The sequence below is a fragment of the Sinobaca sp. H24 genome (assembly GCF_023845525.1).
On sequence record NZ_JALBWT010000036.1, the window covers coordinates 1 to 55,158 of the forward strand.

At 44.5% G+C, this 55,158-nt stretch carries 47 protein-coding genes, 18 pseudogenes and 1 riboswitch; of the genes and pseudogenes, 52 read left to right on the forward strand and 13 right to left on the reverse strand.

Translation table 11 applies throughout. From position 1 onward, the window contains the following. Both MMY81_RS27255 and MMY81_RS27260 read right to left on the reverse strand, forming a co-directional pair. Positions 1–1,334: dihydroxy-acid dehydratase (locus MMY81_RS27255; RefSeq protein ID WP_252315268.1), on the reverse strand; the 1,334-nt coding region annotated here is incomplete at its 3' end. 119 nt (positions 1,335–1,453) lie between these two features. After that, positions 1,454–2,842: a DUF2254 domain-containing protein gene (locus MMY81_RS27260; RefSeq protein WP_252315269.1), complete on the reverse strand. Its 1,389-nt coding sequence runs from the start codon at positions 2,840–2,842 to the stop codon at positions 1,454–1,456. Between the two features lie 172 nt (positions 2,843–3,014). On the opposite strand from MMY81_RS27260, the gene MMY81_RS27265 reads away from it, so the two are divergent. After that, positions 3,015–4,547 (forward strand): BCCT family transporter, encoded by a 1,533-nt coding sequence (locus tag MMY81_RS27265; RefSeq protein WP_252315270.1) that lies wholly within the window; start codon positions 3,015–3,017, stop codon positions 4,545–4,547. 40 nt (positions 4,548–4,587) lie between these two features. On the opposite strand, the gene thpD is transcribed toward MMY81_RS27265, so the two are convergent. Continuing rightward, positions 4,588–5,541 carry an ectoine hydroxylase gene (gene thpD / locus MMY81_RS27270; protein ID WP_252315271.1) on the reverse strand — a complete coding sequence of 318 codons (954 nt, stop codon included), beginning with the start codon at positions 5,539–5,541 and terminating at the stop codon, positions 4,588–4,590. A 287-nt stretch (positions 5,542–5,828) separates the two neighbouring features. Between thpD and MMY81_RS27275 the strand changes: the two genes are divergently transcribed. The 29 genes and pseudogenes from MMY81_RS27275 (at position 5,829) to MMY81_RS27400 (ending at position 31,041) form a co-directional block, all read left to right on the forward strand. Then, positions 5,829–8,216, forward strand: coding sequence for a 3-hydroxyacyl-CoA dehydrogenase/enoyl-CoA hydratase family protein (locus tag MMY81_RS27275; RefSeq protein ID WP_252315272.1), 2,388 nt, complete (start codon positions 5,829–5,831; stop codon positions 8,214–8,216). 19 nt (positions 8,217–8,235) lie between these two features. After that, positions 8,236–9,420, forward strand: a complete 1,185-nt coding sequence (locus tag MMY81_RS27280; RefSeq protein WP_252315273.1) for an acetyl-CoA C-acetyltransferase — start codon at positions 8,236–8,238, stop codon at positions 9,418–9,420. 18 nt (positions 9,421–9,438) lie between these two features. Next, a complete protein-coding gene (locus tag MMY81_RS27285; protein WP_252315274.1) occupies positions 9,439–11,223 on the forward strand; it encodes an acyl-CoA dehydrogenase family protein in 1,785 nt (594 codons plus the stop codon). Between the two features lie 195 nt (positions 11,224–11,418). Then, a complete protein-coding gene (locus MMY81_RS27290) occupies positions 11,419–12,432 on the forward strand; it encodes a hypothetical protein (RefSeq protein WP_252315275.1) in 1,014 nt (337 codons plus the stop codon). A gap of 73 nt (positions 12,433–12,505) precedes the next feature. Then, complete coding sequence (locus MMY81_RS27295) at positions 12,506–12,865, forward strand: arsenate reductase family protein (RefSeq protein WP_252315276.1); 360 nt, start codon at positions 12,506–12,508, stop codon at positions 12,863–12,865. Between the two features lie 27 nt (positions 12,866–12,892). Continuing rightward, a complete protein-coding gene (gcvH, locus tag MMY81_RS27300; RefSeq protein WP_252315277.1) occupies positions 12,893–13,276 on the forward strand; it encodes a glycine cleavage system protein GcvH in 384 nt (127 codons plus the stop codon). A gap of 151 nt (positions 13,277–13,427) precedes the next feature. Then, positions 13,428–14,684, forward strand: a complete 1,257-nt coding sequence (locus tag MMY81_RS27305) for an MFS transporter (protein WP_252315278.1) — start codon at positions 13,428–13,430, stop codon at positions 14,682–14,684. Positions 14,685–14,761: 77 nt separating this feature from the next. Beyond that, a riboswitch (SAM riboswitch) is annotated at positions 14,762–14,870 on the forward strand. A gap of 173 nt (positions 14,871–15,043) precedes the next feature. Then, entirely contained in the window at positions 15,044–16,072 is a 1,029-nt protein-coding gene (locus MMY81_RS27310; protein WP_252315279.1) for a methionine ABC transporter ATP-binding protein, read from the forward strand. Beyond that, on the forward strand, positions 16,065–16,730 hold the full coding sequence (locus MMY81_RS27315; RefSeq protein ID WP_252315280.1) for a methionine ABC transporter permease: 666 nt from the start codon (positions 16,065–16,067) through the stop codon (positions 16,728–16,730). The genes MMY81_RS27310 and MMY81_RS27315 overlap by 8 nt, the downstream gene beginning before the upstream one ends. Before the next feature lie 17 nt (positions 16,731–16,747). Next, on the forward strand, positions 16,748–17,587 hold the full coding sequence (locus MMY81_RS27320; RefSeq protein ID WP_252315281.1) for a MetQ/NlpA family ABC transporter substrate-binding protein: 840 nt from the start codon (positions 16,748–16,750) through the stop codon (positions 17,585–17,587). A 243-nt stretch (positions 17,588–17,830) separates the two neighbouring features. Further along, positions 17,831–18,621, forward strand: a pseudogene (sufC, locus tag MMY81_RS27325) (Fe-S cluster assembly ATPase SufC). Between the two features lie 20 nt (positions 18,622–18,641). Further along, positions 18,642–19,943: pseudogene (gene sufD / locus MMY81_RS27330) on the forward strand (Fe-S cluster assembly protein SufD). Continuing rightward, a complete protein-coding gene (locus tag MMY81_RS27335) occupies positions 19,944–21,167 on the forward strand; it encodes a cysteine desulfurase (RefSeq protein WP_252315282.1) in 1,224 nt (407 codons plus the stop codon). Continuing rightward, complete coding sequence (gene sufU / locus MMY81_RS27340; protein ID WP_252315305.1) at positions 21,154–21,603, forward strand: Fe-S cluster assembly sulfur transfer protein SufU; 450 nt, start codon at positions 21,154–21,156, stop codon at positions 21,601–21,603. Before MMY81_RS27335 ends, sufU begins: the two co-directional genes overlap by 14 nt. A 65-nt stretch (positions 21,604–21,668) precedes the next feature. Beyond that, a pseudogene (gene sufB, locus MMY81_RS27345) lies at positions 21,669–23,054 on the forward strand (Fe-S cluster assembly protein SufB). 175 nt (positions 23,055–23,229) lie between these two features. Continuing rightward, positions 23,230–24,097: pseudogene (locus MMY81_RS27350) on the forward strand (DUF72 domain-containing protein). A 63-nt stretch (positions 24,098–24,160) separates the two neighbouring features. Then, a complete protein-coding gene (locus tag MMY81_RS27355) occupies positions 24,161–25,000 on the forward strand; it encodes a sulfite exporter TauE/SafE family protein (RefSeq protein ID WP_252315283.1) in 840 nt (279 codons plus the stop codon). A gap of 219 nt (positions 25,001–25,219) precedes the next feature. Further along, positions 25,220–25,393, forward strand: coding sequence for a hypothetical protein (locus tag MMY81_RS27360; protein ID WP_252315284.1), 174 nt, complete (start codon positions 25,220–25,222; stop codon positions 25,391–25,393). Then, complete coding sequence (locus MMY81_RS27365; RefSeq protein WP_252315285.1) at positions 25,353–25,610, forward strand: metallophosphoesterase family protein; 258 nt, start codon at positions 25,353–25,355, stop codon at positions 25,608–25,610. The genes MMY81_RS27360 and MMY81_RS27365 overlap by 41 nt, the downstream gene beginning before the upstream one ends. A gap of 256 nt (positions 25,611–25,866) precedes the next feature. Continuing rightward, positions 25,867–26,370, forward strand: a complete 504-nt coding sequence (locus MMY81_RS27370) for a 5'-nucleotidase C-terminal domain-containing protein (RefSeq protein ID WP_252315286.1) — start codon at positions 25,867–25,869, stop codon at positions 26,368–26,370. 60 nt (positions 26,371–26,430) lie between these two features. Further along, a complete protein-coding gene (gene thyA / locus MMY81_RS36365) occupies positions 26,431–26,847 on the forward strand; it encodes a thymidylate synthase (RefSeq protein ID WP_483882504.1) in 417 nt (138 codons plus the stop codon). 4 nt (positions 26,848–26,851) lie between these two features. Then, positions 26,852–27,169: pseudogene (thyA, locus tag MMY81_RS36370) on the forward strand (thymidylate synthase). 48 nt (positions 27,170–27,217) lie between these two features. Beyond that, on the forward strand, positions 27,218–27,610 hold the full coding sequence (locus tag MMY81_RS27380) for a dihydrofolate reductase (RefSeq protein WP_308215503.1): 393 nt from the start codon (positions 27,218–27,220) through the stop codon (positions 27,608–27,610). Between the two features lie 387 nt (positions 27,611–27,997). Continuing rightward, a pseudogene (locus tag MMY81_RS35915) lies at positions 27,998–28,410 on the forward strand (hypothetical protein). Continuing rightward, positions 28,311–28,735, forward strand: a pseudogene (locus MMY81_RS35920) (hypothetical protein). Before MMY81_RS35915 ends, MMY81_RS35920 begins: the two co-directional pseudogenes overlap by 100 nt. Continuing rightward, positions 28,713–29,425, forward strand: a pseudogene (locus MMY81_RS35925) (SLC5/6 family protein). The pseudogenes MMY81_RS35920 and MMY81_RS35925 overlap by 23 nt, the downstream one beginning before the upstream one ends. A gap of 50 nt (positions 29,426–29,475) precedes the next feature. Further along, positions 29,476–29,577 carry a methionine/alanine import family NSS transporter small subunit gene (locus tag MMY81_RS27390; protein ID WP_252315287.1) on the forward strand — a complete coding sequence of 34 codons (102 nt, stop codon included), beginning with the start codon at positions 29,476–29,478 and terminating at the stop codon, positions 29,575–29,577. 166 nt (positions 29,578–29,743) lie between these two features. Further along, a pseudogene (lipA, locus tag MMY81_RS27395) lies at positions 29,744–30,662 on the forward strand (lipoyl synthase). Positions 30,663–30,720: 58 nt separating this feature from the next. Continuing rightward, positions 30,721–31,041 (forward strand): annotated as a pseudogene (locus MMY81_RS27400) (YutD family protein). Positions 31,042–31,082: 41 nt separating this feature from the next. Here MMY81_RS27400 and MMY81_RS27405 read toward each other — a convergent pair. Together MMY81_RS27405 and glpX are read right to left on the reverse strand one after the other, a co-directional pair. Next, positions 31,083–31,361: a DUF3055 domain-containing protein gene (locus tag MMY81_RS27405; RefSeq protein WP_252315288.1), complete on the reverse strand. Its 279-nt coding sequence runs from the start codon at positions 31,359–31,361 to the stop codon at positions 31,083–31,085. A 14-nt stretch (positions 31,362–31,375) separates the two neighbouring features. Next, positions 31,376–32,351 (reverse strand): annotated as a pseudogene (gene glpX / locus MMY81_RS27410) (class II fructose-bisphosphatase). Positions 32,352–32,503: 152 nt separating this feature from the next. Here glpX and MMY81_RS27415 point away from each other — a divergent pair. The 5 genes and pseudogenes from MMY81_RS27415 (at position 32,504) to thrB (ending at position 37,180) form a co-directional block, all read left to right on the forward strand. Further along, entirely contained in the window at positions 32,504–32,962 is a 459-nt protein-coding gene (locus tag MMY81_RS27415) for a DUF86 domain-containing protein (protein ID WP_252315289.1), read from the forward strand. Between the two features lie 12 nt (positions 32,963–32,974). Then, positions 32,975–33,771, forward strand: a pseudogene (locus MMY81_RS27420) (TIGR01457 family HAD-type hydrolase). 128 nt (positions 33,772–33,899) lie between these two features. Next, positions 33,900–35,197, forward strand: a pseudogene (locus MMY81_RS27425) (homoserine dehydrogenase). Next, complete coding sequence (thrC, locus tag MMY81_RS27430) at positions 35,194–36,261, forward strand: threonine synthase (protein WP_252315290.1); 1,068 nt, start codon at positions 35,194–35,196, stop codon at positions 36,259–36,261. The pseudogene MMY81_RS27425 and the gene thrC overlap by 4 nt, the downstream one beginning before the upstream one ends. After that, positions 36,251–37,180, forward strand: a complete 930-nt coding sequence (gene thrB, locus MMY81_RS27435; protein ID WP_252315291.1) for a homoserine kinase — start codon at positions 36,251–36,253, stop codon at positions 37,178–37,180. The genes thrC and thrB overlap by 11 nt, the downstream gene beginning before the upstream one ends. 74 nt (positions 37,181–37,254) lie before the next feature. Here the strand turns inward: thrB and MMY81_RS27440 are convergent, their stop codons facing one another. Next, on the reverse strand, positions 37,255–37,497 hold the full coding sequence (locus MMY81_RS27440; RefSeq protein ID WP_252315292.1) for a NifU family protein: 243 nt from the start codon (positions 37,495–37,497) through the stop codon (positions 37,255–37,257). Positions 37,498–37,699: 202 nt separating this feature from the next. On the opposite strand from MMY81_RS27440, the gene MMY81_RS27445 reads away from it, so the two are divergent. Further along, a complete protein-coding gene (locus tag MMY81_RS27445) occupies positions 37,700–38,011 on the forward strand; it encodes a DUF1462 family protein (protein ID WP_252315293.1) in 312 nt (103 codons plus the stop codon). Positions 38,012–38,031: 20 nt separating this feature from the next. Here the strand turns inward: MMY81_RS27445 and MMY81_RS27450 are convergent, their stop codons facing one another. Next, positions 38,032–39,105: an NAD(P)/FAD-dependent oxidoreductase gene (locus tag MMY81_RS27450; protein ID WP_374562924.1), complete on the reverse strand. Its 1,074-nt coding sequence runs from the start codon at positions 39,103–39,105 to the stop codon at positions 38,032–38,034. 408 nt (positions 39,106–39,513) lie between these two features. Then, positions 39,514–39,675, reverse strand: a pseudogene (locus MMY81_RS35930) (TetR/AcrR family transcriptional regulator); the annotation flags it as partial. Positions 39,676–39,882: 207 nt separating this feature from the next. Here MMY81_RS35930 and MMY81_RS27455 point away from each other — a divergent pair. Genes MMY81_RS27455 through dapF form a run of 3 tightly spaced genes read left to right on the forward strand, consistent with a single transcriptional unit; the run spans position 39,883 to position 41,245 of the window. Then, a complete protein-coding gene (locus MMY81_RS27455; RefSeq protein WP_252315295.1) occupies positions 39,883–40,119 on the forward strand; it encodes a YuzB family protein in 237 nt (78 codons plus the stop codon). Between the two features lie 17 nt (positions 40,120–40,136). Next, positions 40,137–40,385, forward strand: coding sequence for a hypothetical protein (locus tag MMY81_RS27460; protein ID WP_252315296.1), 249 nt, complete (start codon positions 40,137–40,139; stop codon positions 40,383–40,385). After that, complete coding sequence (gene dapF / locus MMY81_RS27465; RefSeq protein WP_252315297.1) at positions 40,382–41,245, forward strand: diaminopimelate epimerase; 864 nt, start codon at positions 40,382–40,384, stop codon at positions 41,243–41,245. The genes MMY81_RS27460 and dapF overlap by 4 nt, the downstream gene beginning before the upstream one ends. Positions 41,246–41,272: 27 nt before the next feature. Here the strand turns inward: dapF and mqnE are convergent, their stop codons facing one another. Then, positions 41,273–42,340 (reverse strand): aminofutalosine synthase MqnE, encoded by a 1,068-nt coding sequence (gene mqnE / locus MMY81_RS27470; RefSeq protein WP_252315306.1) that lies wholly within the window; start codon positions 42,338–42,340, stop codon positions 41,273–41,275. Positions 42,341–42,637: 297 nt separating this feature from the next. On the opposite strand from mqnE, the gene MMY81_RS27475 reads away from it, so the two are divergent. The 3 genes from MMY81_RS27475 (at position 42,638) to MMY81_RS27485 (ending at position 43,895) form a co-directional block, all read left to right on the forward strand. Further along, complete coding sequence (locus MMY81_RS27475; protein WP_252315298.1) at positions 42,638–42,838, forward strand: aspartyl-phosphate phosphatase Spo0E family protein; 201 nt, start codon at positions 42,638–42,640, stop codon at positions 42,836–42,838. A gap of 67 nt (positions 42,839–42,905) precedes the next feature. Next, positions 42,906–43,259, forward strand: a complete 354-nt coding sequence (locus MMY81_RS27480) for a HesB/IscA family protein (protein ID WP_252315299.1) — start codon at positions 42,906–42,908, stop codon at positions 43,257–43,259. A 126-nt stretch (positions 43,260–43,385) separates the two neighbouring features. Beyond that, positions 43,386–43,895: a hypothetical protein gene (locus MMY81_RS27485; protein WP_252315300.1), complete on the forward strand. Its 510-nt coding sequence runs from the start codon at positions 43,386–43,388 to the stop codon at positions 43,893–43,895. Between the two features lie 54 nt (positions 43,896–43,949). On the opposite strand, the pseudogene MMY81_RS27490 reads toward MMY81_RS27485, so the two are convergent. Continuing rightward, a pseudogene (locus MMY81_RS27490) lies at positions 43,950–44,937 on the reverse strand (NAD(P)/FAD-dependent oxidoreductase). A 326-nt stretch (positions 44,938–45,263) separates the two neighbouring features. On the opposite strand from MMY81_RS27490, the gene MMY81_RS27495 reads away from it, so the two are divergent. Together MMY81_RS27495 and MMY81_RS27500 are read left to right on the forward strand one after the other, a co-directional pair. After that, positions 45,264–46,469, forward strand: a complete 1,206-nt coding sequence (locus MMY81_RS27495; RefSeq protein WP_252315301.1) for an NAD(P)/FAD-dependent oxidoreductase — start codon at positions 45,264–45,266, stop codon at positions 46,467–46,469. A gap of 96 nt (positions 46,470–46,565) precedes the next feature. Beyond that, positions 46,566–46,895, forward strand: a complete 330-nt coding sequence (locus MMY81_RS27500) for a YuiB family protein (RefSeq protein ID WP_252315302.1) — start codon at positions 46,566–46,568, stop codon at positions 46,893–46,895. Between the two features lie 55 nt (positions 46,896–46,950). On the opposite strand, the gene MMY81_RS27505 is transcribed toward MMY81_RS27500, so the two are convergent. Both MMY81_RS27505 and MMY81_RS27510 read right to left on the reverse strand, forming a co-directional pair. Beyond that, positions 46,951–47,763, reverse strand: a complete 813-nt coding sequence (locus tag MMY81_RS27505) for a cobalamin-binding protein (protein WP_483882505.1) — start codon at positions 47,761–47,763, stop codon at positions 46,951–46,953. An 18-nt stretch (positions 47,764–47,781) separates the two neighbouring features. Then, positions 47,782–48,264 (reverse strand): divergent PAP2 family protein, encoded by a 483-nt coding sequence (locus MMY81_RS27510; protein WP_252315304.1) that lies wholly within the window; start codon positions 48,262–48,264, stop codon positions 47,782–47,784. 646 nt (positions 48,265–48,910) lie between these two features. Here MMY81_RS27510 and MMY81_RS34625 point away from each other — a divergent pair. From MMY81_RS34625 to MMY81_RS27530, 6 genes and pseudogenes are all read left to right on the forward strand, one after another. Then, positions 48,911–49,150 (forward strand): TRAP transporter small permease, encoded by a 240-nt coding sequence (locus MMY81_RS34625; protein WP_308215504.1) that lies wholly within the window; start codon positions 48,911–48,913, stop codon positions 49,148–49,150. A gap of 392 nt (positions 49,151–49,542) precedes the next feature. Further along, positions 49,543–50,750: pseudogene (locus tag MMY81_RS27520) on the forward strand (TRAP transporter large permease). A gap of 48 nt (positions 50,751–50,798) precedes the next feature. Beyond that, entirely contained in the window at positions 50,799–50,990 is a 192-nt protein-coding gene (locus MMY81_RS34630; protein WP_308215505.1) for a hypothetical protein, read from the forward strand. Then, complete coding sequence (gene dctP / locus MMY81_RS34635; RefSeq protein ID WP_308215506.1) at positions 50,987–51,538, forward strand: TRAP transporter substrate-binding protein DctP; 552 nt, start codon at positions 50,987–50,989, stop codon at positions 51,536–51,538. Before MMY81_RS34630 ends, dctP (MMY81_RS34635) begins: the two co-directional genes overlap by 4 nt. Further along, entirely contained in the window at positions 51,438–51,875 is a 438-nt protein-coding gene (dctP, locus tag MMY81_RS34640) for a TRAP transporter substrate-binding protein DctP (protein WP_308215507.1), read from the forward strand. The genes dctP (MMY81_RS34635) and dctP (MMY81_RS34640) overlap by 101 nt, the downstream gene beginning before the upstream one ends. 96 nt (positions 51,876–51,971) lie before the next feature. After that, positions 51,972–52,460: an S-ribosylhomocysteine lyase gene (locus tag MMY81_RS27530; protein WP_252315307.1), complete on the forward strand. Its 489-nt coding sequence runs from the start codon at positions 51,972–51,974 to the stop codon at positions 52,458–52,460. Positions 52,461–52,520: 60 nt separating this feature from the next. Here MMY81_RS27530 and MMY81_RS27535 read toward each other — a convergent pair whose 3' ends face one another. After that, positions 52,521–53,033 carry a cysteine hydrolase family protein gene (locus tag MMY81_RS27535; RefSeq protein ID WP_308215508.1) on the reverse strand — a complete coding sequence of 171 codons (513 nt, stop codon included), beginning with the start codon at positions 53,031–53,033 and terminating at the stop codon, positions 52,521–52,523. Positions 53,034–53,267: 234 nt separating this feature from the next. Here MMY81_RS27535 and MMY81_RS27540 point away from each other — a divergent pair. Together MMY81_RS27540 and MMY81_RS27545 are read left to right on the forward strand one after the other, a co-directional pair. Beyond that, a pseudogene (locus MMY81_RS27540) lies at positions 53,268–53,764 on the forward strand (Lrp/AsnC family transcriptional regulator). A 95-nt stretch (positions 53,765–53,859) separates the two neighbouring features. Beyond that, positions 53,860–54,950: pseudogene (locus MMY81_RS27545) on the forward strand (aminotransferase). The last annotated feature ends 208 nt before the right edge of the window (positions 54,951–55,158 follow it).

The following is a 55,158-nucleotide window of genomic DNA, read 5'->3' on the forward strand; positions in this document are numbered from 1 at the left end:
CCGCCTTTTGGTCCTACGTGGCGGATAACAAGAACGTCACCTTCTTTAATGTCGTTATCCATAATAGCTTTTGTTGCATCATCTTCTGAGTCATAAACGCGTGCAGGCCCTTCGAAACGGCTGATTTTCTGTCCGGACATTTTGGCTACTGCGCCTTCCGGAGCAAGGTTTCCTTTTAATACGACGAGCGGACCGCTTGGTTTCAATGGATTGTCAAAAGAACGGATAACGTCCTGTCCTTCTGTAAGCTCAGGCGCTTCTGCCAGATTTTCAGCAAGCGTTTTGCCTGTTACAGTAAGGCAGTCGCCGTGAAGAAGTCCGTTTTCCAAAAGAATCTTCATTACGCCGGGTACGCCGCCTACTGCATAAAGATCCTGCATGACATAGCGTCCGCTTGGTTTCAGGTCCGCCAGGTGAGGCACGTGTTTACGTACTCTTTCAAAATCGTCATAGGATAAATCAACGTCGGCAGAGTGGGCGATGGCAAGCAGGTGCAAGAAGGCGTTGGTAGATCCGCCGAGCGCCATAACGACCGTAATCGCATTCTCAAATGCTTCTTTTGTCATAATATCTTTAGGGTAAATATCTTTCTCAAGCAGCTGAATCACCATTTCACCAGCCTGCTGGCATTCTGTTTCTTTATATTGATTGATAGCAGGAGTGGAAGAAGATCCAGGAATACTCATTCCTAGTGCTTCTACTGCAGCAGCCATTGTATTGGCTGTGTACATTCCACCGCAGGCACCGGCGCCAGGGCAGGAGTTACACTCCACCTGATGAAGCTCTTCATCATTAATAATACCCTGCTGGTGCTGGCCGACTGCTTCAAAGGATGAAACAATGTCAACGTCTTTGCCATTCAGCTTTCCGGGCTGAATCGTTCCGCCGTAAACATACACACTTGGAAGGTTAAGGCGTGCTAAGGCGATCAGGGAAGCTGGCGTTGTTTTATCACAGCCGCCGATTGCTACGACGCCGTCCAGACGTTCCGCGCTGGTTACGGTTTCCATGGAATCTGCAATGATTTCGCGGCTTGGCAGGGAGTAGTGCATCCCTTCGTGTCCCATAGCGATACCATCAGATACTGTAATAGTATTAAATATCATTGGAGCGCCGCCGGCCTGGGCTGCGCCTTTTTTAGCTTCTCTAGCAAGGCCATCGATATGTATATTACAAGGGGTGACCTCACTCCATGTGCTGGCAATGCCAATCATCGGCTTTTTAAAATCTTCATCTTTGAATCCTACAGCACGAAGCATGGCACGGTTTGGCGTGCGGTTTGCACCTTCGCTGATTACTTTACTGCGGATACGGAGGTCTTTCTTATCTCCCATTTTTATACATCCTCTCTCATTTGTTGTCAGAAAACTATGGCAATACTACTTATCATACTAGTAAATCATAGAACTCGCAATATAGAAAAAGAAGCAGCCGAGGGGGCTGCTTCCGGTCGCTATTTTTCAGGAGTGAGGCGCTGCTGAAGTTCCTGCTCCAAACTTCTGTATTCTTCAAGTCTATCGGTTGTTTTAGATATTTTGCGAAGGCTCGCGTAAAATCTTCTTTCATTATACTCAAACACAAATGGACTCACATAGCCTCGGGCAATCATAGTAGCGAAGTTCCAGCACATCTCATGATTTTCCCCGGCGACAGATTCGGTTAGAAGCGAGAGAGCTTCTAATACATCGTTGGTAATAACCGGATCTTCTTTCGCATAAATGCTGATATGGGCAAATGCCGCATACAGATAATAATCAAAGGATTCGTCTTCGATAATAATACGAAGATCATTATTGGCATCCGTTAAATACGGAGTAAAGCGTGTAATCTTGGAAATAGAAAGCAGCAGGTCAGTAAGCTGGTAAATGGCATTGGATGCTGTATTTGGATCGTCGTTTCCAATGGATTTAATCGCTATTTCTTTTAGTTTGTTTATACCAAATTCGATATCCTGCACTTCCGTTTTTTTCGATCCAAGAAAAATAAACTGGCGCAGGGCGTTCTCATCGACCGGCGTATTATCTTTCTTCCAATAGCTTACAACCGGAATACCTTCCAGCACGAAATCACCGATACGTTTTTCCAATTTGACGACAAGATTATGGGATTCCGCGTAGGACACCATACGCCGGTAATCAACAATCTGTACAAAACCAGCGGAATCGGCAGCAATATACATTTTGTCGTCATCCGTTAATTCGTCGGCAGACTTGTTCGGTTCTTTCGTGCGGTATGGTTCAAGGTCTTTAACTAATGTACCTAAAATCCTGTCCTGGGATTCGCTTTTCATGTTTAACGTAAGGTTGGGCACCTGCATCCATTTGACTGCGTGGTTAAGAAAGTAAATAAACGTTCCAAGCCCAAGAAACATAAAGAATATGGTTAATATAGGAAAAGCAACATAGGTGGTAACTTCGGCATCGATAAGGAAAAATGCCATTAAAATAAACACAAATACTAAGTTAAACAACCCAAGCACGTGCTGGGTCCGCTTATCCGAAATAAATGTAACAAGCATCCGCGGCGTAAACTGACCGGAAAAGTTAGTAAGTACAACTAGAATAGAGTTCAGCGTGAACGCATTCAAAGTAATACTGCCGGCGATAAGCGAGCTGACGATTAAACTGGTCAGATCATAACCTGCGGCAAAAAAGGCAGGAGCCTGTTCTCCCATCTGCATCGAAATATCGATCCAGTAGGCGATACCTGCGATACCCATTCCTATAAGTGCATATATGACACAGATAAACCATAGGTTTGATCTCATTTCATATTTTAGTTGATGTTTCGATAAGCTTAACAGCTTACGAATAGGTCTTGGCATAAAGCGCTGTAAATTCATATATCATCCCCGCATTCTATTTTTGATACAAGGGATACTTTACCACTTTCTTTATCGTTTTACACTTCAAATTGCAAAAAGGAAAAGATAAATTTATTGACGAGAAATGTGTTTCTATTACGATAGCTCATTAGTGTTTGAAATAGAGAGAGAAAGCGGGAGTAAAATGGATATGAAGAAGGCATCACCTATGAAGCAGAATGACTGGCCCGTTATTGGAGTGAGCGGCGGCCTGCTTGTTTTGTTCATCATTGCATCGATTATAAATCCTGATGCGGTCGGACGTTTTGTTACGATTACATTTGGCTGGGCGGCAGCATGGTTCGGTGGATTCTGGCAGCTTTTGCTGCTTGGAACGTTTATTATTGCCATGTACCTGGCATTTTCTACATATGGAAAAGTGAAGCTCGGTAATAAAGACGCTCCGGAATTTGCAACCGGAAAATGGCTGTCTATTATTATGTGCACCCTGCTTGCCGGCGGAGGTGTTTTCTGGGCAGCAGCCGAACCCATTTATCATTTTATGGAACTGCCGCCGGTATTTTCCGGAATAGAAGGGTCTTCCATGGAAGCAGCCGGTCCGGCACTTGCCCAGAGTTATCTGCATTGGGGCTTTCTCGCCTGGGCAGTGCTTGGTACGCTGAGTACGATAGTATTAATGCATGCCCACTATGAAAAAGGGATGCCTCTGAAACCAAGATCGTTATTATATCCTATATTTGGAGAAAAAATCGCGAAAAACAGCTGGATTGGCTCCACTATTGATATCTGCTCTATCATCGCTGTAGCAGCAGGAACAATCGGTCCTATCGGATTTTTAGGGACGCAGGCAGGGTATGGCATCGAAACACTTATCGGTATCCCTAACGAATATCCGGCTCAGCTTGCTATTATTGCTGGTCTGGTTGTTATTGCTTCCATTTCAGCTGTAACAGGCATTCATAAAGGCATCCAGTGGCTCAGCAGCTTTAACGTCTGGTTTACAGTCGTTCTTATTGCAGCCATCTTATTGGCTGGTCCAGGCGGTTTTATTATAGATATGTTTATTTCCTCATTTGGTATATACGTTCAGGAATTTCCACGAATGGCAACGTTTAGAGGCGATGATGACTGGCTCGGACTGTGGACGATCTTTTTCTGGGGATGGTTTCTCGGATATGGACCGATGATGGCTATATTTATTACAAAAATATCAAGAGGAAGAACGATACGGCAGCTGGTATTATCTGTTGCTGTTATCGCGCCGATCGTAACTAATTTTTGGTTTACGATCGTTGGCGGAACCGGAATATTTTACGAATTGAACAATTCGGGTTCCGTGTCAGGTCCATTATATGAGGGAGGGATGCCTGCTTCTATGATGGCGATTGTTCAACAGCTTCCTTTAGGAGGCGTCCTTACATTTAGTTTCCTTATTGTCACTATTTTGTTTGTTATCACAACGACCGACTCTATGGCTTATACTATTTCTATGGTAGTAAGTGGAAAAGAAGAGCCTCATCCGGGCGTTCGTGTGTTCTGGGTAACGGCAATGGGAAGTGCTGCAGCATGTCTTCTATTTATTGGAGAGGGCAGCGTGGATGCTCTGCAGTCCTTTATTGTAGTGACCGCGGTTCCGGTTTCCATTATTCTGCTGCCAACACTTTGGCTTGCTCCACGGGCAGCAAAACAAATGGCACAGAATCAGGGGATTTATAAGAAATAAAAAAAGACTGCTGCGGGGAGGTCAACCGCAGCAGTTTTATTTATGATTTTGTTTTAGAAGTGGTAGTGGATGGGATGTCTGTTAGTTTCACAGGTTGTGGTGTAATCGGCTTAATGTTCTCCCGGTTGGCCAGAAATTCCGGACGCGGCGGCTGCCCGGAGAACGGGTGGGTCAGCTTGTTTTCAATCGAGTTGAACACAAAGAAGACGTTGCTGCGTGCGTATGGGGAAATGTTACCGGACGAGCCGTGCATCGTGTTGCAGTCAAAGAACAGCACGGATCCGGCCGGGCCGGTCGCCCGGTCAATGCGGCCGCCGGCTTTGTCGACGAGCCAGCTCATGCTGTCGTTGTCCGGCACGCCGCTTTCCTGCTTCTGCAGGGACGACTTGTAGTTGTCCTTCGGCGTTTCGCCGGGGCAGGAAATGTACCATTTCTGCGAACCGGGCACGAGCATAAGCGGTCCGTTAAATTCATAGTTGTCGGTCAGCACAATCGAACAGCTCACCGCACGCATGTCGGGCATGCCGTCCTCAACGTGCCACGTTTCAAAGTCGGAGTGCCAGTAGAACTCCTTGCCTTTGAAACCGGGCTTGAAGTTAATGCGCGACTGCGTAATGTACACCTCACTGCCGAGCAGCTGCTGGGCCGCAGACACAATGCGGTCATTTTGGGCGAGCGACTCAAAGAAGCCGCTGTCTTTATGAATTTCAAACACGGTGCGGATATCGTTGCTTTCCGGCTCCTTAATCACTTCGACGGAGTCGCTTTCCTGATTGCGTTCCATCGTGTGCTTGAGCTCTTTAATCATTGTTTTAATTTCATCCGGTTCAAACAAATTCTCAAACAGCAGGTAGCCATTTTCGTCGTAAAAATCCTCGTCTGCCTTCGTAAGCGGGCCGTCGGAAAAGTCGGGATTTCGATACGCCACCGGGTCCTTGCGCTCCGTAATGGACGCCTCGGCATGGTGACGGGATGGATATCTATCTGTTGCCATGATTTGATGCACTCCTTCAGTAATAAATTTAGACCTCCGGTGTTATAGGCTTTTTCCTATTATTCGGAAAATAAAACATGGAATTATAAAAAGATGTATTTTATATGCTTTTTTTCGTTACGCTATCTGTCTGAATGCCAGATAATATATGGAAAAGTTTTAATAGAAGAAAAGTATTTTTATTTCCATAAAAAATACAGCCGGAAGGACTTGCTAAAGTAAACCCTTTCATTTATAGTTAAAGCATACATTATGAATGAGTATTCATTCAAACAAGGAGGCCGATCATGAAAACATCCATTAAGAGAGCAGCCGTACTCGGTTCCGGCGTGATGGGATCCGGTATTGCTGCACATTTGGCTAACATAGGAATACCGGTAATTCTAATGGACATTGTCCCAGGAGAACTGTCTGAAAAGGAACAAAAAGCAGGATTAACAATGGAAGACAGAGCTGTAAGAAATCGGCTGAGCGAAGTATCGAAAACGAAGCTGTTAAAGCAGAAACCCGCACCTTTAACATCCAGGTCCAATCTAGGTTTAATTGAAACGGGAAATATGGAAGACGATATGGAACGGGTCAGCGAAGTAGACTGGGTTATTGAAGTCGTAACGGAAAATCTGCCGATTAAACAGAAAGTGTTTGAGCAGGTGGATAAATACCGCTCTGATACAACAATAGTAAGTTCCAATACGTCAGGTATTTCGATTGAAGCTATGGCTGAAGGACGCTCTGAGTCTTTTCAAAAGCATTTCCTTGGCACCCATTTTTTCAATCCGCCCCGTTATCTGAAGCTGCTGGAAATTATTCCAACGCAGCATACGAGCCGGGACATTGTGGAGGGTATGAAGCAATTTGCTGAAGATACGCTTGGAAAAGGAGTTGTAGAAGCGAAAGACACACCTAATTTTATTGCAAATCGAATTGGAACATATGGTCTTCTTGTGACGGTACAGGAAATGAAAAAGCAAAATTTATCAGTTGGTCAGGTGGATGCTGTTACGGGACCCCTTATTGGCCGTCCTAAGAGCGCAACGTTCCGTACGCTGGATGTAGTAGGACTCGATACATTTTTACATGTAGCCAGGAACGTCCACGATCAAGTGGATGGGGAAGAGAAACAAGTCTTTGATCCTCCTGCTTTTATGAAAGAGATGGGTGAAAAAGGGTGGATTGGAAGCAAAGCCGGCCAGGGATTCTTTAAAAAAGAAAAAACGGCAGAAGGCAGCAGCATACTAGAGCTTAATACAGAAACGATGGAATACCAGGAACGCCAAAAATGGAAGTCGCCTATAATGGAACAGGCGAAGCAGCAAAAAGATCCTGCCTCTAAATTACAGACCCTTGTGTTCAGTGAAGATGAAGTCAGCCACTTTTTATGGAGCATTCTCAAGCCGGTGCTTCTATACTCTGCTGAGAAAAAAGAAGAAATTGCTGACGATATCGTCGCAGTGGATGAAGCCATGAAATGGGGATTCGGCTGGGAGCAGGGACCTTTTGAAATATGGGATATGCTTGGCTTTAAGAAGACCGCAGGCAGAATGACCGCAGAAGGTATAACCCTTCCCGGCTGGATTCAGAAGATGCTCGACAGCGGTATCGACTCTTTTTATAAAAATGACGGCGCTTACTTTGAGAACGGCTCTTATCAGAAAAAGCAGGTGAATAAAAAAGAAATTTCGCTTGCTTCTGTAAAAGCTTCTAACGGCGTCATTAAGAAAAATGCCGGTGCTTCCTTAATTGATATTGGAGATGATGTAGCTCTGCTGGAGTTCCAGTCTCCGAACAATTCCATCGGGCTCGACGTTATTCAAATGATTAACCAGTCGATAGAGGAAGTAAATAAAAATTACAAAGGTCTTGTCATAGGGAATCAAGGAAAAAACTTCTGTGTAGGCGCCAATTTAATGATGATTCTCATGGAAGCCCAAGATGATAATTTCTTTGAAATAGATATGGTCATCAAACAGTTCCAGCAGGCAGCTATGGCTATTAAATATGCAGAGCGTCCGGTTGTAACAGCTCCTCACGCGATGACTCTTGGAGGCGGTGCGGAAATATGCCTGCCATCAGCCAGCATTCAGGCAGCTTCGGAAACGTATATGGGACTTGTAGAAGTCGGTGTCGGTCTTATACCGGGCGGGGGCGGAAACAAAGAGCTCTACATGCGTAACATTGAAGGCCTCGATCCAAAAAATACGGCAGGGCTGCTGAAAGCTTCTTTTAAAACGTTTGAAACGATTGCTACAGCTAAAACGTCGACATCGGGTCATGAAGCAGCAGACAATGGGTTCTTAAAAGACAGAGACGCGGTCATTACGAACGCAGATCACGTACTCTATCACGCAAAACAGCAGGTGAATCATCTTTTCGATACCGGTTACCGCGCTCCGCAGCGTGAAAAAGTGGCTGTCTCAGGTGAAGCAGGCTACGCCGCAATGAAGCTTGGCGCAAAAACGATGGAGCTTGGAGGAATGGCCTCACCGCACGATTTAAAAATTGCTGAGAAATTGGCACATGTTATTGCCGGAGGAAAAGTTCCAAAAGGAACGATGGTAGACGAACAATATCTTCTAGACTTGGAAAGAGAAGCATTTCTGAGCCTGGTAGGAGAACCGAAGTCGCAGCAGCGTATGCAGCACATGCTGTCTAAAGGAAAGCCGCTTAGAAATTAAACGAATGGAGGGATCAGCCTTGAATGAAGCAGTAATTGTCGCAGGAGCAAGAACTCCTGTCGGAAAAGCAAATAAAGGTACACTCGCTGCCACCCGCCCGGATGATCTGGGAGCCTTAACGATAAAAGAAACATTGAAAAGAGCAGGCGGCCTTGATCCATCAGCAATTGATGACGTTATTATCGGCTGTGCCATGCCGGAAGCAGAGCAGGGAATGAACGTTGCAAGAAGCATTTCGGCATTAGCCGGTCTTCCCTATACAGTCCCGTCCATTACGATTAACAGATATTGTTCATCCGGCCTGCAGAGCATCGCATACGGAGCAGAGCGGATTATGCTTGGGCATTCCCAGACCGTGATCGCCGGAGGCGCAGAGTCAATGAGCATGATTCCAATGGGCGGTCACGTGATCGCTCCCAACCCAACGCTTGTCGATGAAGCGCCTGAATATTATATCGGCATGGGCTACACAGCCGAAGAAGTAGCAAACCGCTTTGGGGTGAGCCGGGCCGATCAGGATGCATTCGCAGCGGAAAGCCATCGCAGAGCGGCGGCCGCAGTCGAGCAGGGGAAATTTACCGATGAAATCGTACCGGTCGAAGTGACAAAGCGTTCGGTAGGCAAAGATCATAAATTAAAAGAATCCACAGAAATGTTTTCCATGGATGAAGGCATTCGCAAAGACACAACGGCAGATACACTCGCAGGACTCCGTCCGGCGTTTCATCCGAAAGGCTCCGTAACTGCCGGGAACGCGTCACAGATGAGTGATGGTGCAGCATCGGTTCTCCTTATGGACAGGCAGAAAGCTGAAGCAGAAGGGCACAAGCCGATTTTAAAATTTCACGGCTTTTCCGTCGCAGGCGTTCCTCCTGAAATTATGGGAATCGGACCGGTTGAGGCGATTCCTAAAGCCGTAAAGCTGGCAGGACTTGAGATGTCGGATATCGGATTATTTGAACTGAATGAAGCATTCGCTTCCCAGGCTCTGCAGGTTATTAGAGAGCTGAAGCTTGATCATACCAAAGTAAATGTTAACGGCGGCGCGATAGCATTGGGGCATCCGCTTGGATGCACAGGAACAAAGCTTACCTTATCTCTTATGCATGAAATGATCAGACGCAATGAACAATTCGGTGTAGTAACTATGTGTATTGGCGGCGGAATGGGTGCTGCAGGTGTATTTGAACTACTACCACAATAATAAAAGGAGGAATAGATGATGAGCAGTACTATAGAGCTACACACAAAAGGCGGAGGGTTTTTACTTGGAGAGGTAACGGCAGACCAGGTATTCACACCGGAGGATTTCACAGACGAGCATAAAATGATTGCCAAAACGACAGAAGATTTTGTTGTTGGGAAAGTAGTCCCGGAAACGGAAAAGCTGGAAAATCACCAGTTTGATGTTTCACGCCGCTTGTTAACACAGGCCGGGGAACTAGGGCTGCTTGGGGCAGACGTTCCGGAAAAGTACGGCGGCATCGGCCTCGATAAAATCAGCTCCACTCTTATTACAGAAAAATTCTCGCGTGCCGGTTCCTTTTCTTTAAGCCAGGGAGCGCATGTTGGTATCGGATCTCTCCCGATAGTCTTCTTCGGAAATGAAGAGCAGAAAGCCAAGTATCTGCCGGATCTGGCAACAGGCACAAAAATTGCAGCCTATGCGCTGACAGAGCCGAGCTCCGGGTCAGATGCTCTTGGCGCAAAAACCACCGCTGTCTTAAATGATGCAGGCACCCACTATAAGCTGACCGGTGAAAAGCAGTGGATTACGAACTCGGCCTTTGCCGACGTCTTTATTGTGTACGCTAAAATTGACGGCGAGCATTTCTCCGCCTTTATTGTAGACCGGGAAATTGAAGGGGTCTCTACAGGCCCGGAAGAGAAAAAGATGGGAATCAAAGGGTCCTCGACAAGAACATTAATTCTCGATAATGCCCATGTACCGAAAGAAAATCTGCTTGGTGAAGCAGGGCGCGGTCATATTATTGCGTTTAATATCTTGAATGTAGGACGTTATAAGCTCGGCGTTGGCTGCGTCGGCGGTTCAAAACGGGGAATTGAACTCTCTGCTAAATATGCAAATGAACGTAAGCAGTTTAAAGTGCCGATTGCTTCTTTTAGAGGGATCCAGGAAAAGCTGGCTACAATGGCATCGGAAACGTATGCATTGGAAAGTTCAATTTACCGTACCGGTGGTCTATTTGAAGAGCAGCTTGGCAGACTGAGCGAATCGGAGCAGGATGATGGCGGGAAAGTGGCAGGAGCCATAGCTGAATACGCCATTGAGTGCTCGCTGAATAAATTTTACGGATCAGAAACACTCGATTACGTAGTAGATGAAGCGGTACAGATTCACGGCGGATACGGTTTTATGGCGGAGTATGAAGTAGAGCGCGCCTACCGTGATTCCCGAATCAATCGTATTTTTGAAGGAACAAACGAAATTAACCGTCTGCTTGTACCGGGCACGATTATGCGTAAAGCGATGAAAGGCGAGCTGCCATTTTTGGAGGAAGCCAAAAAACTTCAGTCCGAAATTATGTCGATGATGCCGGAGGAGCCTGGATCCGAGCCGCTGGAGCAGGAGAAAATGCTTTTGAAAAACCTCAAAAAAGTATTTCTGCTCGTATCGGGAAGTGCCGCGCAGAAATACGGCAAAGGGCTTGATCAGGAGCAGGAGCTTCTCTTTAACTCGGCAGATATTGTAAGTGATATTTATTCCATGGAATCCGCGATTCTCCGTACGGAAAAAGCGATGAACAAAAATGGAGCCGAAAAAGAAAACATGAAAATCATGCTTACCCAGGTGTTCTGCCAGGAGGCAGTAAACCGTATTGAAGCGCATGCCAAGGAGTCTATCATTCATATGGAAGAAGGAGATTCACTCCGCACGATGCTTTCTATTCTCCGCAAGCTGACGCGCCACACGCCGACAGACGTGATCCGCATCAAGCGCAGTATCGCAGAGAAGGTGCTTAAAGAAGAAAAGTATGTCATCTAAAGATAGATAAAGGTAAAAACGGGCAGAGTTTCTGTCCGTTTTTTTATTTGCATACATATTGCGGGTTCCGGTTATAACGATATTCAATAAAACTATTTGTGATTATATATACCTATTACTTTGTATTTACACAAAAGTAAAAATTCGTTAAAATGTATATCTATACATGTTTTCGAATAAGAAGGGAATGGTTGGATGAAGAGGGGTACGCATCAAAAAGTATTAATGGGGGCTGGTTTATTTGTTATCTTAGCAGCAGGATGCTCACAGGAGGAGGCAGCGCCGGCAGCTGAGGAAGCAGAAAGTGCAGAGGTTTCGGAAGAAGAAGAGGCAGCGCCGGAAACAGAGGAAGCCGTAGAAGAACCTGCCGTTGAAGAGCAGGAAGCAGAAGGTGAAGAGAGTCAGGCAGACGAGGCAGAAAGTGACTCAGAAGAACAGCAGGAGACATCATCTGAAGAAACGGTAGAAGAAGAGAAAGGGGAAGCCTCTCAAGAAGAATTGGCTGAGTTTGCAAGAGATTGGCTTATATTAGATGATGAAACAGGAAACTTTATTTCGTTCAGGGTTAAATTAGCCGAGGATGAAAATACGCTTCAAGCTACATATGATGGTTTTCAGTCTGGTGAAGTTGAGGTTATTTATGAAATTACCAGTTTGAAAAATGGAGTGTTAAATATGGAGGGAGACATTGAGCATATGGGTGGCTCTAAAATCACCCTAGAATTATTAGATAATGACAGGTTATTGTGGAAACACCCTACTAAAGAATTGACTTTTGACACGGAAGAAGATGCAATTGCTAAAGATATAGAAAGAAATGAAAATCAATCGAACGGCGAACTCAACGAAACAAATTCGAGCAGTGAATCAACAGCAGACTCCACATCTGAAGCGGCTGCTGAGTCAGAAACAGCCTCTGAGCCGGACACGGAATCAATGAGTCTGGAGGAGCAGCTGGTAGAAGAGCTGATTCAATACGGTATTGGTAACGGCGGGACCCGTGACAGCTTTACCTTTTACGAACAGGCCTGGGAAACCGGAGCGGACGGCAATCAGTATTACGTTATGATTATTGGTGATGCATCAGTAGGGGAGACAGAGAGAATCCACACCTTCCACGGAGGAGAGGACGGCCATCTGTACTTCCTGAATCTTGATGCTTTTCCGGATGCGGAGACAGTAGAATATACGAGAGTGGATTCTTATTAAAAGCAGTTCATTTATTGAGTCGAGCCGAAAAGAAAGATAAGCTATACTAGTAATTAAAGAAAGGAGGTATAGCATGGCAGTAGACATATACAGCTATCCAGCCTGCAGCACCTGCAAAAAAGCTGAAAAGTGGCTGGAAGCGCAGGAGGTGCCATTCACAAAGCATCATATTGTAGAATCTCCTCCTTCGGCAGAAGAGATAAAAAAACTTCATCACATCAGCGGATATCCGATCCAGAAATTTTTTAATACTAGTGGAAAAAAATACCGCGAAATGGGTCTCAAAGATAAAGTAAAAGAAGCGGACAACGAGGAACTATATGATATTCTCGCCTCAGATGGTATGCTAATAAAAAGGCCTATCGTGACAGATGGGAGCCAGGTTACATTAGGGTTTAAAGAAGCGCTGTTTGAGGAAACATGGAAACAGTAAAGATAATGAAAACTGGAGGAATGAATAATGAGCGTACCAAAGGAATTGAAGTATTCACAGGAGCATGAGTGGGTAAAGACCGAAGGAGAAAAAGCAAGAGTCGGCATTACAGACTTTGCCCAGTCCGAGCTTGGAGACATCGTATTTGTTGAACTGCCGGAAGTTGGAGATGAAGTTCAGGCAGACGAACCTTTTGGAAGCGTAGAATCAGTAAAAACGGTTTCCGAACTTTATGCCCCTATCAGCGGTACGGTTGTTGAAGTAAATGAAAATCTGGATGATTCACCGGAATTTGTAAACGAATCTCCTTACGAGAAAGCATGGATGATTGTTGTAGAACCATCAGACAGCAGCCAGATCGATGACTTAATGTCTGCAGAAGATTACGAAAAAATGGTGAGTGAAGACTAAATCACGGTTACATAAGAAGCCTGCCTCTACTATAGAGGCAGGCTTCTTTTATTAGAAATACATAACCCTCTTTTCTTTTTCGGCAATGTTCTATATATTAAAAGGAGTGAATTTAATTCGGTTGTCGAAATAAAACGGGGGAACTCTTATCATGAAAGGTATTGCGAAAGAATGGGCTTATCAATTCAAGCATTACAATAAAAATGTACGTTTGTTCTTGATTGCTTCTGTGCTCTCCAACATGGGCATGGGAGTCTTTATGATTATGTATAACTACTATATAAGAGAGCTCGGCTACCTGGACGATGTAAACGGTCGGGTGATCGCGGCTCAGGCAACGGCTACAGCGATCGCCCTTCTCCCGGCAGGTTTGTTAAGCGACCGTATCGGCCGGAAAAAAGTTATTATGGCCGGTGCCCTTATGCTTGGAGTAAGTTTGTTTCTTCGTTCGGTCGTGGAAATAGAGGGACTGCTTTTAACTGGAGCGTTTCTAACAGGGGCATTTATGTCCTTTGTACAGGTTTCCTCGATCCCGCTGCTGGCTGAAAATTCCACCGAAAAACAGCGCGTTCATTTGTTCAGTTTTAATTTTGCATTGATTATGGTGGCCAACGTAATAGGAAATGGCATGGGCGGACTGATGAGTGACGGTGCCCGTTTGCTGCTTGATATGACTGCTCTGCAAAGTCTGCGACTTACGCTGCTGACAGGAGCTTGTTTAAGCTTTGCTGCAATCTTCCCGGTACTGAAAATAAAAGAAGAGCGCAAACTCACGGTGACCAAGACAGGTGCCAGCTCTTTTAAAGAAATTCTACATACGAATCGTGCCGGTATTAAAATGATAGCCCTATTTGCGGTTGCTCAGCTGATTATCGGATTTGGTTCCGGTCTCGTTATCCCATACCTGAATTTGTATTTCACCGACCGCTTTGACGTAAGCTATACTATTGTCGGTTTGATTCTGGCTTTAGGACAGGGGATGACAGCTGTAGCATTTATGATTGGACCAACGCTTGTGCAGAAAGTAGGGGAAGTGCGTGCAGTAGTTATCCTGCAGCTGAGCTCACTTCCATTTCTGCTTGTTACAGCCTACACGCAGAATATATGGTTTGCCGTTATCGGCTTTTTATTCCGCCAGGCGTTAATGAACGCCGGAAACCCGATTCAGATGTCGTTAATGATGAGAAGCGTAGGAGATAATATTAAAGGGCTCGCAAACTCCATAGGGCAGATGGTTTTTCAGCTGGGCTGGGCGATTATGGGACCGGTATCCACATCGATCGTTCTCATATATGGGCCGTACTATGGATGGGCATGGGTGTTTACGTTAACGTGTGCTCTCTATTTAACAGGCTCCATCTATTTTTATATTGTATTTAGAAAAGTCCCTCCAAGCAGTGATATATGAGGCATGACAAATGATTTGACAGCCGGACGGTCCCATGCTAAGCTTCGATTTGTACTTAATAACCTACATATGAAACACTCTTATCATGAGAGGTGGAGGGACTGGCCCTTTGAAGCCCGGCAACCGTCATTATTTTTAATGAAATGGTGCCAATTCCTGCGAAGCGTAAGCTTTGGCAGATGAGAGAAAGGAATGAACCATGCCCTTTCTGCTGATGATAAAAGCTGAAGGGTATTTTCTTGTGGTTAAATTAAGGAGAGTGTGCCGGTATTTTGTCAGTTGAATAAAGTTTCTGTTCCAAGACCAAGTTATCTGGTATGATAAGTAAGATTAATAAAGAAAAGAAACAGGGTGGGCATATGATAGCACTGGAAAAACTATCGAAAATATTTTCTACATCCAATGGAGATATAACGGCAGTAGACAATATAGATTTAACGATAGATGAGGGAGAAATATTTGGCATTATCGGCTACAGCGGTGCAGGAAAAAGCACGCTTATCCGTCTGCTGAACATGCTTGAAAAACCGACATCGGGAAACATTGTTATTGGCGATAAAAATATGGCCGATCTGCAGGGTGCTTCGCTTCGGGAAGCCCGCCAGGAAATCAGCATGATTTTTCAGCATTTTAATCTGCTCTGGTCGAGAACGGTACGGGAAAACATAGCGTTTCCACTCGAAATAGCAAAGCATTCAAAGAAAGATAAGAATGCCAGAGTGCAGGAGTTAATAGAACTTGTCGGCCTCAGCGGCAGAGAGGACGCTTATCCAGCCCAGCTGAGCGGCGGCCAGAAACAGCGCGTCGGCATTGCAAGAGCTCTTGCAAACAACCCGAAAGTTTTGCTCTGCGATGAGGCAACGTCTGCGCTCGATCCGAAAACAACAGACTCCATCCTCGAGCTGCTGACGGACATTAATAAAAAGCTAGGATTGACGATTGTGCTGATTACACATGAAATGCACGTCATCCGGAAGATATGCAACCGTGTCGCCGTGATGGAGAACGGAAAAGTAGTAGAAGAAGGACAGGTGCTGGATGTATTCAGACAGCCCCGCGAAGAAATGACAAAAGAATTTGTAAAACAGATTACCGAGCCGGAAGAGACGATGGAAGCGATTCGGGAATTAATGAAATCCGGTGATGACAGTCCTATTGTTAAAATTTCATTTCTTGGTGAAGATGCGGAGCAGCCTATCATGACGGATCTTATCCTGACATGCGGCGTGTCGGTCAATATTCTGCAGGGCAAGGTGTCCAAAACAAGAGAAGGAAGCTACGGCACGTTATTTGTTCAGCTCAAAGGAAATCAGGAACAGCTTGACCATGCGCTGTCTTATTTGAAAGAGCAGCAGGTGCAGACAGAGGTGATGACAGCTCATGAATGAACTACTTGAAAATGTAAACTGGGGCAACATGTGGCAGGCAACAGTAGAAACTTTGTACATGAGTGCTTTGGCCGTACTGGCTACGTTTATTTTAGGGGTGCTGCTTGGCCTCATTCTTTATATGACAGACAAAGGAAACATGTGGGAAAATAATCCGATTCATCTGGTGGCGGCAGCGATAGTAAACGTCTTCCGTTCCATTCCATTTATTATATTAATTATTCTGCTCGTTCCATTTACAACTTTTATCGTCGGAACGATGCTTGGACCGAGCGCAGCTCTTCCTGCTCTCGTAATTGGAGCAGCTCCGTTTTATGCGAGACTGGTGGAAATCGGGCTTCGTGAAGTTGATAAAGGAGTGATTGAAGCTTCGCAGTCAATGGGAGCCAATCAATGGCACATTATTTTTAAAGTCCTGATTCCAGAATCTCTTCCTGCATTAATATCCGGGATTACCGTTACAGCTATCACGCTCGTGAGTTATACGGCTATGGCCGGTGTGATCGGTGCGGGCGGACTTGGCGACCTCGCTTTCCGCGAAGGATACCAGCGCAGTAATCCGGATGTCACGTTAGTAGCAACTGCCGCCATTTTAGTGATCGTTATGATCCTGCAGTGGGTTGGCGATAGAATTATATATAGAATTGATAAAAGATAAAAGGGGAGAATGGAAAAATGAAAAAGATTTGGATGATTCCAGCACTATCACTAACAATTGCTTTAGCAGCCTGCGGAGGCGGCGGGGAAGAATCAGGTTCTGAAGAAGAACCAACGACGCTCACAGTAGGTGCTTCCAACGTGCCTCACGCAGAAATTCTTGAGTTTGCCACTGATCAGCTTGAAGAAGAAGGCGTGGATCTGCAGATAGAAACATTTAATGACTATATTGTGCCAAACCAGGCTTTGTCTGAAGAAGAAATTGACGCTAACTATTTCCAGCACGTGCCTTACTTTGAATCACAGATTGAAGAAAATGATTACGACTTTGCCAACGCCGGAGCAATTCACATCGAGCCAATGGGCGTATATTCCCAGGACTATGACAGCCTTGAAGAACTCCCTGAAGGCGCTGAAGTGATCATGAGCAGTTCGGTAGCCGATCACGGACGCATCCTGAGCATGCTTGAAGAAGAAGGCGTTATTACAATGGAAGAAGATGCCGGAATCGAAGCAACGCTGGACGATATTGCCGAAAATCCAAAAGACATTCAGTTCAGTGCCAACGTAGAAGCAGCAACTCTACCTCAGGCATATCAGAATGGAGAAGGCGATGCCGTATTTATTAACTCCAACTATGCACTCGACAGCGACCTGAGCCCAAGCGAAGATGCTATCGCGATTGAAAGCGCAGAGGATAATCCTTACGCGAATATTATAGCGGTACGCAGCGGTGATGAAGAGCGTGAAGAAATCCAGACATTGGTGGATGTTCTTCATTCTGATGAAGTAAGGTCATTTATTGAAGAAGAGTATGAAGGCGCGGTTCTGCCTGCTGAAGGCGAGAACGCTGAATAAAATACTATTCCTTAACAGTTTATGTTTTAACAAAGCAATCTAGTTTGTTATACTAAAAACAATAAGGGGGGCTATCCTGAAAGAGAACGCTTTTAGGCAGTCCCTCTTTTTTTATTCCGTCCGGATAAAGTAAAGTGTGTTTCTTGAACTCTGTTTACATTTGTTATAAACTAATAATGATAATAAAGTGAGAATGAGAAACCACTTTTGTGGTTAAAATAAAGTTAATGGAGGTTTTTTTACATGTCAGCATCTACTCTTAAAATCGAAGATCTAACGGTTGAAATTGAGGGCTCAGAAATTATTAAGCACTTCAACCTTGAAATAAAAGGCGGGGAAATCCACGCCATCATGGGACCAAACGGTACCGGTAAGTCTACATTGGCTTCTGCTATTATGGGTCACCCAAAGTATGAAATTACTCACGGAAGCGTCATTCTTGATGGCGAAGATGTGTTGGAAATGGAAGTAGACGAGCGTGCTAAAGCCGGCTTGTTCCTTGCTATGCAGTACCCAAGTGAAATCAGCGGCGTAACAAATGCAGACTTCATGCGCTCTGCTATTAATTCAAAGCGTGAAGAAGGCGACGAAATTTCCCTTATGAAGTTTATCCGCAAAATGGATGAAAAGATGGATAAGCTTGAAATGAATCAAGCGTTCTCTCAGCGTTACTTGAACGAAGGTTTCTCCGGCGGAGAGAAAAAGCGTAATGAAATTCTTCAGCTGCTTATGCTGGAGCCGAAAATTGCGATTCTTGATGAAATTGACTCTGGTCTTGATATTGACGCCCTGCGTGTTGTATCCAACGGAATCAACGAAATGAAAATGAAAGCTTCGGCTGCCTAATTATCACTCACTACCAGCGTCTTCTCAATTACATTACGCCGGATCATGTTCACGTAATGATGCAGGGACGTATCGTTAAATCAGGCGGAGCAGAGCTTGCAGAACGCCTTGAGGCAGACGGTTATGACTGGATTAAAGAAGAACTTGGCATCGAAGACGAAAGAGTTGGAAACCAACAGAAAGCGTAAAGAAGGGAGGTCACTATCTTATGTCAGTAGAAACAAAATGGACGTTCGATGAACAGTACGTCAAAGAATTTTCCGAAAAAAGAGAAGAACCGGAGTGGCTTACAGAAGAAAGGCTTACTGCCTTTCGCCTGATTGATAAACTCGAACTTCCTAAACCGGAAAAAACAAAGATTACAAAATGGAACTTCACTGAGTTCAAACACGAAGGTGCAGAAGCTGGCACCGTATCAAGCCTGTCTGAACTTCACAACGATGTTCAAAAGCTTATTAACGTGACAGAAGAAGATCAAAACCTTCTTGTTGTAAGAGACGGAAAGCCGCTTTACTACAGCCTTTCAACGGAAGCGAAAGATAAAGGCGTTATCTTTACCGACATTGCTACAGCAGCGAGAGAGCACAGCGACCTGCTGAAAAAGTATTTCATGGGTGATGCAGTAAAAGTAGATGAGAATAAGCTTACTGCTCTTCATACAGCTTTTCTAAGCGGTGGTGCATTTATTCACGTACCGAAAAACGTACAGCTTGAAAAGCCATTGCAGGCCGTATATTTCCAGGAAGATCCGGAAGCCGGCTTGTTCAACCATGTTGTTTTAGCTACAGAGGATAACAGTGACGTAACGTACCTGGAAAACTATGTATCATTCAACAGTGAGCAGGAATCAGCGGCGAACATTATTGCTGAAGTCTATGCAGGCCCTGCTTCGAAAGTGTCCTTCGGCGCTGTAGACCACCTTGAAAAAGGCGTTACAACGTATGTGAACCGCCGCGGTTCTGCTGAAAAAGATGCCCGTATTGACTGGGCTCTCGGCCAGATGAACGACGGCAATACGCTTTCTGACAATACAACTATTTTGAGAGGGGACGGCTCCTACTCCGACGTGAAATCTGTATCGATCGGACGCGGCACGCAGTCTCAGGATTTCTGGACGCAGATTATCCACTTCGGTAAGCATTCAGACGGACAGATTCTTACTCACGGCGTTATGAAAGATTCTGCACGCGCTTTCTAGTCGAAAATTGAACACGGTGCGACGAAGTCAAACGGTGTACAGACAGAACGTGTCTTAATGCTGAGTGAGAAAGCTCGTGGAGATGCGAACCCAATTCTCCTTATTGATGAAGATGACGTAACCGCAGGTCACGCAGCTTCTGTAGGACGTATCGATCCCCTGCAGATGTTCTACTTGATGAGCCGTGGTTTGAGCCGCCTCGAAGCCGAGCGTCTTATCATTCATGGTTTCCTTCAGCCGGTAGTTGCAGAACTTCCTATTCAGGCTGTTAAAGACAGACTGTCTGAAGTTATCGAAAGGAAAGTGTATTAAATGAACATCCAGGAGATCCGTCGCCAGTTCCCTATACTAAATGAACAGGTCAACGGTCACCCTCTTGTTTATCTTGACAGCGCGGCGACTTCACAGAAGCCGTCAGCTGTAATTGAGAAAATAGATGAATATTATAAGAAGTATAATTCCAACGTTCACCGCGGTGTTCATACGCTTGGCAGTATGGCAACCGATGGATATGAAGGAGCAAGGGAGAAAGTCCGGAACTTTCTTCATGCGTCTTCTGTAGAAGAAATTATCTTCACCCGCGGCACAACAACATCTATTAATATCGTAGCTCAGTCTTACGGTGAAGCTAACCTGCAGGAAGATGATGAAATTGTGCTCACTTATATGGAACATCACAGCAACATCATCCCCTGGCAGCAGGCAGCCAAAAGAACCGGGGCAAAGCTGAAGTACCTGCCAATGAATGAGGACGGCACGCTTTCTATGGCAGATGTAAAAGAAGCGGTGGGCCCGAAAACAAAAATCGTTGCGGTTACTCATGTGTCCAACGTGCTCGGTACCGTTAATCCGGTAAAAGAAATGGCAGAAATCGCCCATGCGAATGACGCTGTTATTGTCGTGGACGGTGCACAGGGAGCTCCGCACATTAAAGTAGATGTGCAGGCTCTAGACTGTGACTTTTATGCTTTTTCCGGCCACAAAATGGGCGGACCTACCGGAATTGGTGTGCTTTATGGTAAAAAAGAACTCCTGAATAAAATGGAGCCTGTGGAATTCGGCGGGGAAATGATTGATTTTGTTGGCCTGCATGAATCTACCTGGAAAGAGCTTCCCTGGAAATTTGAAGGCGGAACCCCGATCATTGCAGGGGCTATAGGCCTTGGAGCTGCTATTGATTTTATTAATAGCATTGGGTTTGATACAATAGAGTCACATGAAAAAGAACTTGCAGGCTACGCAATGGAAGTCTTGAGTAATGTTGATGGATTAACAATATACGGTCCGAAGGAAAGAGCAGGTGTGGTCACATTTAATATTGATGATGTTCACCCGCATGATGTAGCAACAGTCCTTGATTCAGAAGGAATTGCCATTCGTGCCGGACACCATTGTGCCCAGCCTCTCATGAAATGGCTTGACGTAAGCTCTACCGCACGTGCCAGCTTTTATATTTACAACACGAAGGAAGAAGTGGATCGTCTGGCTGAAGGGCTAATAAAAACAAAGGAGTATTTTGGTGATGTCTTCGCATAATAATCTTGATACTCTCTACCGCCAGGTTATTATGGATCATTACAAGAATCCCAGAAACCGCGGAGAGCTTGAAAACGAAACGCTTCACGTCAACATGAACAATCCAACCTGCGGCGACCGTATTCAGCTTCAGCTTGAGGTAGAAGACGGCCTGATCAAAAACGCCAGCTTTATCGGGGAAGGCTGCTCCATCAGTTTGTCATCCGCTTCGATGATGACAGATATTGTTAAAGGCAAATCCGTTGAGGATGCGCTGGAGCTTTCCGCTATTTTCTCTGATATGATGCTTGGAAAAGATTATGAGGAAGGCAAGTTTGACCTTGGCGATATTGAAGCTCTTCAAGGAGTCACAAAGTTTCCAGCACGCATTAAGTGTGCTACACTTGCGTGGAAGGCAATGGAAAAAGGCATCGATGAAAACGGGCAGAACGAATAGCCCTGCATATAAAGCACGAAAGCAAGGGGCGTATAAGCCCCTGCTAACCTAAGGGAGGTATTCAAATGGCAAAAAAAATGCCAGAACTAGGCGATTACCAGTATGGTTTGCTGATCGTGACGTATCCATTTTCCGCTCTGAGCGTGGACTAACTGAAGCAGTGGTTCGTGAGATTTCTTCAATAAAGGAAGAGCCGCAGTGGATGCTTGACTTCCGCTTGAAATCATTGGCTCAGTTTTACAAAATGCCGATGCCACAGTGGGGCGGAGACCTTACAGGCCTTGTATTTGATGATATTACGTATTACGTGAAGCCTTCTGAGCGTTCTGAAACATCATGGGACGAAGTACCTGAAGAGATCAGAATACGTTCGATAAGCTTGGTATTCCTGAAGCAGAGCAGAAGTATCTTGCTGGTGTGTCTGCGCAGTATGAATCAGAAGTGGTTTACCACAGCATGAAACAGGAGCTGACAGACCAGGGAATTGTCTTTAAAGATACCGATACAGCTCTTAAGAAAATGAAGATATTTTCCGTGAGCATTTCGGTAAAACGATTCCGCCATCCGATAACAAATTCGCAGCGCTTAACTCGGCCGTATGGTCCGGCGGATCGTTATCTACGTGCCAAAAGGCGCAAAAGTAGATACCCCGCTTCAGGCATATTTCCGTATTAACTCTGAAAATATGGGACAGTTCGAAAGAACACTCATTATTGCTGATGAAGACAGCTCCGTACACTATGTAGAAGGCTGTACAGCTCCTGTTATACAACGAGCTCCCTTCACAGTGCCGTAGTTGAAATCATTGTTAAGAAGAACGCTTACTGCCGTTACACGACAATCCAGAACTGGTCTTCCAACATCTATAACCTCGTAACAAAAAGAGCAGTATGTGATGAAGGTGCCACAATGGAATGGGTGGATGGAAACATCGGCTCTAAGCTTACGATATACCTGCAGTTATTATGCGCGGCGAAGGCGCAAAAGGAACTATCCTTTCTATCGCCATCGCAGGTAAAGGACAGCACCAGGATGCAGGCGCAAAAGTAACGCACCTTGCACCAAACTGTTCCTCTACGATTGTATCGAAGTCGATCTCTAAGCACGGCGGTAAAGTAACGTACCGTGGTATTGCTCACTTCGGACGCAGATCAGCCGGCTCCTTCTCAAAAATCGAGTGCGACACGCTGATCATGGACAATGAGTCCACGTCAGATACAATTCCGTACAACGAAATTCTAAACAACAACATTACGCTTGAACACGAAGCGACGGTTTCAAAAGTATCAGAAGAGCAGCTCTTCTATCTAATGAGCCGCGGTGTCTCCGAGCAGGAAGCTACAGAAATGATCGTAATGGGCTTTATCGAGTTTACGAAAGAGCTTCCAATGGAGTACGCTGTAGAAATGAACCGCTTGATCAGCTTCGAAATGGAAGGATCCATCGGTTAATCGTCTTATTATAGCTTAGTACCGGCCTCTCCCAAGAGGCCGGTTTTTTTATGTGCTGCCGGTGATGAGATAGAGAAGAAGTTCATATCTACAGAGTCTGCATGGTATGGTGTTTTCTTTCATTCAAAAAAGGCTATTAGAAAGAAATACGGTATAAAACGAAGGAGGAGCAGCGATGATTATCACAGGACTTACCGGATGGGGAGATCATGTCTCTTTATATCCGCAGGGAATTAAACCCGGCGAAAAATTGGCAGAGTATGCCGGTCATTTTCCAACGGTAGAAGTGGATGCGGCTTTCTATGCGGTGCAGCCTAAAAAAAAATTATGATAAATGGATAAGAGATACCCCGGACCGCTTTTCTTTTATTGTAAAGGCCTATCAGGGCATCACAGGGCATGAACGGGAGAGATACCGTTTGCTTCGAAAGAAGAAATGTTTAAAGCCTACGTGGATTCCGTGCGCCCGGTCATGGAATCCGGGAAACTAGGTATGGTGCTTTGTCAGTTCCCGCCGTGGTTCGAATGCAATAAAGAAAATGTCGAGTACCTCCGCTATGTACGAGAGCAGCTGTCGGTTTTTCCATGCGCGCTGGAGTTCAGGCATCAGTCCTGGTTCGAACCGGAGTTTAAGGAAAAAACCCTGGAATTCATGAAAGAGGAGGAATGGATTCACAGCATCTGTGATGAACCGCAAATTGAAGGCGGCTCTGTGCCAATTGTTATGCATCCTACACATAAAGAAAAAAACGCTGGTACGTCTGCACGGCAGAAATACAGAAGCATGGAAAAAACCGGCTAAAGGAGAGAAGTGGCGGGAAATCCGTTATTTGTATGATTATAATGATACGGAACTAAAGGAATGGGAAGAGCGTGTGAGAACGCTGGAAAAAACATCAGAGAATATTTATGTTGTCTTTAATAACAATTCCGGACGCCATGCTGCGCCTAACGCTAAGCGCTTTTTGGAACTGTCGGATATATCATATGATGGTCTGGCACCACGCCAGATTTCCCTATTCGATCAAGGCGATTTTTCTTAAAAAATGGTATCATAATAAAAGAATGCAGGATGAGCTGTAATAGCAGCTTAAGAAAGGGATGCTATGGATTGGTTACTGTTGGTCGTATTGGGCCTCGTGGCTGGAACATTTGGAAGCCTTCTCGGACTGGGCGGCGGTATTATTGTCGTGCCGGCCCTGCTGGTGATGAGTGATATTATCCCTTCTTTTGCAGGGATAACTCCCCAGACAGCTGTAGGCACCTCTTTGTTAATTATGATTTTTACCGGGCTTTCATCAACTATTTCTTACACGAAGCAGAAGGTTATTGATATAAAGTCCGGCTTTATCTTTTTTGCAGGGAGCGGGCCGGGCGCTTTATTTGGCGTCTGGCTGAATAAAGGTATGGAAACGAATATGTTTCTCATTATCTTTGGTTTGTTTATGCTGTTTATTGCGTTTGTATTGTTTGTACGCAATTATTTAAAACCGCTGCCGGTCAAGCGTACCTCCATTAAACGAGAGTACATAACAGAACTGGGAGAAAGCAGGAATATGGATTTTCACTGGGACTTGGTTTGGGCATCGCTTTTGCTGTTGGAACTCTATCAGGGTTGTTCGGCATTGGCGGGAGGGTCTCTTATGGTACCGGCGATGATCCTTTTGTTTGGATTTCCTCCGCATGTAGCGGTGGCAACATCTATGTTTATGATTTTATTTTCCTCGATTGTAAGCTCGATTTCACATATCTCGCTGGGAAATGTAGAATGGCTTTATTCCCTTGCTCTGATTCCGGGAGCGTGGTTTGGAGCTACTATTGGAGCTGCAATTAATAAACGATTGAAAAGCAACACACTGATTATTCTGCTGAGGTTCTTTTTAATTATTATTGCCCTTCGGCTTATTTGGCAGGGTATTCAGGAATGTAGAGAGAATAGTTGGTAGGAGAAGGCGGTGTAGCAGGGTGTCAGCAATTGTTCCCATCACGATATATCATACAAATGATCTGCATAGTGATTTAACCCAGTGGACCTCCGCCGTTTCTTATTTAAAGGCGCAGCGGCGGTTTCATCATAAAAAAAGGAAACAGCTTTATTTTTCGATATAGGCGATCATGCCGACCGTTCTCATATGGTAACCGAAGCTACGAGGGGGAAAGGGAACGTGGAGCTTCTAAATGAAGCGGAAATCTCACACGTAACGATAGGAAATAATGAAGGGATCACTTTTTCCAGAGAGGAACTTGAAGATCTTTATGGCAAAGCTGACTTTAAAGTGCTTTTAGCCAATTTGTTTGATGAACAGGGGAAACGGCGCGAACTGGGCGGTTCCTTATGATGTCATTGAAACAAAGGAAGGAATTAAGCTGGGTTTAGTCGGCATCACCATTCCTTTTTATCCATTTTACAATGAGCTGGGCTGGGATATTCAGGATCCGTTAATACTGCTTCCCGGCATATTGGAAGAAGTGAAAAAACAGTCAGATATCATTGTCTTCTTTCACACATGGGGCTCGATTATGATGAGAAATAGCAGAATCGTTTCCGGAGATTGATGTTATTCTAGGCGCTCATACCATCATCTGCTTAAAGAAGCAGAAACCATTAATCAGTCGCTTGTCGCCCAGTGCGGCAAAAACGCTTATTACGTGGGACAGGTGGATTTGGAGTTTGATACGGAAAAAAAAGAGAAGTAGTGTCAAAAAAAGGGTACGCCGTGGATGTAAGCCACGAGCCTCCATCCCCGGAGACAGCTGCTCTTTTGAACCGGCTGGAAGCAGAGGCAAAAGCGGAAATGCACGAGGAAATAGCATGGATTCCATCAGCGCTGCTGTTTCCTGGACAGAACCATCTCCTTTTGCTGATTTACTGGCGGAAGGACTCCGGGATTGGTGTCAAACGGACCTGGCTTTAATCAATTCGGGGCTTCTGCTTGAGTCGCTGGATCCCGGTTCCGTGACGAAGGAAGATATTCACCGGCTCTGTCCCCATCCGATTAACCCCGCGGTTATTGAAGTATCAGGTGCTGTACTGAAAGAATCCATTCATGCGGCCTACACTCAAAAAATGATTCATCTTCCTTTAAAAGGGCTCGGTTTCCGGGGGATTAAGCTGGGCGTGCTCGCGTTCAGCGGTATTACCGTAGAAATGAGCGAAGCGAGAGAAGAATCGCATGTGAAAAAAATAAAAATTCAGGGCATAGACATTGAGAATAAAAAAATGTATCGCCTGGCAGCTCCGGATATGTTCACATTTGGACCGTTATATCCAGGGCTGTCGCAGACAAAACAGAAGAAATATTCATGCCGGAAATGATGAGAGACGTGCTTCAATTCATATTGGAAAAGAAATATTCATAAAAGGCAGGTAGGTAGTATGAAACAATATTTAGATTTATGCAGACATATTCTGGATCACGGGACAGAAAAAAGCGACCGCACCGGAACAGGAACGATTAGTACGTTTGGATATCAGATGCGCTATTCGCTGGAAGACAGTTTTCCTGTGCTGACGACCAAAAAACTTCATCTGCGTTCGATCATTCATGAACTTCTCTGGTTTTTAAAAGGGGACACCAACATTGAATATTTAAAAGAAAACAATGTACGTATTTGGAACGAATGGGCAGATGAGAATGGGGATCTGGGTCCTGTATATGGTAAACAATGGCGCTCATGGGAAGGGGCCAATGGCCGGACCGTCGACCAGATTTCTGATGTGATCCAGCAGATAAAGGAAAACCCGGATTCACGCCGGCTTATTGGTGAATGCCTGGAATGTGGCAGAAATTGACGATATGGCGCTGGCCCCGTGTCATTGTCTGTTCCAGTTTTACGTAAACGACGGCAAGCTGTCCTGCCAGCTGTATCAGCGCAGTGCAGATGTGTTTCTCGGGTGCCTTTTAATATTGCAAGCTACGCCCTGTTAACAAAAATGATTGCCCAGGTAACGGGCTGAAGGCTCATGAGTTCGTTCATACGCTTGTGATGCCCACATTTACAGCAATCATCTGGAGCAGGTGCAGCTTCAGTTAACAAGGAATACAAAAGAACTGCCGCAGATGAAAATAAATCCAGAGGTGACATCGATTTTTGATTTACTATTGATGATTTGAGTTAACCGGCTACGATCCGCATCCTCATATAAAAGGAGAGGTTTCTGTATGATTTCTTTTGTAGCCGCCATGGATGAAAACCGTCTCATTGGAAAAAACAATGAGCTTCCGTGGCATCTGCCTGCCGACTTGAAACACTTTAAGAAAGTAACGAGCGGCGGCACGATTGTGATGGGACGCAAAACATTTGAATCCATTGGAAAGCCCCTTCCGAACCGAAAAAATATTATTGTAACAAAAAATAAAACATTTCAGGCAGAGGGCTGTGAAGTTATTTATTCTTTGGAGGAAGTCCAGCTGCTTGGAGAAAAAACAGAAGAATTTTTCGTTATCGGCGGTGCGGAAATATTTAATGCCTGCCTGCCGTATGCCGATAAAATGTATTTGACCCATATTGATCAGTCCTTTGAAGGAGACACATTTTTCCCTGAGTGGAAATAAGGCAGAGTGGGAAAGGCTTGAAAGAGGAGCAGGGCGTGCTCGATGAGAAAAACAAGCATCCCCACCGTTTGTTACCTGGCAGAAGCGTTAATGAAAATCATTAAAAAATCACTATAACGAAGAAAGCTTTCCTATAAGGAAAGCTTTTTCCAATTTAAAAATTTTTGACAAATACAAAAATAAAAATTATAATAAAATAACGAATTATCAGACAAAAGTTCTAGGAAGGAGGTGCTCCAGCAGGCAGTAACTTAAGCAGCGGAGGCATTCATACTTAAAAATAAAAAAGAGAATATTTTCTGAATATTCTATACAGAAAGTCAAGAAAACAAAGGGGATCACATAATGGAAGCTAGAGAACAATGGGGCACAAGAGCAGGCTTTATCATGGCTGCAATCGGGTCAGCCATCGGGCTTGGTAATATTTGGCGGTTTCCTGCAGTAGCCTACGACGGCGGGGCGGAGCCTTTTTTATACCATACCTTATCGCACTTCTTACAGCGGGTATTCCGCTATTAATCATGGAATTTACGATTGGCCATAAATATCGGGGATCGGCTCCACTGAGCTATTCCCGTATGAATAAAAAAGTAGAATGGATCGGCTGGTGGGCAGTATTTGTCGCTTTTGTCATTTCCACCTACTATTCCGTCATTATTGCATGGGCGATGAGCTACAGCGTGTTTGCCCTCAATCAATCATGGGGGGACGACACGGAAGGATTTTATTCGGGGAGTACCTGCAGGCATCGGATGCAGGTCAAATTGGAAGTCTTGTGCCGGGAGTGCTCATCCCGCTGATTATTGTGTGGGTTATCACGCTTGGCGTGCTGTTTAGAGGCGTTCAGCGGGGCATAGAGATTGCCAACCGTATTTTTATCCCAACTCTGGTCGTTATCTTTTTAATTATTTGTATTCGTGCAGTAACGCTTCCTGGCGCTGCTTTGGGATTACAAGCATTCTTCAGCCGGATTTCAGCGCTATTACATCCGGTGAGGTTTGGGTAGCGGCATACGGACAGATATTCTTTAGCTTATCGATTGCTTTTGCAATCATGATCACGTACTCAAGCTATCTGCCCAAGAAATCCGATATCACAAATAATGCTTTTATTACCGGGTTTTAGTAACTCCAGCTTTGAACTGCTTGCCGGTATCGGAGTGTTCGCAGCACTTGGTTTCATGGCAACACAGGCAGGAGTCGGTGTAGATGAAGTCGTAGCAGGAGGCATCGGACTGGCCTTTGTCGTTTTCCCGCAGATTATTAATGCATTTCCTGCATTAAGCGGCTTGTTTGGATTTTGTTCTTCCTGTCGCTTGTACTGGCAGGACTGAGCTCCTTGATTTCCATTTCGGAAACATACGTAAAAGGTATATCTGAGAAGTTTAATATTTCCAGAGCAAAATCCGTAGCAATAGGCGGCGGAGCAGCAGCCCTTATTTCCTTGATTTTCGCCACAAACGGTGGAATTAACTTCCTCGATGCTGCCGATTACTTCATTAACCAATTTGGTGTCGCGCTCATCGGTCTTGTAGAGGTTGTTGTTGTAGCCTGGTTCCTTCGCAAGCTTCCGGAATTTCAGGAGCATGCGAATGGAGTATCTGATATCTCAGTTGGCTTGTGGTGGAGAGTTTGCCTGGGTATCATTACGCCGATTATTCTCGGTTACATGATGTTCAGCCTGTTCGTCCAGAACTGTTTCGCCAGTTTGACACGGAAACAGGAAACTATGAAGGATACGCCAATTCCTTTGTTGTATCAGCGGCTGGTCCGTGCACTCTTTGCTCTAGCTGCTGGTATTGTTCTTTCGTTTTAAGTGGAAAAACAAGCCTGAATTGCACGCAGAGATGAAGGGGGTAAAAAATAATGACAGCCGGTGCGATTATAATGATGATTATAGGGATTGTAATTATCTGGGGAGGCCTTGCTGGCAGTTTGTATGCAAGAATGGTTTCCAAAAGAAAATAAATGAAGGCAGCTGCTTGCTTAAGCGGCTGCTTTTTTTATGCAGAAAAGGAAAACAATCATGTGAAAAAACGGTACATTTGTCGAGGCAGTATAGAACATGTTAAAGTATTAATATCAAAGTCTTCTTTGACAGGGTACGATGGTTATAAATGAGGCTGAGGAAAAAATGGGGAGTGAGCGGTTTGGCAAAAACAGAAGAATACTTCGTAAGCCGGAATGGCTGAAGATTAAATTAAATACAAACGACTCCTATAAGGGCTTAAGAAAATGATGCGCGAAAAAAATCTTCATACGTATGTGAGGAAGCACGCTGTCCTAATATTCATGAGTGCTGGTCAGAAAGAAAAACAGCAACATTCATGATTCTCGGTGACGTCTGTACACGCCTGCCGCTTTTGTGCGTAAATACAGGACTGCCGAATGAACTGGACTGGCAGGAGCCGGAGCGCGTTGCAGAGTCCGTAGAACAAATGGGACTTAAGCACGTTGTTATTACGGGTAGCGAGAGATGACCTCAAGACGGCGGATCTGCCGTCTTTGCAGAAACAGTCAGAGCAGTGCGCCGCAGAAACCCTAACACGACGATCGAAGTTCTTCCATCAGACATGATGGGTGTGCAGGAAAACCTGGAAAGCGCTGATGGAAGCACGCCCGAACATTTTAAATCACAACATTGAAACAGTTAAACGGCTGACGCCAAGAGTCCGCGCTAGAGCTACGTATGAGCGTTCCCTTGAATTTCTACAGCGTTCCAAGGAAATCCACCCGGACATTCCAACGAAGTCGAGTCTATGATCGGCCTTGGGGAAACTGACGAGGAAATTATCGAGACAATGGATGACCTTCGTGCCCATAATATTGATATTATGACGATCGGCCAATATCTTCAGCCAACGAAGAAGCATTTAAAAGTAAAAAAATACTATACTCCTGAGGAATTTGCCCGCTTTAAGGAAATTGCGATGGAAAAAGGCTTCAGTCACTGTGAAGCCGGTCCGCTTGTCCGTTCTTCTTATCACGCAGACGAGCAGGTTAACAAGGCTCAGGTTCACGAAGAAGCAAATAAGTACAAACAGGCTGAATAATCAATATGTGACCGGTTCCCTTTAACGGGAGCCGGTTTTTACAAAAGGAGGGAATGCAATGGTCGAAGTCCAGGGCTATACGTACGAAGTAGTCGAAGAAAACAGATCCGGCTGGAACGAAGAAGTGTTTTTAGAGCGGTATAGTGAAGTGCTTCATAAATACGACTATATCCTGGGAGACTGGGGCGAACAGCTTCGGCTGCGCGGTTTTTTTTAAGACTCACGGAAAAAAGTATCCTATGATATGAAAATAAGTACTCTTCATGATTACCTGCTGGAGTACTGCAACTTTGGCTGTGCTTATTTTGTAGTAAAAAAGCAGAAGAAGCAGGAGAAGCCGGAAGTAGAATCGGAAGAAACAGAGGAAGTTACACCATAAAAAAAGAAAGCCTCCGCGGTGGGGCTTTCTTTTTTGCTGCATTAATATTCCACAATCGCTTCTAGTAGAAAAGCCCGCAGTTCCTCGGCTGTTTCTTCATCGATTTGATACGCATCTTCAAGCAGTCCCTGTTCTTCCAGATCATCCACTCCTAGAAGGGCAAAGCGCTGGGTGCGCATATCAAGGACTACCTGCTTTCCGTAATAACGTTCCGTAGAAACAAGAGCCAGGTCAAATCGTTCATCGTTATCGCCCATAAAACTGACGAAGCGGACGCTTGATTCTTCTTCTTCATCATGAAGGAAAAAGCGATCACTCATAGTGGTATTCTCCTTTACTCGTCATCTGCAAGCAGATGCGGTTTATTCTGAAGGCGGTGATGTGCTTTAATATATACGCACTGTTTTGGTTTTCGCACGCATTACAATGGAATCGGTCTCTACGAGATCGCCGCCCAGAAAGCGAACTCCTTCGAGCAGCTCCCCGGAAGAAACGCCGGTCGCAGCAAAAATAGCGTCGTCTCCTTTAACAAGGTCGTCGAGATACAGAAGCTGACGGGGATCGGCTAATCCCATTTCGATACAGCGCTGTTCTTCCTCTTTGTTATCCGGCACAAGACGAGCCTGCATATCTCCGCCCAGCGCTTTAATCGCAGCGGCAGAAATTACACCCTCCGGCGCTCCGCCTGTACCGACAAAAAGGTCGATCCCAGTCTGGGGAAGAGAAGTGGCAATAGAAGCGCCGACATCCCCATCACCGAATAATTTAACGCGCGAGCCTTTGGCACGGACCCGGTCAATAATATCCTGGTGACGTTCCCGGTCCTGAATAATGACCGTCACATCGCGAGTTCGTTTGTTGTTCATTTTTGCTACAATATCAATCGTTTTTTCAATAGGATCATCGAGTCTTACGAGCCCGGCAGCCTCTGGTCCGACAACAAGTTTCTCCATATACATATCAGGGGCATGAAGCAGGGTGCCGCGGTCTCCTAAAGCCAGTACGGCCATAGCATTGCCGCGTCCATTGGCAACAATGTTTGTTCCCTCAAGCGGGTCGACGGCAATATCTACTTCCGGACCATTGCCATTGCCTACCTCTTCGCCAATGTAGAGCATAGGAGCTTCATCAAGCTCCCCCTCCCCAATTACAACGGTTCCCTTGCAGCTTACTGAATCAAAAATCAGCCGCATGGCGGAAGTGGCTGCATCATCTGCTTCTATTTTTTTTCCTCTTCCCATCCACTGAGCCGATGAGATAGCCGCAGCCTCGGTCACTCTAATTACTTCTAAAGCAAGCTCTCTATCCATACTTTCTCTCCTTTTATGTAATATCGCTCCATAAACTGCAATCAACAGTCTTTATCCTATCATATTATAGAGGTTTTGCGCTTCATGGGGTTCGAAAACATCCTGTGATATACTAGTTTTATTACGCAGAAAAGGCACAGGGGGAATAAACGATGTATTTTGTAGATCGACAGAAAATTGAAGCCCAGCTGGCTTATATAGAGTCTTTGTATGAAGCGGTTACGTCCTTTCGTTCTATGGGGGGCATCATTCAGCGCCTGGCTTTGGAACGCCTGGCACAGGGATGGATTGAAGCGATTATTGATACGGGTAATCAGATGATTGACGGATTTATTATGAGAGATCCGGGAAGCTATGAAGATATTCTGGCAATTCTTGAAGATGAAAAGGTAATCCCGGAAGAGGTATTTACAGGACTTACCCGTCTGATTAAACTAAGAAAAACGTTAACCCGCGATTATATCGAGATAGATCATGATGCGTTGTGGAACAATGTGCAGGCGGAAGCAGAATATGTAAAGCAGTTTCCCGACTGTGTACGCACCTATATTGATAAAGAGCTCGGACCGGTTTCTGCCTTTCTGCCGGAAAATAAACAGGATAAGAAATAGGAGAGATACATCGTGAAAGCCTACGAAGGATATATGCTCGATTTAGACGGAACTGTATATAGAGGCAAAGAACCAATACCGGAAGCCATAGCCTTTATTCATCAATTAAAAGAGGCTGGACTTCCTTATTTGTTTATAACCAATAATTCCTCTGCCACTCCAGAAGAGGTCAGCCGCAAGCTTCAGGCATTCAACGTGCCGGCAGAACCAGCTCAGGTCTGGACTACTGCTCTTGCGGCTGCGGCTTATGTGAAAGCCGGCCCTTCTCCGCATACTGCTTATATTATAGGAGAAACCGGTCTGCTTCAGGCGATGGAAGAAGCAGGAGTAGAGTATACAGAAGAAAATCCCACGTACGTGGTGATGGGAATAGATCGGGGAATCACCTATGAAAAGCTCGCAAAGGCCGCTCTTGCCGTAAGAAATGGTGCTGTTTTTATTTCAACAAATAGTGACAAAGCGCTTCCGACGGAAAGAGGGTTCCTGCGGGGAATGGGGCACTTACCTCTGTCGTGCAGACAGCCTCTGGAAAGGATCCGGTCTTTATCGGGAAGCCGGAACGCGTTATTATTGAACAGGCCCTGTATATACTGGGAACACCGCTCGAAAAGACAGTATTAATTGGAGACAATTATGATACAGATATATTAGCAGGCATTCGAAGCGGAATGGATACGATTCATGTGCAGACAGGTATTACAAGCCTGCAGGAAATTCAGCAGAAGGCGGCCCTGCCATCCTACAGCATTCAAAGCATGGCAGACTGGAAGCTTACGCAGAATCCAGAAGAAAAAAGCGATAAGAAGTAATCTATAAATGTCCTTTATAAAAAGACATATGTTTCCCCCTTGTAAACATACAGGGTAATTCGTTACAATGGACAATATACCTTTTAGAACAGAGAGAACGAAGCAGTCAGTGGTGAGGAGTGGAGAGAATGAGCAAGGATATACAAATTGGATTATTAGGATCAGGAACGGTAGGAACAGGGGTCCTGCAGATCATTAAAGATCATCAAAAAGATTTAGCACATCAAGTAGGCTCCGGTATTAAAGTGAAGAAGGTGCTTGTACGCGACATGAACAAGTACCAGGATATAGAAAATGCAGGTCAGCTTCTCACCGACAGAGTAGAAGACATTCTGGAAGACGAAGAGATTAAAGTGGTTATTGAAGTAATGGGCGGAATCGATGAAGCAAAAGACTATATTATCCGCGCGTTAAAAATAAAAAAAATGTCGTTACGGCAAACAAAGATCTAATTGCTCTTCATGGAGCAGAGCTTGTAAAAATTGCTGCAGAAAACAGCTGCGACTTATTTTATGAAGCAAGTGTTGCCGGCGGTATTCCTATTATCCGCGGGCTTACCGAAGGGCTGTCTTCCGACCGCATTTCCCAGATGATGGGGATTGTAAATGGAACAACAAATTACATTTTGACAAAAATGAGCCAGGATGGACGCGCCTACGATGACGTATTGGCTGAAGCCCAGGCACTCGGATTTGCTGAAAGTGATCCAACCTCCGATGTGGAAGGCCTCGATGCAGCCCGTAAAATGGCTATTCTTGCCTCGCTTGGTTTTTCGATGGATGTAGAGCTCGAAGATGTCGATGTGCGGGGCATTACGACCGTAACGATTGATGATATTAAATATGCCGAACAGATGGGTTACGCCTTAAAGCTGATTGGTCTTGCGAAACGGGATGGAGAGCGGATTGAACTGACGGTACAGCCTATGCTTCTGCCGGCTAAACACCCGCTTTCTTCCGTGCATGATGAATATAATGCCGTATATGTATACGGGGACGCTATTGGGGAAACGATGTTTTACGGACCCGGCGCTGGTTCTCTTCCAACAGCAACAGCTATTGTTTCCGATCTTGTCACAGTAGTGAAAAACATGAAGCTTGGCGTGAGCGGCAGAAGCATTGTTCCTCCGCTGTACCATAAGCAGTTGAAAACGCCTGATGAAGTGCAGTCCAAATACTTTATCCGCCTGCACGTGAAAGATGAAACAGGCACGTTTGCTGCGCTTACTTCTGTCTTCGCCAAAGAAAATGTAAGCTTTGAGAAATTAATGCAGTGGCCGATTGAACATCAAATCGCTGAGGTAGCAGTAATTACGCATACTACTACTAAGTCCGTATATGAAAGAATCTTTGCAGAGCTGGAAAAAATGGACGTGGTTGTAGCTGTTAAAAGCAGCTATCGTGTCGAGGGAGGAAACGCAGAATGAGCAGTTGGAAAGGCCTATTGGAAACATATAAAGAATTTTTGCCGGTAACAGAAGATACACCTATTTTATCATTACGGGAGGGAAACACTCCTCTTATTCCGCTGGAGAAGCTGTCAAAAGAGTGGGGCGTCGATATTCACGTTAAAACAGAAGGAACAAACCCTACCGGTTCCTTTAAAGACCGTGGTATGGTCATGGCTGTAGCCAAGGCGAAAGAAGAGGGAAGCAAGGCTATCATCTGCGCCTCCACAGGAAATACATCAGCGGCGGCAGCTTACGGTGCACGCGCAGGCCTTCGCTGTATCGTCGTTATTCCAGAGGGGAAGATTGCTCTAGGCAAACTTGCGCAGGCTGTTATGTATGGTGCGGAAGTGTTTGAAATTCAAGGCAACTTCGATAACGCTTTGGAAATTGTTAAGCTTATCAGCGACAAAGAACCGATTACGCTCGTTAACTCTGTGAATCCATACCGGATTGAAGGGCAGAAAACGGCTGCTTTTGAAGTGTGCGAACAGCTTGGACAGGCGCCGGATGTTCTGGCTATACCAGTTGGTAATGCTGGTAATATTACAGCATACTGGAAAGGATTTAAAGAATACCATGAGAGAAACGGCACCGGCCTTCCGCAGATGCGCGGATTTGAAGCCGAAGGATCAGCCGCGATCGTCCGAAATGAAATTATTGAAGAACCGGAAACAATTGCTACGGCCATTCGTATCGGTAATCCGGCAAGCTGGACAAAGGCTGTTACAGCAGTGGAGCAGTCCAAAGGCAAAATTGACATGGTAACAGATGAAGAAATTTTGGAAGCTTATCAATTACTTGCCCAGACAGAAGGTATCTTCGCGGAGCCTGCTTCATGTGCATCTGTAGCCGGCTTGAAAAAGCAGATTGAAAGCGGTGAAATTGCTAAAGGCTCTAAAGTAGTATGTGTACTCACCGGGAACGGCCTGAAAGATCCAAGTACTGCGATTGATACGATTACGGTGAAGCCTACTGTGCTGCCAAACAGCCGGGAGGCCTTCCTCGAGCAAATCAAAGGAGGTGTCTTAAGTGAGGGGTGAAAAGTTGGTCGTCACTGTACCAGCAAGCTCTGCTAACCTGGGTCCGGGTTTTGACTCCATCGGCCTGGCGGTTGACCGTTATTTAACGATGGAGGTTACCCTTGCAGAAGAGTGGTCTTTTACATCGGATTCAGCTGAATTAGAAGGAATTCCTTACGGAAAAGACAACCTTATTTATATTGTTGCAGAGACACTGGCAAAGGAGCTCGATAAAGAGCTGCCCGCCTGCCGCGTGCATATGACGAGCAATATTCCGCTTGCAAGAGGCCTTGGAAGCAGTGCAGCGGCTATTATTGCCGGAATTGAAATGACTGATCAGATAACATCTGCCGGAATGACAACAGAAGAAAAAATGCGGTTTGCCAGCATATGGGAAGGTCACCCTGACAATGTAGGGCCTTGTCTATACGGTGGTCTTATTATCGGTGCCCATAGTGACGATGCAACAAGCATGGTTCATGCGGGTGTGCCGGATATTGATATTGTGATTGCAGTTCCGGAGCAGGAACTAATGACAAAAAAAGCCAGAGGGATTCTGCCGGCTCAGCTGCCGTATAAAGATGCGATCAAGGGAAGCGCAGTAAGCAATGTGCTGACAGCAGGTATTTTAACGGGAAATTGGGAGCTTGTCGGAGACATGATGGTGCGTGACGTGTTTCATCATCCATACCGCGCCGGGCTCGTCCCAGGCCTGATGGAGATTATGCAGGAAGCAAAGGCATACGGAGCTCACGGAGCCGCTCTGAGCGGTGCTGGTCCTACTGTGTTATGTATAGTCCCTAAAGGGGACGGCGAGAAAGTAAGGCAGAAGATCCAGAAGGACTATCCTGATTTTGACGTGCAGATTGCAGCACCGGATGAAAAAGGATCGCAGGTTTTTTATGTGAAAGCAGATGCAGAAATAGGCATTCCTTCTTAACGAAAAAGAGTACGTTCCCACTCGGGAACGTACTCTTTTCATTCGTTCAAGCTATAACCTTTTATAAGGAGTGCTTAAAATACCTGCTCTATTTCAACAACGCCTGGTACTTCTTCCAAAAGCGCGCGCTCGATTCCTGCTTTAAGAGTAATCGTTGAAGAAGGGCAGGATCCGCATGCTCCCATTAGACGAACCTTTACAATGCCGTCCTCAATATCTACCAGCTCAACGTCACCGCCGTCGCGAAGTAGGAAAGGACGCAGCTTGTCCAATACTTCTAAAACCTGTCCGTTCATTTCTTCAGTAGCTTGTGCCATGATGTATCTCTCCTTTCATTGCCTTTATTATAGTACCTCTTGTCCAAGTAGTCTATAATTAAAGGAGCTTAAGTTATATTCTACTATGAATTGCTTTTCTATGACAACTAATGCGAAGCTTTCTCATTGAAATTTTCTGAAATAATACGTGTAAATGCTTTTCCAATGGGATAGAGAACAAACAAGAAAGCAGGGATTAGACATGGTTCAGCCAATAACGATAAAAGTATACGGATCAGAAGAAAAGTGTTCCGGGTGTGTGCAGCTGCCTTCAAGTATTGAAACGAAAGAATGGCTGGAAGCTGCTCTGCAGAGAAAGTATCCGGATAAGCCATTGGATGTAGTCTACGTGGATATGCATCAGCCAAATGGAAAAGAAGAAGAAGAGACGGCCCGGGATATGATAGAAAACGATAGAATCTATCCACTTGTATTCATAAATGGAGACGTTGTCGCAGAAGGAAACCCGCGTCTGAAAAAAGTATATGAATACATTGAAAAGCTCCCTTCCTAAGAAGAGAGCTTTTCCTATCCTTACACACCGTTATGGTTTTTGTACATCCACAGAACACCGCTTTTGAGCATCCGGGCTACCCGGCCTGTGACAGCCGCTTTTTCTCCCATAACACCGAAGCCGTGTTTTTTACCAAGAGAGCCGAGCACTCCTTTAAGCTTGATTTCAGGCAGTGTTTCGGGAAGGGATTCGCCTTTCCATCGCTTCTTGAGGACCATTGCAATCTGTTCGGCCTGTCCTTCAGCAAGCTGCGCGCTCGGAGCATGAGGAAGACTCGCACAGTCACCGACAACAAACACATTATTGTTATCCGGCAGATGGTGGTGAGGAGTGAGGACCACTCTTCCTCTTGGATCTTTTTCTACATCCATTTCACGGACTACTTTATTCGGCTGAATACCCGCCGTCCAAATAATAACGTCAGATTCAAGCGGTTCGCCGTGATTATAAATCGTATGCTCATCTACCTGTGTAATATCAGAATTACTGATTACTTCCACCTGATGATCCTCAAACCACTTCTGTACGTATCTGCTCAGGCGGCTTGGAAACATCGGCAGAATGGTATCACCGCGGTCAAATAGACGGATTCTAAGATCGGAGCGGCTTTCACGCAGCTCACTGGCCAGCTCCACGCCGCTTAGGCCAGCTCCTACAATAGATACACTTGAACTCGCAGGGAGGCTGTTCAGCACCTGATAGCTTTTACGCGTAGCTTCCATTGTCTGTATGCTGTACGTATGCTCAGCTGCACCGGGTACTTCGTGGAACTTATCTTCACAGCCTAGTCCTACGATCAAGCTGTCGTAAGCGACTGGATTTTCTCCTTTCATATGAACGAGTTTACTGTCCATATCAACGCGGTCAATAGTGCCAAACTGCAGACGCAGCTGTTTATGAGTAGGGAAAGGCACTCTCACCTGGTGATCGGATTCCGTGCCGGCAGCAAGTGCGTAGTATTCTGTTTTCATACAGTGGTAAGGAAGTTTATCAATAAGCACGATTTCGACATCGGATGGAAGGTCGTTGGTAAGCAGGCGCTGCAGCAGGCGCAGACCGCCGTATCCTCCGCCAAGTATAACAACTCTTTTCATTGTTTCATGTCCCCTTTTTGTGGTAATGCTATGGAGGCTTGTATACATCATAGCCATCATTTCTTCGATAAATTCCTCCCGGTTTCGAGCAGTGCTTGTGGCCAGCAGGTAATGAAAATGGCTGTTTATAATATGGCTCCATGCCGGAATATCCAGATTTGTTTTTATTTCTCCGCGGTGTTCGCTTTCATAGAGCAGATGCTCCCAGTGTCTGCGGAGCAGAATTTCGTGCTCTACGACGTGCTGCCAGACTTTTCTTGTCAGCTGTGGATTCAGCTGGTATTCTCCAAGAAAGTAGCTGATATAAGCACGGATTCTTGAAAATAAAGCCAGACGGTGCAGGGCATATCGATCAATATACGATTCTACCTGATGCAGCCTGTCTTCTGCGAGGGACTGCATAATGGATTCTTTCGTAGGGAAGTAATTAAAAAAAGTCCCCTTCGCCACATTGGCGGCTTCTGTTATTTCCTGCACAGTGGTAGCGTCGAATCCTTTTTCCCGAAAAAGATAAAGCGCTTCCGAAAGAATTTTCTGCTTCGTTTGTTCTTTTTTCTGCATTCTATTCATAACTTGACCTCTCCGTTACTTCAAAGGATACTTTCTGTCAAAAGTGACCCTGGTCAATTTTATTATAAAGATTTTAAACCAACATTACAACAACTGGAAAATAGTCAGAAAATTCGCCCGCTATAAATAAATAGAGTAGATACATTGACGATTGGAAGCATAGAACGGTAGGATAATTGCAGAGCTGAAAAAAGGGTGGTAGAGCAAATGAGACCAATAGTAGAGTTTTGCCTGAGTAATCTGGCCAGCGGGTCCCAGGCTGCTATGGAAAAATTGGAAAAAGATCCGAACTTCGATATTATTGAATATGGCTGTCTCGGCAACTGTGGTTTATGCGCAGATACAAACTATGCGCTGGTTAACGGGGAAGTCGTCGAAGGTGAAACAACCGAGGAACTCGTTGACAATATATATCAGTATTTAGAAGAAAACCCGATGTTTTAACTGGAAGGAGACCAGGTATGGTATTTCTAACATTCGAAAATACATGGCCATATGAAAAGATGGGAGACGATATTTACGTACAGGAATGCCCTTACTGTGGTCAGGAAAATGTACTAACTCATTTAACAAAAGGAAATCTGCAAAGAGCACTCGAGGAAATAAAAACACCGCTTATTATGCCGTGCTGTTCCACGAGGATGGTCATTATACAAGCAGACGAAGATTATTTCTGGACAGAGGATAAACTGAGGGGAGAAGGACGATGAAGTTCACGAAAATGCACGGGCTGGGCAACAGCTATATTTATATTGATTTATTTGAAGAAGAATTGGAAGAAAGAAGCCTGAGTGAACTGGCAGTTTATGTATCAGATAAACACAGGGGCATCGGGGCGGATGGGTTAATTCTGATTGAGCCGTCCCGCACCGAAGATGCCAGAATGAGAATTTTTAATGCTGACGGATCAGAGGCTATGACCTGCGGCAACGGGCTCCGATGCACAGCGAAGTACGTATTTGAAAAGAAATATGTCGACAATGAACGGTTTACGATTGAGACAAAGGGCGGTACGGTAAAAGCTACTGTCCATCCAGATCATTCTAAATCGATCGTTGATATGGTAACGATTGATATGGGTCGGCCAAGACTTCAGAAGAAACAGATTCCTATGCTATCCGGTGATCCGGAGAAGGAAGCGGTCGGGGAGCTGCTTGAGGCAGGCGGTACAAGCTTTGAAGTAACGGCGCTGTCGATGGGAAATCCGCATGCGGTTCTGTTTGTAGATGATACGAAGGAAGCGCCTGTTCATACGCTCGGACCTGTATTGGAAAAGCACGAATTTTTCCCGGAACGGGCAAACATTGAATTTGTACACGTTCTATCTGAAACCGAAATGGACTTTCGGGTATGGGAGCGGGGATCCGGCGAGACGCAGGCCTGCGGAACCGGTGCCTGTGCGGCCGTGGCAGCTGCCGTTCTGAACGGAAAAATACAGAAAAATAAAGAAATTACCGTACACCTGCCGGGTGGAGATTTGTTTATTACCTGGCACCAGGACGGTCATATTACAATGAATGGTGCAGCAGAAACAATCTGTGAAGGCATATTAAAAAATAGACCCCGGTAGGGTCTATTTTTTTAGTATTAATAGCATTTAATATCTCTTAATTTCGTTATAAAACGTATCTCTTTCAATTGGCTGCTTGTTAGCTCCTTTAATCAGATGAACAAGCTCTTTTCTCGTCAATCCCTGAGAAGTAAGGGCACCAACAGAATGGGAAATTCTTTCTTCGATAAGCGTACCGTGTATATCATCAGATCCAAAGGTAAGAGCGAGCTGAGTAAGCTGAGGACCAATGTTAATCCAGTATGCTTTAATATGATCGAAGTTATCAAGCATCAGACGGGAAATAGCAATAGTACGCATATCATCATAAGCAGACGTTCTGCGGTTTAAACCGGCTCCAACTTTTTTAGGCTGCATCGCAAGCGGGATAAATACCATAAATCCGTTTGTTTTATCCTGAAGCTGGCGAAGTCTGTCCATATGAATTAAGCGCTCTTCAAACGTATCAATCGAACCATAAAGCATGGTAGCGTGCGTCTTCATTCCAAGATCATGGGCAATTTCATGCGCTTCAAGCCATTCATCCGTAGAGGCTTTGTCCGGACTCATTTTGGCTCTGTAACGCTCTGTGAGTATTTCAGCACCGCCGCCTGGAAGAGTGTCAAGCCCGGCATCCATAAGTTGCTGAAGTACTTCTCTCATAGACAGCCCGGAAATTCTGGAGAAGAATTCAATTTCAGCTCCGGTATATGCTTTAATGGAGGCGGAAGGATAGTGCTTCTTAAGCGTGCGGACGGTATTTACATAATACTCAAATCCAACTTCTACATTATGACCGCCGACAATGTGAAATTCGCGGATATTATCATTCCAGCGCTTTTCTACGTATTCCAGGAGCTCTTCCTCATGCATCGTATAGGCGCCTTCTTCACCGGGCTTTCGTTTAAAGCCGCAGAAGCTGCAGCTAGCTTCACATACATTTGTTGGGTTAATGTACATATTTTCTATAAAATATACATTATTTCCATTTCTCTGCTCATTCACCTGATTTGCCAGCTGGGCTACGGTGAGCAGGTCCGTTGTGTTGTATAGGTGGAGCCCGTCATCAATAGACAGGCGCTGCCCGTTATTAACTTTTTCAATAATTTCTTTCATACGTACGTCTGTGTTTAATGTTACAGGCACATCCATCATCCCTTTCTAAATCCCTGTTGTCTCTACTTGACTCTTATCCTATATAAAACCTAACAAGTTATCCTGCTTAAAAATAATACATCATGTAGCTGCAATTTCCATTATACATCTTGGAATTAGTAAATTAAAGAGAACTGATTTGAATATAAATTTAATCAAATAGTAATCATCTATTAATTGTTTTAAATTGGTAATTGACATATAATTGAAGAAATAAATGGATATGCTATTTTCCAAATAAAAAAAAGGAGAGTCGTCATGAAGATAACAGCAGAGCAGAATGAAAAAAGAATTGAAGAGCTTCGTGTAAAAATGATGAATGCCGCTTCCACGTATGGATTTAGTCATCCACTTGTATTATATTACAGCGAAAAGCTCGACAGGCATCATAACATGCTTATGGAATTAGATCCACCCGCTGCTGCTGCTCAAAAATCGGCCTCCTTTCAGATCATTTGAATTTAAAGGCGATAGCATATATAATTTTCTTAAAGGATAGCAACTATTCCTTAAAGGAGGACTTCATATGCTTAATATTACAGAACCAGCTGCAGCTCGTGTGAAAGAGATGATGCAGGAAGAAGAAGATACCAGCCTTATGCTTCGCGTAGGTGTTAAAGGCGGCGGATGCAGCGGCCTTTCATATGGAATGGGATTTGATTCCGTTAAAGAAGAAGAAGACGATGTGCTTCAAATCAGCGGACTGGATGTTCTTGTAGATAAAGAAAGCGCCCCAATATTGGATGGAGTCGTTATCGACTACAAACAAAACATGATGGGCGGCGGCTTTACTATCGACAATCCGAATGCGATCGCTTCCTGCGGGTGCGGATCATCATTCCGCACAGCTACGAAAGCCGGTACGCCGGAAGATTGTTAATAAATGAATGAGAACTTTCTTCGTTAACAACGGAGGAAGTTTTTCTTTTGTTGAAGATGTCAGAATTTATTGACTTTTATTACCTTATAGCCTACTGTTTAAGCATACAGAGGGAGTGAACAGTCTATGGAAATCAATCAGATTATAGAGAATTTAAAAATGGAACTTGCGGAATGCCACGCAAAAGAAGAGGAAGAAAAACAAAAGTTAAATTATTATATTAATGGGTGCAGCCAGTTTATTAAACCGCGTCTTAAAAGTGGAAGTATTCTCGTGGAACGCTGGGAGAGCAGAGAGGATGTTCTGGAAGTCCTGGAATTTGAATCAAGCACCCGAGCATTAAACAAGTATACCATTGCTTGCGAAAAAAAGGCCCTGCCGCTGGTAGGCACCTATACCTTCAGTAGAAAAGTACTGCCGGATCATTTATATAAAGAGATGTATTACAAAGGCCCGGAAATGAAAAATGAATATTATGACTGGGGTCAGAAATTATTCAGAGGTCTTGCAGCAGGAGAAGAGAACAGCCTGGAAATTAATATCAAGGTAGAAGCAAACAGTCCATACAGCAGGGATGAAGCTGCGAAAAGTGAATGGATAGAGCGGCTGGAGGTTTTTGCAGATCAGTTGATATAAATATAAGAAAGCCCTCCGGATAATAAAACCGGAGGGCTTGATTTATGCTGTTATTTAAAACATATGGGAGCTGTGTCCCGGCTGAAGCTTGGCGTCGGGATCAAGATATGCTTTCGCATTGTTCACAGCGGTCGGTGCTTCTCCGAAGCCGGTAGCGATAAGTTTCACTTTACCGTCATACGTAGCAACGTCCCCCGCAGCATATATACCGGGGATGTTCGTTTCCATCCGGCTGTTTACCCGGATGGTGTTTTTTTCAATATCAAGTCCCCATTCTTTAATAGGACCAAGAGAGGAAACAAAACCATAGTTAACGATAAGAGAGTCTACATCAACAAGTAGTTTTTCTTCTCCTTTTACTTCCTGAAGTTCTACCTGCTGGATTTTCTTTCCGTCTCCGTGAATAGCAGTTACCTGGTATGGCGTCATCACTTCTACATCAGATTGTTCAAGCTGCTCAACGCTGTGTTCATGTGCACGAAATTTCGCACGGTGAACAAGCTTTACTTCTGAGATGGGATCAAGCATGTTAGCCCAATCCACCGCGGAATCGCCGCCGCCTAGGATCATTACTTTTTCATCTGCGAACGTCTGCAGGTCGTTAATAAAGTAATGCAGGTTTCCTTTTTCATAAGGGTCGGCTCCGTCCACCTGCAGCCTGCGGGGCTGAAATGCACCAACGCCGGCAGTAATAATAATCGTTTTTGTATAATGGATTTCTTTATCCGTATGCAGCTCGATGATATCGTCATTTACTTTAATGACATTTTCGACTGATTGTTCTAATACAACCTTTGGACCAAATGGCGTCATCTGCTCAATTAAGTTGTCAACGAGTTCACTGTGCACGGATTTTTGGGAATCCTGCTACATCATATATATATTTCTCGGGGTAAAGAGCCGAAAGCTGTCCTCCAAGCTGGGGCATGCTTTCAATAATTTTTACTTTTGACTGACGCATTCCCCCGTAGAATGCTGTGAAAAGACCGGTCGGCCCTCCGCCGATAATAGTTATATCATATACATCCTGCTCAAGTGCCACTTTATCTACCTCCATATTATGCTGAGAAAACTACTTCTATTATACGCATATCAAGCTCTTTTTTAAAAGTCCTGCATATTATTTAGAATGAACGTATGGAAAGCGCTGTAATAAAAAGAGAAAAGCCGGAAAAAAAGGTTGAAATATGCGGTTAAAACCAATATCATTAGTATTGAGATTTGTGAATATTTTGCGACTTTTTCATGCTTTCCTTTTGATAAAGTCTAATTTTATGAACAACACGATTACTTCTGCGTATCTGAACGTGAAATAAATCACAAACGAACTTATAAAAATAAATTATATTCTCTAGGGAGTGACACACCATGGCAGAAAAGCCAAATATTCTTATTTTAGGTGCAGGATACGCTGGAATGGTTACGGCAGCAAAAATCTTTAAGAAGATTGACCGCAATCAGGCTAACGTCACATTGATAAGCAAACATGACTATCATTATCAGACTACATGGCTCCATGAGCCGGCAGCAGGAACGCTTCATCCAGATCGTACACGGATGAATATCAAAGACGTTCTAGATATGACAAAAATTAAATTTATCCAGGATGAAGTAGTAGAAATTAAGCCATCAGAAAACAAAGTAGTACTTAAAAACACAGGAAGCGCCGACTACGACTATATTGTTACAGGTCTGGGTGCTGTGCCGGAAACGTTTGGCGTAGAGGGCGTTTTTGAACACGCATACAGCAAGTGGACACTCAATGGGGCCCGCCAGATCAAAGATCATATCGAGTTCATGTTTTCCAAATACAATAATGATACGGCGCCTAAAGAAGCAGATTTAGCGTTTGCTGTAGCCGGAGCCGGATTTACCGGTATGGAATTTATTGGTGAATTAAGCGAACGCATCCCGGAACTTAGTAAAAAATATGATATCCCGATGAACAAAATTAAAATGTACGTTGTAGAGGCTGCACCGACAGCACTTCCCGGTTTTGATCCGGAGCTCGTAGAATATGCAATGAACCTTCTTGAAAACCGGGGCGTGGAATTTAAAATCAATACGCCTATTTCTGCAGTAACAGCTGACGGACTTGTTCTCAAAAACGGTGAAGATGTTAAGGCATCTACAGTCGTATGGGCTACAGGTGTCCGTGGAAATCCGGTTATCGAAAAATCCGGATTTGAAAATATGCGCGGCCGTGTAAAGGTGGATAAAGATCTGCGTGCACCAGGGCATGAGAACGTATTTATTATCGGAGACTGTTCGCTTATGATTAATGAAGAAACGGAGCGTCCTTATCCACCGACTGCACAGATTGCTATGCAGCAGGCAGTTACAGTCGCTAACAACCTGAATGCATTAATTAATCATAAACCGCTTGAGGAATTCAAGCCGGAAATAAAAGGTACAGTAGCCTCCCTTGGCGGTAAAGAAGCAATTGGTGTAATCGGAAAACGTAAAGTGTTTGGCAGTTCCGCCAACTTTATGAAAAAAATGATTGATAATCGTTATTTATGGATTCTGGGTGGACCAGCTCTTGTACTCAAAAAAGGAAAAAATCCATTTTAAAAATATTCAGGACAGAACAGCTGGAAATACTGATGAAGCGGTATTTCCGGTTTTTCTCCGCCTGTGTAAGCGTGATCAATACAGGGGGTATGGGAAATGACAGGGATTGGAAGCCTCCCGCAGCTGATTATTTCAATGATGCTGTTTTTACTGCTGTTTTTTGGCATTGGTTTTCTGCTGAACATGATTTTACGGTCTACGTGGGTGATGGCTGTAGTCTATCCGCTCATTGTAGTATGGATAGTAGATAGCTTGGGGTTTTGGAGCTACTTCTCCGCGCCGGCAGCTTCTTTTTCTCAGCTGGGCGGACAGCTGCTCTCTCTTCAATTTGTAGATTATCTTATTTTAGCGAGCGGCTTTATCGGTGCCATTGTTGCCGGGATAGCGATTCGTATGCTGAGAGTCAGAGGATATCAGATGTTTTGAATCCACATAAAAAGCCGCTCCTTCGGGGAGCGGCTTTTTGTATGAAGCGATTATATTATGGGTAAAGTAATACATCCGAAGTCAGTGGTTCTGGGAAAACGTCAGGGTGGAGAAGATAGGCCAGTTCAGCCAGCCCGGTAAAAAGACGTGGAGAGGGGCGGCAGTAAAGGGGCTCGGGCAGAACATGAATACTGCCGGCTGTCATAGCTTTCATAGACTGCCATCCTTCTCTCTTTTTCAACAATTCCGGTTTTACCTTATCGAAGGGAACCCCTACCCAGGCAAGGCAGATACGCTCTGGATCCCGTTGCTGAATTTCTTCCCAAGTCGTTTTAACACTGGCTTCTTCTTTATCAGCAAAAATATTTTCAGCCCCTGCCAATGCGCTTATTTCAGTGAGCCAATTACCTCCGCCCGGAGTAAATGGAGGCTTGGGCCACCATTCCCAGTAAAGTCTGGACGGGTCGCATCCTAAAGCCAGCTCTCGGTAGGTATCCATTATCCGGCGGCAGGCATTGATGAGCTCTTCTGCTTTTTGAGCGGTTCCCGTAGCTTCTCCAATAATTATCAAGTCTTCGAGAACATCCTCCAGCGTATTGGGAGAGGTTAATACATAAGAAATGCCTCTCTTATCCATCTCCTCTGTATTCTTTTCCATACCAGGTACACTATGGGAAGCAAGTACCACATCCGGCTTAAGTTTTATAACCTCATCCATATCAATGGAGAGATCTGGTCCAAGGTCGGGAAGCTCTTTTACTTCTTCAGGCCAGTCAGAGTAGGAATCAACGCCGACAAGGTACGGGGTCAGGCCGAGATAGGCCGCGATCTCCGTGCTGCTGGGACATAAGGAAACGATTCTGGTCATCATGTGCACCTGCCTTTCTTAGGATCCGATAAAGTACATGTTTGCAAAGTAAGCAATAAGAACACCGAGAAGCGCACCGAAAAATACTTCTACCGGCTGATGGCCGAGCAGTTCTTTTAATTCTTCACGTTTTTCTGTTTCTTCTTTTTTCTGCCACGTACGTGCTTCCGTTACAAATTTGTTAAAATCTACAACCAGTTGATTAATCATCGTCGCATGATAGCCGGCATGACGACGAACGCCGGTGGCATCAAACATCACGATTACACCAAAAATGGTGCATACAGCAAACATAGAAGAGTCAAATCCCTGCTCAAGGCCGATAGCCGTACAAACGGAAGTAACTGCCGCAGAGTGTGAACTTGGCATTCCTCCTGTACTCGTAATCAATGTCATATCCCATTTTTTTGATGCAATAAACGCCAGGGGGATTTTAATACCCTGGGCAAAAAGGATAGAAAACAAAGCTACCCACAATGGAAAGTTGTTTATAATTTCCATATAATATGATCTTCCTTTCCATTCAGTTTCTGTCGTTGAGCGGTACCATCTGTTTTCAACGGCAGCACGCAGAGAAGCTTGGAATGATTCAGGCTGCTTATACTTTTCTAATATATAATAGAAATTGTAAAAGATGTCTTACATTAGGTTTAAAGAACTAACACTTTTATATTTTTCGGAAAATTGGTATATTACAAAAACCTTTATAAATGCGAAAAACACAAAGGGATTAGGAAACTTTAGTACATAATATGACAAGCCGTGTGATCATTTAACTAACTTATTATAGGATAGAAACAATCACAGCATGATTAATTCGTCTACAAATAAATATAAATATTATTTGCGCAAAATATTTATATCCCTGCGCGTGCCTACCTTTTCACCCTATCACAGACAGGCACGCTATCACAGAATAAATGCCTTAATTTCATAAACTGTTTACAAAGTAAGCGGGTGAAAAGAAGATAAGGAAAGAAATGCCAATGATATTAACACCATACAGCTGTTTATCCTTCTTTACGGGCTTTCAAACCCTTTGATTGTATTTGAACAGAAGGAGTGGTTCTTATACTATTATAAGTATGCCTAAAGTATCAGGGAACTATTAATCAATACACCTCTAGAGAATGGATGTTGATAACAAATGAAAATACTTAAGTGGCTGGATATCGGTCTGAAAAGAGTGGAAGAGCTTATCCTGGCATTATCCATTATTACTATTACCGTTATGGTGGCGGGAAATACAGTCAGCCGTAACCTGAACATGGGAAGCTGGGCCTTTACTGAAGAAATCAGTCAGCTTGCTCTTTATATGGCCACCTTTATGGGGATAAGTTATGTTGCCAGGCAGGGCCGCCATATCAGCATGTCAGCGGTGTTTTGATAATGTTCCCTACAAGCCGAGAAAAGCACTTGCTCTGATTATTCCATTTGTTACTGCCATTATTTTATTTGTTTTAGCTTTTTATTCATATGAATATGTAATGTCTGTCTACAACTCAGCAGGACGACCTCAGCCCTGCGCTTTCCTTACTACTGGATGCTTATATGGGCCCCGCTTGGATTTACTCTTGGCGGAATTCAATTTCTTAGAAATTTCTGGGTAAATGTCAGAAATAAAGATGTTTACCTGGCAGCTGAACGAAAAGACTATGATTCAGACAGTGAAATGGAAAATCCCACGAACCTATAATTCATGCAGATAGCGAGGTAACGACAATGATCCTAACACTTGTTGGAATAATGCTTGTGTTTCTAATGCTGGGCTTTCCAATGATGATTCCACTTATCCTTGCTCCGCTGGTAGTAGTCATATTCTTCTTTCCAAACGTAGAACCATTTTTTATGATCCAGCAGATGCTTGAAGGTATTTCAAACTACGCACTGCTTGCCGTACCGCTGTTTATTTTTGCAGCTGACATCATGTCAAAGGGTCGGACATCAAACCGGCTTTTAGATTTTATCGGTGCATTTGTTGGTCATCTGCGCGGGGGATATGCCATTACAACAGCTGCCGCCTGTGCCGTATTCGGTTCCATTTCGGGCTCCACTCAGGCTACCGTTGTTGCTATCGGAAAGCCTATGAGGGAAAGGCTGTTAAAAATAGGATATAAAGATTCAACGGCGATCGCTTTTATTATTAATGCAAGCGATGTGGCCCTGATCATTCCGCCGAGTATTGCAATGATCATCTATGCTTTAATTTCCGGTACTTCGGTAGGCGACTTATTTATTGCAGGTATTGGTCCCGGCATTCTGGTTTTATTCTGTTTTGCGCTTTACGGTTATATTCATGCGAAAATTAACAATATTCCGTTAGCAGACAAAATAGGCTGGAAGGAACGCGGCGTTGTTACATACAGAGCAATTTTACCCTTGCTTTTCCAGTTATTATTATTGGCGGAATATACACAGGCTTTTTCACGCCGACGGAGGCTGCCGCTGTCTCTGTGCTATATGCCCTTTTGCTTGAAGTAGTGATCTATCGCTCCATCAAAATAATGGAAATACCAAAAGTAGCGTTATCTACCGGTCTGGTTACATCGGCCGTCTTTATTCTGGTAGCCGGGGGTCAGGCATTTGCCTGGGCGATCCAGTTTGCAAGAATCCCGCAGCTGATTACCGAAACATTTCTTTCAGGAAATCCAGGACCTATATATGTCCTGTTAATTGTATCCATCTTCTTTTTTATCGGATGTATGTTTGTAGATCCAATCGTCGTTATTCTTATATTGACGCCGATTTTTTACCCGGCTGCTATGCAGGCAGGTGTCGATCCTATCCATCTCGGCATTGTTATAACGTTCCAGGCAGCACTTGGCTCAGCAACTCCGCCATTTGGTGTTGATATATTTACGGCAAGCGCCGTGTTCAACCGGTCTTACATGGATACGATTCGGGGAACACCCCCGTTTATCGTCATGATGATGCTTATTGGAATTATTGTCATTATTTTTGAACCACTTTCACTTTTCCTGCTGTAAGCGGGAGTGAATATAGATATTTACTATACTTAAGGGGGACAACACATAATGAGAAAAAGTAAGTATGGATGGCTGGCAGGTTCAGCAATGGTATCAGCACTCGTATTATCAGCATGTGGAGGCGGCGGTGAAGAAGAAGCCGGCGGCGATGGCGAAGAAACATATGATTGGCGTTTTGTAACAGAAGAAAATGAAGGACAGGTCCAGTCGAATATGCCATGGAGTTTGCGGAACGTTTGAACGAAAAATCTGACGGTCGCATTAATATGGATGTATTTGAATTTGGCGGACTGGGAAGTGAAGTCGATCAGGTCGAACAGCTTCAGAACGGAGCCGTGGAATTTGCGATTGTTTCACCAGGTTTTACAGGAACCATGGTAGAGGAAGGACAGATCTTCTCGCTTCAATTTCTGCTTCCGGATGATCAGGAAGTAACCCATGATCTGTTAAATGAGAGTGAAGCATTAAATGAAGATCTGGCTGCATTGTATGAAGAAAATGGTATTCTTCCACTAAGCTTCTGGACAGAGGGAGCGACCCAGTGGACCGGAAATAGAGAATTAACAGAGCCTGAAGATTTTGAAGGATTCCGTATGAGAACACAGGATTCACCATTAAACCAGCGTTCGTATGAAGCTTACGGTGCCGACCCAACGGTTATGAGTGCAGGAGATCTTTTATGGCGCTATGCAGCAGGGAACGGTAGATGGACAGGAGAATCCTATCTTCTTTATCCAGGATTCCTCTTATCACGAAGTACAGGACTACATGACGATTTCCAACCATAATACGTACGTAGCAATGACGACAGTAAACCCTGATTTTTACAACGAACTGCCTGAAGATATTCAAGGTATGATTGATGAAACGGTTGATGAAATGCGCGATGAAAGCTATGCGCTTCAGGAACGCCTGAACGAAGAATTATTAACAGACATTGAAGAAAACACAGATACGCCGACGGAAATAACAGAATTAACAGAAGAACAGCGCGATGCTTTCCGCGAGCTTGCTGTACCGCAGCGTGAATTTTTTGCAGAAAACAGCGGGGATGATGCAGGAGCTATTTTAGAAAAGCTTGAAGGAGAAATTGAAGAGATGGACGGCGGAGAAACAACAGAGTAACAGACAGACAGCCGAGGCGGTTTTCCGCTTCGGCTTTTGAATGCCGGTATGTTTGTCATCTAACTTTATTCATTGTATGATGATGGGTAAGAACAGATAGAAGAGGAGTGTTATTGTGGCAAGAGTAGAAAGTTTGAATTAGATCATACTAAAGTAAAAGCACCGTACGTCCGCCAGGCAGGATTTCAAAAGGTAGGAACAGATGGTGTCGTAAATAAATTCGATATACGTTTCTGCCAGCCGAACAAGGACAACCTGCAGCCGCCGGTTATCCATACGCTGGAACACCTGCTTGCGTTGAATATCCGCGATTTTGCAGAAGACTATGATCACTTTGAAGTGATTGACCTCTCTCCAATGGGGTGTCAAACCGGCTTTTACCTTATTATGAATGGTGAGCCTAAAGTTTCTGAGTTAATTGATATTCTGGAAAAGACGATGCACGCGGCTCTTCCTATCGAAGAAGTACCGGCAGCGACAGAACTTCAGTGCGGCCAGGCAAAGCTTCATGATCTGGAAGGCGCTAAGAAATGGATGAGATTCTGGCTGGACCAGGATAAAAAAGAACTCGAACAAGTATTTTAATAAAAAAGACTTTTTTCGCAGCAATGGCGAAAAAGTCTCTTTTTTTGATAGCTTATCGTTTTAACTACGACTTATTTCTTCGAGAGAAAGTTCATGGGATGGAGTCGTATCAGCTCCGTTTACATTTTCCATTAATTCAAGCGTCAGCTTATTGTTTTCTTCTTCATCTGATGCCATGCAGTCAGACGGAATGTATAAATTGTAGGAGCGCATATAAGCATCATTAGCTGAAAAGTGAATGCATTTATCTCCAGATACACCGGTCATAATAAGTGTTTTTGTTTCGAGATGATTTAAAAGGAGTTCAAGCGGAGTAGCGTAGAAGGCGGAAAATTGAGGTTTCAATACAAAATAATCCTCATCCAGCGGCTTCATTTTTTTCGTTACGTCGCTTCCCCGTTTGCTCTCATCAGCACACGATTCATAAATTTCCCTAAAATCGCTCTGCCATCTCCCATAGTTGTCATTTACGTAGATAACAGGAATGTCCAGATCATTCGCTCTTTTCTTCAGGTCGTTAATACGGTCGGCTGCCTTTGATGCATAAGGAAGCAGGTCTTCTCCCCGGGAAATTCAAGATCATTTATCATATCTATAATTAACAAGCTGTGTTGGATTTCTTGTGAATGTGTGGTGTGTCGTTACCCATTAGCTCAGCACCTTTCTTTTTTTAGAGATATCCTTATATTCCCCAAATAGGTGAAAGTTTAATCTTTTTTCACTGATGGATATCCGGCAAATATGATATGATAGACGATAAATATAAGACTATATAAAGCTACAGCAGTCCAGGGAGGAGTGTGGAACATGGATCATAAAGAGTTGGAAATTCTTCATTTACTTGAAGGAAATGCAAGATTGGATATAGAAACAATTGCGAAGATGACAGCACTGACAATAGATGAAGTAGAACAGGTGATTCAAAGCTGGAAAATGAGAATATCATTCTGAACTACTCGACGGTTATTGACTGGAGTAAAGTCCGCCGCTACGAAGGGGTAACGGCGATGATCGATGTAAAAGTAACACCGCAGAGAGGCGTAGGCTTTGATGAAGTGGCAGAGCGTATTCATCGCTTCCCGGAAGTGAAAGCACTGTACTTAATGTCAGGCGCTTATGATCTATCGGTGACTATAGAGGCAGGCAGAATGACAGAGATTGCCAGGTTTGTATCAGAAAAATTGTCTGCGCTTGATTCGGTTATTTCCACCACCACTCACTTTCAGCTTAAAACATACAAGCATGACGGGGTCGTGTTTGGAGACAAGCGAGAAGATGATAAAAGAATCGTGGTGTCTCCATAATGGAATCGACTACTGGCCGGAAGCAGCGGCTGTCCCAGAACGTCCAGCACATCAAGCCTTCGGGCATCCGGCGCTTCTTTGACATGGCCTCTACTATGGAAGATGTTATATCGTTAGGGGTGGGCGAACCTGATTTTGTCACGCCATGGAATGTAAGAGAGGCAAGCATTCTTTCTATGGAACGCGGCTATACTGCCTATACAGCTAACGCCGGAATGCTTGATCTTAGAAAAGAGATTTCCCGGTATCTTCAGGAACGCTTTGAAACCCCGTATGACCCGGAGTCGGAAATTGTGGTCACCGTAGGAGCAAGCGAAGCGATCGATATCGCTGTAAGAGCGATTGTAAATCCCGGAGAAGAAGTAATAATCGTAGAACCTAGCTTTGTTTCTTATGCTCCGATTGTTTCCCTTGCGGGGGGTGTGCCTGTTTCTGTACAGACGAAAAAAGAAAATGGATTTAAAACTGACTCCTTCCGAACTGAAAGAAGCAATTACGCCGAAAACAAAGGCCGTAATTGTTTGTTTTCCAAACAACCCGACGGGAACCATTTTAGAAGAAAAGGAACTGCTGGAGCTTTCCACTGTTATTAAAGAGCATGACTTAATGGTTATTTCCGAAGATCTACGCAGAGCTCAGCTACGACACAAAGCACTGCAGCTTCCCGAAAATTGAAGGAATGAAAGACAGGACCATCCTGATTTCCGGATTTTCCAAAGCGTTTGCTATGACGGGGTGGAGAGTAGGATACGTATGTGCACCAGAGGATATTTCAGCAGCGATGCTGAAGATCCATCAGTACACGATGATGTGTGCTTCGACGTTAGCGCAGTTTGGTGCGCTTGAGCGCTCCGTGATGGAAAAGATGACGTAAAGCGGATGGTTATCAGCTACCGTCAGCGCCGCAATTATATGATCGAAGCATTTAAAGAGATCGGCCTGGACTGTCATGTGCCGGGAGGCGCTTTTTACCTGTTTCCTTCTATTCAGAATACAGGGCTTGATTCAGAAACATTTGCAGAGCTCCTTTTAAAAGAAGAACAAGTAGCCGTTGTCCCCCGGCAGCGTGTTCGGAGAGGGTGGAGAAGGCTATATCCGTTGTTCATATGCCACTTCCATGGATTCTCTTAAAACAGCAGTGAGCCGAATGGAACGCTTTCTCTCCAAACGACTGGCCGCTAAATAAAAAAAGCGGGCCCGCTGATAAAGCAGGTCCGCTTCTTTCTATTATAGAACTCCAAGTACATTAAGCATCGCTGCAGCAATCGCGATAGGTGTTACGTATTTCAGAAGGAAATACCATGTGGAAAAATAACGAGAATGCAGGCTGGAACCTGAGAGCAGTTCGTTTTTTTAATTCGGCCTTCTTCATCTTTAATGGTACAAATATAGAG

Excerpts from the sequence above, each read along its gene's own strand:
- MMY81_RS27475 (WP_252315298.1), top strand. The coding sequence starts at position 42,638 with ATGAAGATAACAGCAGAGCAGAATGAAAAAAGAATTGAAGAGCTTCGT.
- sufU (WP_252315305.1), top strand. The coding sequence starts at position 21,154 with ATGTCTTCGCATAATAATCTTGATACTCTCTACCGCCAGGTTATTATG.
- MMY81_RS27265 (WP_252315270.1), top strand. The coding sequence starts at position 3,015 with ATGAAGAAGGCATCACCTATGAAGCAGAATGACTGGCCCGTTATTGGA.
- thyA (WP_483882504.1), top strand. The coding sequence starts at position 26,431 with ATGAAACAATATTTAGATTTATGCAGACATATTCTGGATCACGGGACA.
- dctP (WP_308215507.1), top strand. The coding sequence starts at position 51,438 with ATGCAGCAGGGAACGGTAGATGGACAGGAGAATCCTATCTTCTTTATC.
- MMY81_RS27310 (WP_252315279.1), top strand. The coding sequence starts at position 15,044 with ATGATAGCACTGGAAAAACTATCGAAAATATTTTCTACATCCAATGGA.
- MMY81_RS27380 (WP_308215503.1), top strand. The coding sequence starts at position 27,218 with ATGATTTCTTTTGTAGCCGCCATGGATGAAAACCGTCTCATTGGAAAA.
- MMY81_RS27460 (WP_252315296.1), top strand. The coding sequence starts at position 40,137 with ATGGTATTTCTAACATTCGAAAATACATGGCCATATGAAAAGATGGGA.
- MMY81_RS27305 (WP_252315278.1), top strand. The coding sequence starts at position 13,428 with ATGAAAGGTATTGCGAAAGAATGGGCTTATCAATTCAAGCATTACAAT.
- MMY81_RS27485 (WP_252315300.1), top strand. The coding sequence starts at position 43,386 with ATGGAAATCAATCAGATTATAGAGAATTTAAAAATGGAACTTGCGGAA.
- MMY81_RS27320 (WP_252315281.1), top strand. The coding sequence starts at position 16,748 with ATGAAAAAGATTTGGATGATTCCAGCACTATCACTAACAATTGCTTTA.
- MMY81_RS27480 (WP_252315299.1), top strand. The coding sequence starts at position 42,906 with ATGCTTAATATTACAGAACCAGCTGCAGCTCGTGTGAAAGAGATGATG.
- MMY81_RS27390 (WP_252315287.1), top strand. The coding sequence starts at position 29,476 with ATGACAGCCGGTGCGATTATAATGATGATTATAGGGATTGTAATTATC.
- MMY81_RS34630 (WP_308215505.1), top strand. The coding sequence starts at position 50,799 with ATGAGAAAAAGTAAGTATGGATGGCTGGCAGGTTCAGCAATGGTATCA.
- MMY81_RS27275 (WP_252315272.1), top strand. The coding sequence starts at position 5,829 with ATGAAAACATCCATTAAGAGAGCAGCCGTACTCGGTTCCGGCGTGATG.
- MMY81_RS27415 (WP_252315289.1), top strand. The coding sequence starts at position 32,504 with ATGTATTTTGTAGATCGACAGAAAATTGAAGCCCAGCTGGCTTATATA.
- MMY81_RS27295 (WP_252315276.1), top strand. The coding sequence starts at position 12,506 with ATGGCAGTAGACATATACAGCTATCCAGCCTGCAGCACCTGCAAAAAA.
- MMY81_RS27445 (WP_252315293.1), top strand. The coding sequence starts at position 37,700 with ATGGTTCAGCCAATAACGATAAAAGTATACGGATCAGAAGAAAAGTGT.
- gcvH (WP_252315277.1), top strand. The coding sequence starts at position 12,893 with ATGAGCGTACCAAAGGAATTGAAGTATTCACAGGAGCATGAGTGGGTA.
- MMY81_RS27505 (WP_483882505.1), bottom strand. The coding sequence starts at position 47,763 with ATGACCAGAATCGTTTCCTTATGTCCCAGCAGCACGGAGATCGCGGCC.
- MMY81_RS27510 (WP_252315304.1), bottom strand. The coding sequence starts at position 48,264 with ATGGAAATTATAAACAACTTTCCATTGTGGGTAGCTTTGTTTTCTATC.
- MMY81_RS27405 (WP_252315288.1), bottom strand. The coding sequence starts at position 31,361 with ATGAGTGATCGCTTTTTCCTTCATGATGAAGAAGAAGAATCAAGCGTC.
- MMY81_RS27335 (WP_252315282.1), top strand. The coding sequence starts at position 19,944 with ATGAACATCCAGGAGATCCGTCGCCAGTTCCCTATACTAAATGAACAG.
- MMY81_RS27355 (WP_252315283.1), top strand. The coding sequence starts at position 24,161 with ATGGATTGGTTACTGTTGGTCGTATTGGGCCTCGTGGCTGGAACATTT.
- MMY81_RS27370 (WP_252315286.1), top strand. The coding sequence starts at position 25,867 with ATGGATTCCATCAGCGCTGCTGTTTCCTGGACAGAACCATCTCCTTTT.
- thrC (WP_252315290.1), top strand. The coding sequence starts at position 35,194 with ATGAGCAGTTGGAAAGGCCTATTGGAAACATATAAAGAATTTTTGCCG.
- dapF (WP_252315297.1), top strand. The coding sequence starts at position 40,382 with ATGAAGTTCACGAAAATGCACGGGCTGGGCAACAGCTATATTTATATT.
- MMY81_RS27290 (WP_252315275.1), top strand. The coding sequence starts at position 11,419 with ATGAAGAGGGGTACGCATCAAAAAGTATTAATGGGGGCTGGTTTATTT.
- MMY81_RS27440 (WP_252315292.1), bottom strand. The coding sequence starts at position 37,497 with ATGGCACAAGCTACTGAAGAAATGAACGGACAGGTTTTAGAAGTATTG.
- MMY81_RS27455 (WP_252315295.1), top strand. The coding sequence starts at position 39,883 with ATGAGACCAATAGTAGAGTTTTGCCTGAGTAATCTGGCCAGCGGGTCC.
- MMY81_RS27495 (WP_252315301.1), top strand. The coding sequence starts at position 45,264 with ATGGCAGAAAAGCCAAATATTCTTATTTTAGGTGCAGGATACGCTGGA.
- MMY81_RS27365 (WP_252315285.1), top strand. The coding sequence starts at position 25,353 with ATGAACAGGGGAAACGGCGCGAACTGGGCGGTTCCTTATGATGTCATT.
- MMY81_RS27285 (WP_252315274.1), top strand. The coding sequence starts at position 9,439 with ATGAGCAGTACTATAGAGCTACACACAAAAGGCGGAGGGTTTTTACTT.
- MMY81_RS27315 (WP_252315280.1), top strand. The coding sequence starts at position 16,065 with ATGAATGAACTACTTGAAAATGTAAACTGGGGCAACATGTGGCAGGCA.
- MMY81_RS27260 (WP_252315269.1), bottom strand. The coding sequence starts at position 2,842 with ATGAATTTACAGCGCTTTATGCCAAGACCTATTCGTAAGCTGTTAAGC.
- MMY81_RS27500 (WP_252315302.1), top strand. The coding sequence starts at position 46,566 with ATGACAGGGATTGGAAGCCTCCCGCAGCTGATTATTTCAATGATGCTG.
- MMY81_RS34625 (WP_308215504.1), top strand. The coding sequence starts at position 48,911 with ATGAAAATACTTAAGTGGCTGGATATCGGTCTGAAAAGAGTGGAAGAG.
- thpD (WP_252315271.1), bottom strand. The coding sequence starts at position 5,541 with ATGGCAACAGATAGATATCCATCCCGTCACCATGCCGAGGCGTCCATT.
- mqnE (WP_252315306.1), bottom strand. The coding sequence starts at position 42,340 with ATGAAAGAAATTATTGAAAAAGTTAATAACGGGCAGCGCCTGTCTATT.
- MMY81_RS27450 (WP_374562924.1), bottom strand. The coding sequence starts at position 39,105 with ATGAAAAGAGTTGTTATACTTGGCGGAGGATACGGCGGTCTGCGCCTG.